The organism is Escherichia sp. XD33 (assembly GCF_019375075.1).
GTDB classification, from domain to species: Bacteria; Pseudomonadota; Gammaproteobacteria; order Enterobacterales; family Enterobacteriaceae; genus Enterobacter; species Enterobacter flexneri_A.
The window spans coordinates 1-56,972 of the sequence record NZ_JAENDM010000015.1 but is presented as its reverse complement, the minus strand read 5'-3'; the positions used below and the strand labels follow the sequence as shown (position 1 = coordinate 56,972).

Below are 56,972 nucleotides of genomic sequence, written 5' to 3'. Positions count from 1 at the left end.
GCGCTAACTGGAAGATTGATCAGGTGCGTGAGGCGCACAACGAGTTGCTCGACGCGATGATGCAGAGCTACCGTAATCTGATCCGCTTTGCGCGTCGCAATAACCTTAGCGTCTCCGCCAGTCCGCAGGATATCGGCGTGCTGACGCGTAAGCTGTATGCCGCGTTTGAAGCATTACCAGGTAAAGTGACGCTGGTAAACCCGCAGATTTCACCCGATCTCTCGGAACCGAATCTGACCTTTATTTATGTGCCGCCGGGCCGGGCTAACCGTTCAGGTTGGTATCTGTATAACCGCGCGCCAAATATTGAGTCGATCATCAGCCATCAGCCGCTGGAATATAATCGTTACCTGAATAAACTGGTGGCGTGGGCATGGTTTAACGGCCTGCTGACCTCGCGCACCCGTTTGTATATTAAAGGTAACGGCATTGTCGATTTGCCTAAGTTGCAGGAGATGGTCGCCGACGTGTCGCACCATTTCCCGCTGCGCTTACCTGCACCGACACCGAAGGCGCTCTACAGCCCGTGTGAGATCCGCCATCTGGCGATTATCGTTAACCTGGAATATGACCCGACAGCGGCGTTCCGCAATCAGGTGGTGCATTTCGATTTCCGTAAGCTGGATGTCTTCAGCTTTGGCGAGAATCAAAATTGCCTGGTAGGTAGCGTTGACCTGCTGTACCGCAACTCGTGGAACGAAGTGCGTACGCTGCACTTCAACGGCGAGCAATCGATGATCGAAGCCCTGAAAACTATTCTCGGCAAAATGCATCAGGACGCCGCACCGCCAGATAGCGTGGAAGTCTTCTGTTATAGCCAGCATCTGCGCGGCTTAATTCGTACTCGCGTGCAGCAACTGGTTTCTGAGTGTATTGAATTGCGTCTTTCCAGCACCCGCCAGGAAACCGGGCGTTTCAAGGCGCTGCGCGTTTCTGGTCAAACCTGGGGGTTGTTCTTCGAACGCCTGAATGTATCGGTACAGAAACTGGAAAACGCCATCGAGTTTTATGGCGCGATTTCGCATAACAAACTGCACGGCCTGTCAGTGCAGGTTGAAACCAATCACGTCAAATTACCGGCGGTGGTGGACGGCTTTGCCAGCGAAGGGATCATCCAGTTCTTTTTCGAAGAAACGCAAGACGAGAATGGCTTTAATATCTACATTCTCGACGAAAGCAACCGGGTTGAGGTATATCACCACTGCGAAGGCAGCAAAGAGGAGCTGGTACGTGACGTCAGTCGCTTCTACTCGTCATCGCATGACCGTTTTACCTACGGCTCAAGCTTCATCAACTTCAACCTGCCGCAGTTCTATCAGATTGTGAAGGTTGATGGTCGTGAACAGGTGATTCCGTTCCGCACAAAATCTATCGGTAACATGCCGCCTGCCAATCAGGATCACGATACGCCGCTATTACAGCAATATTTTTCGTGATGAACGTGCCGGAAAGCGAGGCTTATCCGGCATGCAATCTTAGCGGAAACTGACTGTTTCACCCGCCTGCTGCGTCGCCGCCTGTTCCAGCAAATCCCAGAAGGTTTCGCCGCTGCGATCACAAATCCACTCATCGCCTTTCAGGTCAAAATGGTAGCCGCCCTGTTTGGTTGCCAGCCATACCTGGTGCAGCGGCTCCTGGCGGTTGATAATGATTTTGCTGCCATTCTCAAAGGTAATGGTCAGTACGCCGCCGTTGATTTCGCAGTCGATATCGCTGTCGCCATCCCAGTCGTCCAGGCGTTCTTCAATGGTCAGCCAGAGTTGATCAGCCAGGCGATGAAATTCACTGTCGTTCATTGTTGTATCCTGTTTTTAAGTGATGGCGGCAGTATAGCGGCATGGGGTCAGGGCTTCAAAGTTTGCACCTCTGCGGCTGCGTTCCGGCACGATTCATCCGTCACCGGAATAATGATGTCTCTGTGTAGCGAAAGATTTGTCTCTTCATTAGGGCGCAGTTACACCACGTCTTTCCCTGTTTCTGGTAAACATTATGATCAGGTTTACCGAGCGAGCATCCTCACGCTGACGGAACTAAAAAAGACAACAAACAAACCACATTGCGATAGTGCATAAAGCCATCCTGGCGCGAGGTGCCGATCACGAAACTACCAGCAAAACATAAATCCCCACGAGTAAGCGTTATACTCGCAGCATTTCCTCACTTTTCAGACTTCATAAAGAGTCGCTAAACGCTTGCTTTTACGTCTTCTCCTGCGATGATAGAAAGCAGAAAGCGATGAACTTTACAGGCAATCCATAATGAAAAACGTGTTTAAGGCACTCACTGTATTACTTACTCTCTTCAGCCTGACGGGCTGCGGTCTGAAAGGTCCGCTCTATTTCCCGCCTGCAGATAAAAACGCACCGCCGCCGACCAAACCGGTAGAGACGCAAACGCAATCCACGGTGCCGGATAAAAACGATCGCGCCACTGGCGATGGTCCATCCCAGGTGAATTACTAAAAGTCAGTTTCTGTACCCGCGTGATTGGAGTAAATGATGCAGTTCTCGAAAATGCATGGCCTTGGCAACGATTTTATGGTCGTCGACGCGGTAACGCAGAATGTCTTTTTTTCACCGGAGCTGATTCGTCGCCTGGCTGATCGGCACCTGGGGGTAGGGTTTGACCAACTGCTGGTGGTTGAGCCGCCGTATGATCCTGAACTGGATTTTCACTATCGCATTTTCAATGCTGATGGCAGTGAAGTGGCGCAGTGCGGCAACGGTGCGCGCTGCTTTGCCCGTTTTGTGCGTCTGAAAGGACTGACCAATAAGCGTGATATCCGCGTCAGCACCGCCAACGGGCGGATGGTTCTGACCGTCACCGATGATGATCTGGTCCGCGTAAATATGGGCGAACCCAACTTCGAACCTTCCGCCGTGCCGTTTCGCGCTAACAAAGCGGAAAAGACCTATATTATGCGCGCCGCCGAGCAGACAATCTTATGCGGCGTGGTGTCGATGGGAAATCCGCATTGCGTGATTCAGGTCGATGATGTCGATACCGCGGCGGTAGAAACGCTTGGTCCTGTTCTGGAAAGCCACGAGCGTTTTCCGGAGCGCGCCAATATCGGTTTTATGCAAGTGGTTAAGCGCGAGCATATTCGTTTACGCGTTTATGAGCGTGGGGCAGGAGAAACCCAGGCCTGCGGCAGCGGCGCGTGTGCGGCGGTTGCAGTAGGGATTCAGCAAGGTTTGCTGGCCGAAGAAGTACGCGTGGAACTCCCCGGCGGTCGTCTTGATATCGCCTGGAAAGGTCCGGGTCACCCGTTATATATGACTGGCCCGGCGGTACATGTCTACGACGGATTTATTCATCTATGAAGCAACCAGGGGAAGAACTGCAGGAAACACTCACGGAGCTTGATGACCGGGCGGTTGTCGATTATCTGATTAAAAATCCTGAGTTTTTTATCCGTAATGCGCGCGCAGTAGAAGCGATACGTGTGCCGCATCCGGTACGCGGCACCGTTTCGTTGGTCGAGTGGCACATGGCCCGCGCACGTAATCATATTCATGTTCTGGAAGAGAACATGGCGCTGTTGATGGAACAGGCTATCGCCAACGAAGGCCTGTTTTATCGCCTACTCTACCTGCAGCGCAGTCTCACCGCCGCCAGCAGTCTCGACGATATGCTGATGCGCTTTCACCGCTGGGCGCGCGATCTCGGCCTGGCAGGTGCGAGTCTGCGCCTGTTTCCGGATCGCTGGCGCTTAGGTGCGCCGTCGAACCACACTCATCTGGCATTAAGCCGTCAGTCTTTCGAACCGCTGCGTATTCAGCGTTTGGGGCAGGAACAGCACTATCTTGGGCCGCTTAACGGACCAGAGCTGCTGGTGGTGCTACCGGAAGCGAAAGCGGTGGGATCGGTGGCGATGTCGATGCTGGGAAGCGATGCTGATTTGGGTGTCGTGCTGTTTACCAGTCGCGATGCCAGTCACTATCAACAAGGGCAAGGAACGCAGTTACTTCATGAAATTGCGCTGATGTTGCCGGAGCTTCTGGAGCGTTGGATTGAACGCGTATGACCGATTTACACACCGATGTAGAACGCTACCTACGTTATCTGAGCGTGGAGCGCCAGCTTAGCCCGATAACCCTGCTTAACTACCAGCGTCAGCTTGAGGCGATCATCAATTTTGCCAGCGAAAACGGCCTGCAAAGCTGGCAGCAATGTGATGTGACGATGGTGCGCAATTTTGCTGTACGCAGTCGCCGTAAAGGGCTGGGAGCAGCAAGTCTGGCGTTACGGCTTTCTGCGCTACGTAGCTTTTTTGACTGGCTGGTCAGCCAGAACGAACTCAAAGCTAACCCGGCGAAAGGTGTTTCGGCACCGAAAGCGCCGCGTCATCTGCCGAAAAACATCGACGTCGACGATATGAATCGGCTGCTGGATATTGATATCAATGATCCCCTCGCTGTACGCGACCGTGCAATGCTGGAAGTGATGTACGGCGCGGGTCTGCGTCTTTCTGAGCTGGTGGGGCTGGATATTAAACACCTCGACCTGGAGTCTGGTGAAGTGTGGGTTATGGGGAAAGGCAGCAAAGAGCGCCGCCTGCCGATTGGTCGCAACGCTGTGGCGTGGATTGAGCACTGGCTTGATTTGCGCGACCTGTTTGGTAGCGAAGACGACGCGCTTTTTCTGTCGAAACTGGGCAAGCGTATCTCCGCGCGTAATGTGCAGAAACGCTTTGCCGAATGGGGCATAAAACAAGGGCTGAATAATCACGTTCATCCGCATAAATTACGTCACTCGTTCGCCACGCATATGCTGGAGTCGAGCGGCGATCTTCGTGGTGTGCAGGAGCTGCTGGGTCATGCCAACCTCTCCACCACGCAAATCTATACTCATCTTGATTTTCAACACCTTGCCTCGGTGTACGATGCGGCGCATCCACGCGCCAAACGGGGGAAATAATGCGTTTTTACCGGCCTTTGGGGCGCATCTCGGCGCTCACCTTTGACCTGGATGATACCCTTTACGATAACCGTCCGGTGATTTTGCGCACCGAGCGAGAGGCGCTTACCTTTGTGCAAAATTATCATCCGGCGCTGCGCAGCTTCCAGAATGAAGATCTGCAACGCCTGCGCCAGGCGGTACGGGAAGCGGAACCCGAGATTTATCACGACGTGACGCGCTGGCGTTTTCGTTCGATTGAACAAGCGATGCTCGACGCCGGGCTGAGTGCCGAAGAAGCCAGTGCAGGCGCACACGCAGCAATGATCAACTTTGCCAAATGGCGCAGCCGAATCGACGTCCCGCAGCAAACTCACGACACCTTAAAACAGCTGGCGAAGAAATGGCCGCTGGTGGCGATCACCAACGGTAACGCCCAGCCGGAGCTGTTTGGTTTGGGGGATTATTTTGAGTTTGTGCTGCGCGCTGGCCCGCACGGGCGCTCAAAACCGTTCAGCGATATGTACTTTTTGGCTGCGGAAAAACTCAACGTGCCGATCGGCGAGATCTTACATGTTGGGGACGATCTCACCACTGACGTGGGTGGGGCAATTCGCAGCGGAATGCAGGCTTGTTGGATCAGACCGGAAAATGGCGATCTGATGCAAACCTGGGACAGCCGTTTACTGCCGCATCTGGAAATTTCCCGGTTGGCATCTCTGACCTCGCTGATATAATCAGCAAATCTGTATATATACCCAGCTTTTTGGCGGAGGGCGTTGCGCTTCTCCGCCCAACCTATTTTTACGCGGCGGTGCCAATGGACGTTTCTTACCTGCTCGACAGCCTTAATGACAAACAGCGCGAAGCGGTGGCCGCGCCACGCAGCAACCTTCTGGTGCTGGCGGGCGCGGGCAGTGGTAAGACGCGCGTACTGGTGCATCGTATCGCCTGGTTGATGAGCGTGGAAAACTGCTCGCCATACTCGATTATGGCGGTGACGTTTACCAACAAAGCGGCGGCGGAGATGCGTCATCGTATCGGGCAACTGATGGGCACGAGCCAGGGCGGTATGTGGGTCGGCACCTTCCACGGGCTGGCGCACCGTTTGCTGCGTGCGCACCATATGGACGCCAATCTGCCGCAGGATTTCCAGATCCTCGACAGTGAAGACCAGCTACGCCTGCTTAAGCGTCTGATCAAAGCCATGAACCTCGACGAGAAGCAGTGGCCGCCGCGGCAGGCAATGTGGTACATCAACAGCCAGAAAGATGAAGGCCTGCGTCCGCATCATATTCAAAGCTACGGTAATCCGGTGGAGCAGACCTGGCAGAAGGTGTATCAGGCGTATCAGGAAGCGTGTGACCGCGCGGGCCTGGTGGACTTCGCCGAGCTGCTGCTGCGCGCTCACGAGTTGTGGCTTAACAAGCCGCATATCCTGCAACACTACCGCGAACGTTTTACCAATATCCTGGTGGACGAATTCCAGGATACCAACAACATTCAGTACGCGTGGATCCGCCTGCTGGCGGGCGACACCGGCAAAGTGATGATCGTCGGTGATGACGACCAGTCAATCTACGGCTGGCGCGGGGCGCAGGTGGAGAATATTCAGCGTTTCCTTAATGATTTCCCCGGTGCCGAAACTATTCGTCTGGAGCAAAACTACCGCTCTACCAGCAATATTCTGAGCGCCGCTAACGCCCTGATTGAAAACAATAACGGGCGTCTGGGTAAAAAACTGTGGACCGATGGCGCGGACGGTGAGCCTATTTCCCTCTATTGCGCTTTTAACGAACTCGATGAAGCGCGTTTTGTGGTTAACCGCATCAAAACCTGGCAGGACAACGGCGGAGCGCTTGCCGAGTGCGCCATTCTCTACCGCAGCAACGCCCAGTCGCGGGTGCTCGAAGAGGCGTTATTGCAGGCCAGTATGCCGTACCGTATTTACGGCGGGATGCGCTTCTTCGAACGCCAGGAAATCAAAGATGCGCTCTCGTATCTGCGCCTGATTGCCAACCGCAACGACGACGCGGCCTTTGAGCGTGTGGTGAATACGCCAACGCGGGGTATTGGTGACCGGACGCTGGACGTGGTACGTCAGACATCGCGCGATCGCCAGTTAACACTCTGGCAGGCATGTCGTGAGCTGTTGCAGGAAAAAGCCCTTGCCGGGCGAGCTGCCAGCGCCTTGCAGCGATTTATGGAATTAATCGACGCCTTAGCGCAGGAAACTGCCGATATGCCGCTGCATGTACAGACTGACCGGGTAATTAAAGACTCCGGCCTGCGTACCATGTATGAGCAGGAGAAGGGCGAAAAAGGTCAGACGCGTATCGAAAACTTAGAGGAACTGGTGACGGCAACGCGCCAGTTCAGCTACAACGAAGAAGACGAAGATTTAATGCCGCTGCAGGCGTTCCTCTCCCATGCGGCACTGGAAGCAGGTGAAGGGCAGGCGGATACCTGGCAGGATGCGGTGCAGTTGATGACGCTACACTCGGCGAAAGGCCTGGAGTTCCCGCAGGTGTTTATCGTTGGTATGGAAGAGGGCATGTTCCCAAGCCAGATGTCGCTGGATGAAGGCGGGCGTCTGGAAGAAGAACGCCGTCTGGCCTACGTTGGCGTAACCCGCGCGATGCAGAAACTGACGCTGACCTACGCGGAAACCCGCCGTCTGTATGGTAAAGAGGTTTACCATCGCCCGTCGCGCTTTATCGGCGAGCTGCCGGAAGAGTGTGTGGAAGAGGTGCGCCTGCGCGCCACGGTAAGCCGCCCGGTCAGCCATCAGCGGATGGGTACGCCGATGGTCGAGAACGACAGCGGCTACAAGCTCGGCCAGCGCGTACGCCACGCTAAGTTTGGTGAAGGCACCATTGTCAATATGGAAGGCAGCGGTGAGCATAGCCGTTTGCAGGTGGCATTTCAGGGCCAGGGTATTAAATGGCTGGTGGCGGCATACGCCCGGCTGGAGTCGGTGTAACGTTGCCGGATGCGGTGCTGCGCACCTTATTTGGCCTAAAAAATCATTCAGATTCAATAAATTGCAACGTCATGTAGGCCGGATAGGGCGTTTACGCCGCATCCGGCATCTGCGCCATCTTCAGTATCTGACACAAAACTATCGTTTTAACCTTTCCGCTCGACGGAAATCATGGTGACAAAAGGATAGCGTTGCCACGGGATTGCCCCGCCTTTCATATACATATGTGAAATCGTGCCATCAAGATAAAGCAGCTGCTCAACGTTCAGTTTCGCTTTGGCATAACAGGCAAAATCATAAAAATTTGTTGCCTGCTGGCTCAACAAAAACACGGCGTTCCCATGTTTATTAATCCCAACACCGTTACGAATTTTGCTTGAGGCGACGTTGGGATGAATACGCGGATTAATTACACCGTTTTCCATCAACATTGGCCCTGACTGCACCGCAAACTGAATCTCTTTACTGGTTTTGAAGGCATCCAGACGAACGATGCCGACTTTATCTCCCGCGACATAAAACACGCCGCCAGGACGGATAAAGAAATTCCCTTCACCTGAAGCGAGATTTAACGCCACCTTCTGCTGACCGTTTTCGATGTACAAACCGAGCGGCGCATAGCTTTCATCATAGATGCCGCCGTTCATCGCCATCTGCACCTGACCCTGACTATTAATATCCGCCAGCAGAGCATGTAACGTTCCCCACGCTTCGCCATTGGCTTTTTGCCAGTACATTTTCACCCGCTCTGTTTGAGGATTAACGGTATACGCCTGTACGGTCAGCGTCGGATCTGAGAGTGCGCAATCATCAGCGGCAACAGCAAACAAGGGAAGTAAGGTGAGGGCGAGAAAAATCCGTTTGAGATTCAAGGTGATCATTCCTTTACCAATGAGTAGCTGATGCGCCATTATAGGTCCTGGATGTGGGATTTTTTTATCCTGTTAGCGACCTTGACGAGTACCAAAAAGCGCGAAGTTCAACTATTGTTCTGTGGTGTTCTGTTGCGTGTTGACGGCAAAATTTTGCTGGCGTAACATGCGCGCACGATCACTCTAAGAGGACATTCGCCTTGGACACACCCAGTAGATACTGGCTCACTATCCTGTCATCCAGGATCAACTCCTAAGGCTATCCCTTTTTGCTGATAGCCTTAGCGGTTGTCAGCGACCTCAATTTTTCCCGTCGCGCTGAGTCAGGCTGTTTAATGGTCTGAAACCCAATTTGTTTCTGTGTGCCCACCGAACTGTCCGATATTTTAAGCATTGGGAGTCCCGGTCATGCTGAGCGCATTTCAACTGGAAAATAACCGACTGACCCGGCTGGAAGTCGAAGAGTCACAACCCCTTGTAAATGCAGTATGGATTGATCTTGTCGAACCGGACGACGACGAGCGACTGCGCGTACAATCTGAACTTGGCCAGAGCCTGGCAACCCGCCCGGAACTGGAAGACATCGAAGCATCGGCACGTTTCTTTGAAGACGACGACGGCCTGCATATTCACTCCTTCTTCTTCTTTGAAGATGCGGAAGATCACGCCGGTAACTCCACTGTGGCATTTACCATCCGTGATGGTCGTCTGTTTACTCTGCGTGAGCGTGAACTGCCCGCTTTTCGTCTGTATCGTATGCGTGCCCGTAGCCAGTCGATGGTAGACGGTAACGCCTACGAGTTGCTGCTGGATCTGTTCGAAACCAAAATCGAACAGTTGGCAGATGAAATTGAAAATATCTATAGCGACCTGGAGCAGTTGAGCCGGGTGATTATGGAAGGGCATCAGGGCGATGAGTACGACGAGGCGCTCTCCACTCTGGCGGAACTGGAAGATATCGGCTGGAAAGTTCGCCTGTGTCTGATGGATACCCAGCGCGCGCTCAACTTCCTGGTGCGTAAAGCGCGTTTACCGGGTGGGCAACTGGAGCAGGCGCGTGAAATCCTGCGAGATATCGAATCCCTGCTGCCGCATAACGAATCCCTGTTCCAGAAGGTGAACTTCCTGATGCAGGCGGCAATGGGTTTTATCAACATCGAGCAGAACCGCATCATCAAAATCTTCTCGGTGGTATCCGTGGTATTCCTGCCGCCGACGCTCGTTGCTTCCAGCTATGGCATGAACTTTGAGTTTATGCCAGAACTGAAGTGGAGCTTCGGCTACCCTGGCGCGATTATCTTTATGATCCTCGCGGGCCTGGCACCGTATCTGTACTTTAAGCGGAAGAACTGGTTGTAAAAAACGAGAGCGGTGGCTTAGTCTGGCTAAGCCACCTGTTATTCAAAGGCTCCAGGTATTTAACCCTTTTACCTCTTTCTCATAGAACCATTTGTTCGTGTTAACAGCAACATAGGCTGCTACGGCAATTCCCAGAATGTTAACGCCAATTAGTGCACCAACAAATAGAGATAGAATACCAAGTAATAGAACTATAATTGCTTTTTTCCATAACCCCAGGACAAATAAATATATCCAGGAACAGAAGAAAGCAATGAAATTCATTTGAATAGTTAAGCGTTGTCTTACTTTTAATGCTTTAAATGCTGCTTTATATTCTGGTGTTGCCCCCCAGAATCCAGGAAAACCATGTTGATCATAAAAATTAAATCGGTATTTCCATTTTTCACTTAATGAACCATCGTTCATATATTCCTTACTCATAAATACTCCATAACTATTGTTTTGATGAATCAGTAGGTGCAAGCATTAGCATACTGAAAGTGGAAAAATAACAAATCAAAAAAATCATCGAACCATTGCCTGAACAGGCAAAATCTTCGGCTATCATTGTGATGATAGAGATGATATATACTGCTAATGTACCAAAAACATAAGTTTTTATATAGATGAAACCACTATCACGGAGTCGCTGGCAATTCATGTTGATGACGAGATAATGGAGTACGATGGTAGAGACTATAACAAGAAAGCCTGCTTCTCCATCGTTAAAAAAGATAATAAGAAAGGCAAAAATGAAATTTATTAAAATAAATGAAAATATATAACGACGTCTGGAAATCTTACCGTTAGATGTTGGGATAAATATACGTAACATAAATTTTACATCCTTGTATGAGTCTTCGGTCAGCATGGCAATATGCCCACTCTCATGCAAGAGTCGGCATATTTTTTCAGAATATATTTATTTTTTATTTGGACGTTCTACGCTGCGTATAAATCGCATCCATCACAAAAATTGCCAGCGCCACCCAAATAAAGGCGAAAGTCACCATCTTATCGGCACCCGGTTTTTCACCATAAAACGTCACAGCCAGCAGGAACATCAGCGTCGGGCCAATGTACTGGAAAAAGCCTAACGTTGAGAGACGCAAGCGCGTGGCAGCGGCGGTAAAACACAACAGCGGTACGGTAGTGACAATACCGGCGGCGATCAGCAGTAAATTCAGCGACATCGGGTTTTGCCCCATATGGCTGGTTGAGCTGTCGGCAATAGCAAACAGGTAAATTGCCGCCACGGGCAGCAGCCACATGGTTTCGATTAACATGCCGGTTTGCGCTTCAACGGCAATCTTCTTGCGTACCAGACCGTAGAAGGCAAAACTAAATGCCAGTCCCAGCGCGATAATAGGTAGCGAACCAAAAGTCCACAGCTGGACTAACACGCCACATATCGCCAGAATCACCGCCAGCCATTGCATCCGGCGGAATCGCTCGCCGAGGAAAATCATCCCCAGCACAATGTTCACCAGCGGGTTAATAAAGTAACCAAGGCTCGCTTCCAGCATATGGTGATTGTTCACCGCCCAGATAAACAGTAGCCAGTTGCCACCAATCAGCACGGCAGAGACTGCCAGCATAAAAATTTTCTGTGGCGTCTGAATCAGCGTTTTTAAATAGGACCACTGGCGGCAAATGCTCATCAGCACCACCATAAAGAAAAACGACCAGATCACGCGATGCGTCAGGATTTCATCGGCGGGCACGTAGTAAATCAACTTGAAGTACGCTGGCGCTATACCCCAAATAAAATAAGCGGCAAGAGCGAGTAATACGCCCTGCCGCGTTTGTTTTGCATCCATCGGGAATACTCATTTTTAATTGGTAACAACAGTTTACCTGCTTTTATGTCTTCAACCTACCATATAGGTGGCGGTGGCACTGGCAATATAAAGCTGTTCTTCATTGTGTAATTCAACGCGGGCGACGGCGACTTTATTGCCTGCACGCAACAGGCTACTAGTAGCAGTAAAACGCTCGCCCCTGCCTGGGCGCAGATAATCAACGCGAAGATCAATGGTCCCCATCCGCGATAGCCGCTGGCGTAGTTCATCTTCACTGATGGTTTCGTGGCGGGTTAAGGTACTTCCCACGCACACCAGACCGGCGGCGACATCCAGCGCCGACGCAATGACCCCGCCGTGCAAAATGCTTTGCGCCCAGTTGCCCACCATCATTGGCTGATTTTTAAAGGCCAGCTGTGCGAACTCTTTTTCGTAACGCTCCAGTTCCATCCCCAATGCGCGGTTAAATGGCATGTGATAAACAAACATCTCACCCACTAATTTCAGGGCTTGTTCAGCGGTCAGTACGGCAGACATATCATCCTTACACTTCATTGGTTAATGAAATGTTGATTTTATGCTTCTTTGTTGTTGGTTTCTACTTTAGGAAGGGATAACTAACGGCTATGGAGTTAAGTATGTAAAATAGCCCGCAGAAAAATATTCACCTTATCAATAATTCGTTACGGAGAACACGACCGATGCGGACTCTGCAGGGCTGGTTGTTGCCGGTGTTTATGTTGCCTATGGCAGTATATGCACAAGAGGCAACGGTGAAAGAGGTGCATGACGCGCCAGCGGTGCGTGGCAGTATTATCGCCAATATGCTGCAGGAGCATGACAATCCGTTCACGCTCTATCCTTATGACACCAACTACCTCATTTACACCCAAACCAGCGATCTGAATAAAGAAGCGATTGCCAGTTACGACTGGGCGGAAAATGCGCGTAAGGATGAAGTAAAGTTTCAGTTGAGCCTGGCATTTCCGCTGTGGCGTGGGATTTTAGGCCCGAACTCGGTGTTGGGTGCGTCTTATACGCAAAAATCCTGGTGGCAACTGTCCAATAGCGAAGAGTCTTCACCGTTTCGTGAAACCAACTACGAACCGCAATTGTTCCTCGGTTTTGCCACCGATTACCGTTTTGCAGGTTGGACGCTGCGCGATGTGGAGATGGGGTATAACCACGACTCTAACGGGCGTTCCGACCCGACCTCCCGCAGCTGGAACCGCCTTTATACTCGCCTGATGGCAGAAAACGGTAACTGGCTGGTAGAAGTGAAGCCGTGGTATGTGGTGGGTAATACTGACGATAACCCGGATATCACCAAATATATGGGTTACTACCAGCTTAAAATCGGCTATTACCTCGGTGATGCGGTGCTCAGTGCGAAAGGACAGTACAACTGGAACACCGGCTACGGCGGCGCGGAGTTAGGCTTAAGTTACCCGATCACCAAACATGTGCGCCTTTATACTCAGGTTTACAGCGGCTATGGCGAATCGCTCATCGACTATAACTTCAACCAGACCCGTGTCGGTGTGGGGGTTATGCTAAACGATTTGTTTTGATGAACGGTTGAGTGGTTGGCAAATCTGGAACCCAGCATCCAGGATTACCCTCTCAGAGACTAAAAGCATTGCAGTTTCTCGCGCAGGCGCTGAAAATAGCGCCTGTTTTTATTTCAGGCAATCGGGGTGAATGTGGCGCAGGCGGAAGTGTTGAATCTGGAGTCCGGAGCTAAACAGGTTTTACAAGAAACCTTTGGCTACCAACAGTTTCGCCCCGGCCAGGAAGAAATTATCGACACTGTGCTTTCCGGTCGCGATTGCCTGGTCGTCATGCCCACCGGTGGCGGAAAATCCCTTTGCTATCAAATTCCTGCCTTATTGCTAAACGGCCTTACCGTGGTTGTTTCACCGCTGATTTCGTTGATGAAAGATCAGGTGGATCAACTGCAAGCCAACGGCGTGGCGGCGGCGTGCCTTAACTCGACGCAAACCCGCGAACAGCAACTTGAAGTGATGACAGGCTGCCGCACCGGGCAAATTCGCTTACTGTATATCGCCCCGGAACGCCTGATGCTGGATAACTTTCTTGAGCATCTGGCGCACTGGAATCCGGTGTTATTAGCCGTCGATGAAGCGCACTGTATCTCCCAATGGGGCCACGATTTCCGCCCGGAATATGCCGCGCTCGGTCAGTTGCGCCAGCGGTTCCCGACGCTGCCGTTTATGGCGCTGACCGCCACAGCCGACGACACCACGCGCCAGGATATCGTGCGCCTGCTGGGGCTGAACGATCCGCTGATTCAAATCAGCAGTTTTGACCGTCCGAATATTCGCTACATGCTGATGGAGAAGTTCAAACCGCTCGATCAGTTGATGCGCTACGTGCAGGAACAGCGCGGTAAGTCAGGCATTATCTACTGCAACAGCCGCGCGAAAGTAGAAGACACCGCTGCGCGCCTGCAAAGCAAGGGAATTAGCGCGGCGGCCTATCATGCCGGGCTGGAAAATAATGTTCGCGCCGATGTGCAGGAAAAATTCCAGCGCGATGACCTGCAAATTGTGGTGGCGACGGTGGCGTTCGGCATGGGCATCAATAAACCAAACGTTCGCTTCGTGGTCCACTTTGATATTCCGCGCAATATCGAATCCTATTATCAGGAAACCGGACGCGCCGGGCGTGATGGCCTGCCCGCGGAAGCGATGCTGTTTTACGATCCGGCTGATATGGCGTGGCTGCGCCGTTGTCTGGAAGAGAAGCCGCAGGGGCAGTTGCAGGATATCGAGCGCCACAAACTCAATGCGATGGGCGCGTTTGCCGAAGCGCAAACTTGCCGTCGTCTGGTATTGCTGAACTATTTTGGCGAAGGGCGTCAGGAGCCGTGCGGGAACTGCGATATCTGCCTCGATCCGCCGAAACAGTACGACGGTTCAACCGATGCTCAGATTGCCCTTTCCACCATTGGTCGTGTGAATCAGCGGTTTGGGATGGGTTATGTGGTGGAAGTGATTCGTGGTGCTAATAACCAGCGTATCCGCGACTATGGTCATGACAAACTGAAAGTCTATGGCATGGGCCGTGATAAAAGCCATGAACATTGGGTGAGCGTGATCCGCCAGCTGATTCACCTCGGCCTGGTGACGCAAAATATTGCCCAGCATTCTGCCCTACAACTGACAGAGGCCGCGCGCCCGGTGCTGCGCGGCGAATCCTCTTTGCAACTTGCCGTGCCGCGTATCGTGGCGCTCAAACCGAAAGCGATGCAGAAATCGTTCGGCGGCAACTATGATCGCAAACTGTTCGCCAAATTACGCAAACTGCGTAAATCGATAGCCGATGAAAGTAATGTCCCGCCGTACGTGGTGTTTAACGACGCAACCTTGATTGAGATGGCTGAACAGATGCCGATCACCGCCAGCGAAATGCTCAGCGTTAACGGCGTTGGGATGCGCAAGCTGGAACGCTTTGGCAAACCGTTTATGGCGCTGATTCGTGCGCATGTTGATGGCGATGACGAAGAGTAGTCAGCAGCATAAAAAAGTGCCAGTATGAAGACTCCGTAAACGTTTCCCCCGCGAGTCAAATGTATGTTGATGTTATTTCTCACCGTCGCCATGGTGCACATTGTGGCGCTTATGAGCCCCGGTCCCGATTTCTTTTTTGTCTCTCAGACCGCTGTCAGTCGTTCCCGTAAAGAAGCGATGATGGGCGTGCTGGGCATTACCTGCGGCGTAATGGTTTGGGCTGGGATTGCGCTGCTTGGCCTGCATTTGATTATCGAAAAAATGGCCTGGCTGCATACGCTGATTATGGTGGGCGGTGGCCTGTATCTCTGCTGGATGGGTTACCAGATGCTACGCGGTGCACTGAAAAAAGAGGCGGTTTCTGCACCTGCGCCACAGGTCGAGCTGGCGAAAAGTGGGCGCAGTTTCCTGAAAGGTTTACTGACCAATCTCGCTAATCCGAAAGCGATTATCTACTTTGGCTCGGTGTTCTCATTGTTTGTCGGTGATAACGTTGGCACTACCGCGCGCTGGGGCATTTTTGCGCTGATCATTGTCGAAACGCTGGCGTGGTTTACCGTCGTTGCCAGCCTGTTTGCCCTGCCGCAAATGCGCCGTGGTTATCAACGTCTGGCGAAGTGGATTGATGGTTTTGCCGGGGCGTTATTTGCCGGATTTGGCATTCATTTGATTATTTCGCGGTGATGCCAGACGCGTCTTCAGAGTAAGTCGGATAAGGCGTTTACGCCGCATCCGACATTATTTTTCACGCATGCCTCGCCGATGCTAACAGCGCTCCCACCAGCATAAACAACGAGCCGAAAATCTTATTCAGCGCCTTCATCTGCTTTGGTCCTTTAATCCATAGAGCAATCCGTTGAGCAAGGGTGGCGTAACCGATCATCACAATAATATCGACCACAATAGTGGTGACGCCGAGCACGATATACTGCATCAGTTGCGGCTGTTGCGGCATGATGAATTGCGGAAATAGCGCCGCCAGAAACACAATACTTTTGGGATTGGTGAGATTCACAAAAACTGCGCGCTGGAACAAATGTCGACGCGATTGAGTAGAGGCCAGCGATTTAAGGTCAATTGCACCAGCGGCGCGCCACTGCTGGATTCCCAGCCAAATCAAGTAAGCCGCGCCTGCCCACTTCAACACTTCAAACGCAATCACTGAGCGGGAAAATAGCGTCCCCAACCCCACGCCAACCAGCACAATATGAATCGCCAGTCCGGTCTGAAGCCCAGCAATAGACGCCACCGCGCCGCGATAACCGTGGTTGAGCGAGGTGGTCATAGTGTTGATTGCACCAGAGCCTGGCGACAGGCTTAAAATGATCGATGTCAGCAGGTAGGCAAACCACCATTCTAAGGTCATGATGAACTCCCGGTGTGTCTATTTTTGTGCCACAATACGCTACTGTCGCAGCGTTGTGTCAGGCACGCTAAAAAAAACGATTTTACGTGGTTTAAGAGGCAGATTACCCGATGTTTCAGCAGCAAAAAGACTGGGAAACAAGAGAAAACGCGTTTGCTGCTTTTACCATGGGACCGCTGACTGATTTCTGGCGTCAGCGTGATGAAGCAGAGTTTACTGGTGTGGATGACATTCCGGTGCGCTTTGTCCGTTTTCGCGCACAGCACCATGACCGGGTGGTAGTCATCTGCCCGGGGCGTATTGAGAGCTACGTAAAATATGCGGAACTGGCCTATGACCTGTTCCATTTGGGGTTTGATGTCTTAATCATCGACCATCGCGGGCAGGGACGTTCCGGTCGCCTGTTAGCCGATCCGCATCTCGGGCATGTTAATCGCTTTAATGATTATGTTGATGATCTGGCGGCATTCTGGCAGCAGGAGGTTCAGCCCGGTCCGTGGCGTAAACGCTATATACTGGCACATTCGATGGGCGGTGCGATCTCCACATTATTTCTGCAACGCCATCCAGGTGTATGTGACGCCATTGCGCTAACTGCGCCAATGTTTGGGATCGTGATTCGTATGCCGTCATTTATGGCACGGCAGATCCTCAACTGGGCCGAAGCGCATCCACGTTTCCGTGATGGCTATGCAATAGGCACCGGGCGCTGGCGCGCGTTGCCGTTTGCTATCAACGTACTGACCCACAGCAGACAGCGATATCGACGTAACTTACGCTTCTATGCTGATGACCCAACGATTCGCGTCGGTGGGCCGACCTACCATTGGGTACGCGAAAGTATTCTGGCTGGCGAACAGGTGTTAGCCGGTGCGGGTGATGACGCCACGCCAACGCTTCTCTTGCAGGCTGAAGAGGAACGCGTGGTGGATAACCGCATGCATGACCGTTTTTGTGAACTCCGCACCGCCGCGGGCCATCCTGTCGAAGGAGGACGGCCGTTGGTAATTAAAGGTGCTTACCATGAGATCCTTTTTGAAAAGGACGCAATGCGCTCAGTCGCGCTCCACGCCATCGTTGATTTTTTCAACAGGCATAACTCACCCAGCGGAAACCGCTCTACAGAGGTTTAAATTTCTTATGTACCAGGTTGTTGCGTCTGATTTAGATGGCACGTTACTTTCTCCCGACCATACGTTATCCCCTTACGCCAAAGAAACTCTGAAGCTGCTCACCGCGCGCGGCATCAACTTTGTGTTTGCGACCGGTCGTCACCACGTTGATGTGGGGCAAATTCGCGATAATCTGGAGATTAAGTCTTACATGATTACCTCCAATGGCGCGCGCGTTCACGATCTGGATGGCAATCTGATTTTTGCTCATAACCTGGATCGCGACATTGCCAGCGATCTGTTTGGCGTAGTCAACGACAATCCGGACATCATTACTAACGTTTATCGCGACGACGAATGGTTTATGAATCGCCATCGCCCGGAAGAGATGCGCTTTTTTAAAGAAGCGGTGTTCAAATATGCGCTGTATGAGCCTGGATTACTGGAGCCGGAAGGCGTCAGCAAAGTGTTCTTCACCTGCGATTCCCATGAACAACTGCTGCCGCTGGAGCAGGCGATTAACGCTCGTTGGGGCGATCGCGTCAACGTCAGTTTCTCTACCTTAACCTGTCTGGAAGTGATGGCGGGCGGCGTTTCAAAAGGCCATGCGCTGGAAGCGGTGGCGAAGAAACTGGGCTACAGCCTGAAGGATTGTATTGCGTTTGGTGACGGGATGAACGATGCCGAAATGCTGTCGATGGCGGGGAAAGGCTGCATTATGGGCAGCGCGCATCAACGGCTGAAAGATCTGCATCCGGAGCTGGAAGTGATTGGTACTAACGCCGAAGACGCGGTGCCGCATTATCTGCGTAAACTCTATTTATCGTAATCGTTCTTTATTTGGTCAGTTGTCAACCAGATACTTCGCTACAATGGATCCTCGTTAATCAAAGAGTTTTCCATTGTGGCGCTACTTATCATCACCACGATTCTGTGGGCCTTCTCCTTTAGCTTTTATGGCGAGTACCTTGCGGGGCACGTCGATAGCTATTTTGCGGTGCTGGTGCGTGTTGGCCTGGCGGCACTCGTTTTTCTGCCGTTTCTGCGTACCCGTGGCAATAGCCTGAAAACGGTCGGCCTGTATATGCTGGTGGGCGCGATGCAGCTTGGCGTGATGTATATGCTGAGTTTCCGCGCTTATCTCTACCTGACGGTTTCCGAGCTGCTGCTGTTCACCGTGCTGACGCCGCTCTACATCACGCTGATTTATGACATCATGAGTAAGCGCCGTCTGCGCTGGGGCTATGCCTTTAGCGCCTTGCTGGCGGTGATTGGTGCCGGGATTATTCGCTATGATCAGGTCACCGACCATTTCTGGACTGGCTTGCTGCTGGTGCAACTCTCCAATATCACTTTTGCCATTGGCATGGTGGGTTACAAACGCCTGATGGAAACTCGCCCGATGCCACAGCATAACGCCTTTGCGTGGTTCTATCTTGGCGCGTTTCTGGTGGCAGTGATTGCATGGTTCTTGCTGGGAAATGCGCAGAAAATGCCGCAAACCACGCTGCAATGGGGCATTCTGGTGTTTCTTGGCGTGGTGGCTTCCGGGATTGGCTACTTTATGTGGAACTACGGCGCGACGCAGGTGGACGCCGGAACGCTGGGCATTATGAATAATATGCACGTTCCGGCAGGGCTGCTGGTAAACCTGGCTATCTGGCACCAACAGCCGCACTGGCCAACGTTTATTACAGGCGCGCTGGTGATCCTGGCCTCACTGTGGGTGCATCGTAAGTGGGTCGCTCCGCGCTCTTCACAAACGGCAGATGATCGCAGGCGTGATTGCGCGCTGAGCGAATAAACGCTTCCGTAACTGGCTGACGCTGCTCGCCATCGCGCACGGCGGCGTACAGTCGGCTCCACAAGCCTTCGCCCAGGGTTTTGGTCACCACCAGACCCTGGCGCTCAAAACTCTCTACTACCCAATGCGGTAGCGCGGCAATACCCATCCGCGCGGCAACCATCTGAATCAACAATAAGGTGTTATCGACGCTTTTCAGTGACGGGCTGACGCCTGCCGGCTGAAGAAAATGCCGCCAGACATCCAGTCGACTACGCTGCACCGGATAAATTAATAGCGTCTCGCTGGCGAGATCTTCCGGTGTAATTCGCGTTTTCGCCGCCAGTGGATGGTCAGGTGCTAACACCAGACGCACTTCATAGTCGAACATCGGCGAATAATGCAGGCCACTGCGCGGCAGAATATCGGACGTCATTACCAGATCCAGCTCTCCCTGTTGCAAGGCGGGCTGCGGGTCAAACGTCACGCCCGATTTAAAATCCATCTCTACCTGCGGCCAGTTCTTATGGAAATTTTCTAACGCGGGTGTCAGCCACTGAATACAGCTATGGCACTCAATGGCAATGCGCAGACGCGTCTGCTGCGGTTCATTGCAGGCTTGCAGGGCCTGGCTAATTTGCGGCAGTACCTGGTTTGCCAGTTGCAACAGGATTTCTCCCTGCGGTGTAAAGCGTAGCGGCTGGCTCTTACGCACAAATAGCCGGAAGCCAAGGCGTTGTTCCAGATCGCTAAACTGGTGAGACAGGGCGGATTGCGTCTGATGCAACGTCGCCGCAGCGGCTGCGAGCGAGCCGCAGTTCCGCAACGCTTGTAGCGTTTTCAGGTGTTTTACTTCGATCATGAAAGTCCTTCACTTCGGCATGAATAATTTGCGCTTGAGGAATATACAGTAACCGCCAATTATGGATGTGTAAACATCTGGACGGCTAAAATCCTTCGTCTTTTAAATTTATGGTGCGTTGGCTGCGTTTCTCCACCCCGGTCACTTACTTCAGTAAGCTCCCGGGGATGAATAAACTTGCCGCCTTCCCTAAATTCAAAATCCATAGGATTTACATATAATTAGAGGAAGAAAAAATGACAATATTGAATCACACCCTCGGTTTCCCTCGCGTTGGCCTGCGTCGCGAGCTGAAAAAAGCGCAAGAAAGTTATTGGGCGGGGAACTCCACGCGTGAAGAACTGCTGGCGGTAGGGCGTGAATTGCGTGCTCGTCACTGGGATCAACAAAAGCAAGCGGGTATCGACCTGCTGCCGGTGGGCGATTTTGCCTGGTACGATCATGTACTGACCACCAGTCTGCTGCTGGGTAACGTTCCGGCGCGTCATCAGAACAAAGATGGTTCGGTAGATATCGACACCCTGTTCCGTATTGGTCGTGGACGTGCGCCGACTGGCGAACCTGCGGCGGCAGCGGAAATGACCAAATGGTTTAACACCAACTATCACTACATGGTGCCGGAGTTCGTTAAAGGCCAACAGTTCAAACTGACCTGGACGCAGCTGCTGGACGAAGTGGACGAGGCGCTGGCGCTGGGCCACAAGGTGAAACCTGTGCTGCTGGGGCCGGTTACCTGGCTGTGGCTGGGGAAAGTGAAAGGTGAACAATTTGACCGCCTGAGCCTGCTGAACGACATTCTGCCGGTTTATCAGCAAGTGCTGGCAGAACTGGCGAAACGCGGCATCGAGTGGGTACAGATTGATGAACCCGCGCTGGTACTGGAACTGCCGCAGGCGTGGCTGGACGCATACAAACCCGCTTACGACGCGCTCCAGGGACAGGTGAAACTGCTGCTGACCACCTATTTTGAAGGCGTAACGCCAAACCTCGACACGATTACTGCGCTGCCTGTTCAGGGTCTGCATGTCGATCTCGTACATGGTAAAGATGACGTTGCTGAACTGCACAAGCGTCTGCCTTCTGACTGGCTGCTGTCTGTGGGTCTGATCAATGGTCGTAACGTCTGGCGCGCCGATCTTACCGAGAAATATGCGCAAATTAAGGACATTGTCGGCAAACGTGATTTGTGGGTGGCATCTTCCTGCTCACTGCTGCACAGCCCCATCGACCTGAGCGTGGAAACGCGTCTTGATGCAGAAGTGAAAAGCTGGTTTGCCTTCGCCCTGCAAAAATGTCATGAACTGGCATTGCTGCGCGATGCGTTGAACAGTGGTGATACGGCAGCTCTGGCAGAGTGGAGCGCTCCGATTCAGGCGCGTCGTCACTCTACTCGTGTACATAATCCGGCAGTAGAAAAGCGTCTGGCGGCGATCACCGCTCAGGACAGTCAGCGTGCGAATGTCTATGAAGTGCGTGCTGAAGCCCAGCGTGCGCGTTTTAAACTGCCCGCGTGGCCGACCACCACGATTGGTTCCTTCCCGCAAACCACGGAGATTCGTACCCTGCGTCTGGATTTCAAAAAGGGTAATCTCGACGCCAACAACTACCGCACAGGCATTGCGGAACATATCAAGCAGGCCATTGTTGAGCAGGAACGTTTGGGACTGGATGTGCTGGTACATGGCGAGGCCGAGCGTAATGACATGGTGGAATACTTTGGCGAGCATCTGGATGGCTTTGTCTTTACGCAAAACGGTTGGGTACAGAGCTACGGTTCCCGCTGCGTGAAGCCACCGATTGTTATTGGTGACGTTAGCCGCCCGGCACCGATTACCGTGGAGTGGGCAAAATATGCGCAATCCCTGACTGATAAACCGGTGAAAGGGATGTTGACCGGCCCGGTGACTATTCTCTGCTGGTCGTTCCCGCGTGAAGATGTCAGCCGTGAAACCATCGCCAAACAAATTGCGCTGGCGCTGCGTGATGAAGTCGCGGACCTGGAAGCCGCTGGAATTGGCATCATTCAGATTGACGAACCGGCATTGCGCGAAGGTTTACCACTGCGTCGCAGCGACTGGGATGCCTATCTCCAGTGGGGCGTGGAGGCTTTCCGTATCAACGCCGCTGTGGCGAAAGATGACACACAAATCCACACTCACATGTGTTACTGCGAGTTCAACGACATCATGGATTCGATTGCGGCGCTGGACGCAGACGTCATCACCATCGAAACCTCGCGTTCCGACATGGAGTTGCTGGAGTCGTTCGAAGAGTTTGATTATCCAAATGAAATCGGTCCTGGCGTCTATGACATTCACTCGCCAAACGTACCGAGCGTGGAATGGATTGAAGCCTTGCTGAAGAAAGCGGCAAAACGCATTCCGGCAGAGCGTCTGTGGGTCAACCCGGACTGTGGCCTGAAAACGCGCGGCTGGCCAGAAACCCGCGCGGCACTGGCGAACATGGTGCAGGCGGCGCAGAATTTGCGTCGGGGATGATGAGTATTAACGAGTCATTGTAAATTGCAGCACAATAATGGCTTCCAACACCGGAAGCCATTTTGCTATGTATGCCAGGTATGATGTGGATCTTCAGGAACAGAAAATTAATTGCGGATTTCTTAAATATTCTATGCACCACTGACAGGCTTTGCCCATACCATCGGAACGAGCGGCAAGAAATAACTTGGTGGCGTGTTTATGTTCGCGCATTGGCTTTTTAAGCAATTTACCGCTGTTCAATAACGGCAATGCCAGATGATGTGGAATATAACCAATACCGACGTTTTGTTCTATTAAGGCGATTGCCGTAGCGAAGTCAGGAACAAAAATGGGTTTTTGTCCTTCCAACAACCAGGCTTGCATCGGGGGGAAGTTAACGGAGGTATCGCGGATACAAACCGCTGGATAATGACGCAATTCACTGTTTTCTAATGGATGCCGCTTCGCTGCCAGTGGGTGGAGTGGGCTGACGACAAAATCCCATTCCATTTGTCCGACCGGTTCGCTAATGATGCCTTCACTGCTTGGCACTGCATGAGGAGCACCGTAGACCAGATCGGCACGCTTACTGTACAGTGCATCCCAGCAGCCGTTGTATACCTCAAGATCTACCGTCAGTGTTGTTGATGTGAATTGCCGTTCAAAATCTCGAATAAATGCCACCAGCAAATCACCAGGAATAATATTGTTTACCGCAATTGTCAGTTCACGCTCAATACCATCGTGAATCAGCACTGTGTTGCGCTTTAATGCTTCCAGGTCGCCAAGAATAGTTTTGCTATGTTCGATGAAGTAACTTCCCGCTGGCGATAATTCAATATAGCGTCCCTTACGAATGAACAGTTCAACGCCCAGGCTCTCTTCCGCTTTCTTGATGGTGTAACTGATGGCGGAAGGGACTTTATTTAACTGCTCGGCTGCGGTGGTAATGCTCTGGTGTCTGGCGACCAGATGAATAACACGAAGCGTTTCGTCTGAGATGAACATAAGGCTCCCTGGTCAGTGGTAAAGTGGCTGAATCTCTCCAGATTCAGCCGTAATCATTGCCTGAGTATACCCAGGAATTAGCGGTGTTGACTTGCCCGACTGAGAATCGCATACGCGATACATGCCACCAGAATCGAGTCTACCGAAGGGATCGTCGTCAGGGTGAATAAGCCTTTTACGGTCATAAAGCCAACCGCTGCGCCTATGATCCATGCTGCGAATGTCAGCACTTTAATCTGTGACTCCTGGGCTAACACTGACTCTTGATAGCCATTACGGCGATAAAGGAAAAAGTCAGCGATATAAATTCCGGCAACGGGTGGCGTGGCGATACCCAGGAACAGCAGAAACGGAATAAACCACGCCATAATATCCATACTGCCTACGATGGCGGAAAGGATACCCAGCGCCACGGTAATCTGCCATTTGGGAAAGCGGGTAAGCAGTGTGGAAACCACCAGCGTGCCCTGGAACATATTGCCCGCGTTACCGGTGACGCAGGCGAAAATCAACAACAGCGCCGCAGGCAGAACCGCACCGAATACCGCCATCGCACCCAGTAAAGATCCCTGACCACTAATGGCGCTCGGCGTTGCACCCGCCCAGTAGAGCAGAGGGTAGGCAACCAGAAACGTCACGCCTGCGGCAATCAGCGCATGTTTGCGGTTATGCACAAAACTACCGAAATCAGGCAGTGTGGCAACCAGCACAATAATGGTGCCAACAACGGTGGAAACGGCGACACCTGTATTCATCTCCACAATCGCCGCTGGTACTGCCACTTCGGTATGGGTTGCCACATAGAGGATGTAACACAGCACCAGCGCGATAACCGGCACGGCAACCTGGGCAATTTTTCCCAGAACGGTAAAGCCAAATGCCGTAGAGGCGACAAAAATGACACAGCCAGCCGCCACTAACAGTGCCAGTGGAACTTCCAGTCCATGTTGAGCCAGTAAGTCATGTACCGAATGACCAAACATATTGGCGGTAACGGCAATCCAGCCGAACAGACTTATCGCCATCAAAATGTTAATGGCGATGGCCCCTTTTTCGCCAAACGAATATTTCACAATGCCATACGTTGGCAGGCGGGCTTTTTCTCCCACGCTAATGGTGATGGCTGAAAGTAAGGTCAGAATGACGCCGCCTAACAATACGACGCTAATTAAACTGCTGCTGGAAAGTTGATTGCCGAGGCTTGAAGATGACAACAGCACAGGTGTGACGGCAATACCCAGCAAAATCATGGCAATACGCAATCCTGATGCCGTATTCAGATTCTCTTCTTTTTTACGCATAGTATGTTCCCTTTATAAATGCGCGTTACACAGTATGAAAATGCCCGGTGTATTTGCGCCAGCTACCCAGTTCTGTAATTTCCCGTTGGCCTTCGGTCAGCCAGTTTTCTGCCAGTACGCCCAGCACTTCGCTACCATCGGCAAGTTTGATTTTGCCAATTGCCAGCCCAGCGGGTTCGCTCATTAACAGAGCGGCAAAACTGGCCAGCGGTAATTGCCAAATTTCTACGTCGACGTGTGTTCCTCCTTCATTCACGCGAATCATTCCCGGATGGCGATCATTAATACTCCACAACCGGTAATGGGCGTCAGTTCGGTCTTCACGGACAAAAATACCGCCCGCTTTTTGCATATTTGGGTTGAGTTCCAGGCCGCGCATCAGCGTTCCGTTAACGGCTAAAAGCGTTGTAGTCATTGTGTTCTCCAGAGAATTAAAGGGTTATCCATGTACCGCTCTGATGCGCCAGGGCTGCTTTTATGGTTTGCGGTGAAGTAATCAGGCCGCTGGCCTGTTTGCCTTGTTGCTGGCTGGCATTGATGAAATCAACAATGGCTTCCACTTTGGGTTGCATACTGCCGACACCAAACTGACCTTCCCGCAACAGCGTTTGCGCTTCGGCAACGCTGATAGCGTCGAGCCACTGTTGTTGTGGTGTACCAAAGTTAATCGCTACTTTTTCTACACCGGTGGGGATCACCAGCAGATCTGCGCCTAACTGACTGGCGAGCAGCGCGGAGGCCAGATCTTTATCGATCACGGCTTCCACACCTTTCAGTTGTTGCCCGTCTCGCACCACCGGAATACCGCCGCCGCCGCAGGCAATAACCAGATATCCCTGGCGCACCAGGTGAGCGATGGTGTCGTGCTCAATAATTTCCAGTGGTGCAGGAGAGGGAACTGTACGCCGCCAACCACGCCCGGCGTCCTCCATCAGCGTCCAGCCGAGTTGTTGTTGGCGTTGTTGGGCTGTTGCTTCATCGAGAAACGCGCCAATTGGTTTACTGGGGCTGGCGAAAGCATCGTCATGTGGGCTGACTCGCGTTTGTGTCACCAGGGCAATTACCGGTTTGTTTATGCCACGGCGAGCCAATTCGTTATGCAGCGCTTTCTGGAACATGTAGCCAATTGCACCTTGTGTATCACCCACGGCGTAATCAAGTGGAACCGGAGAAACTTCGTTACTGGCGAGTTCAGAGCGGCGCAGAATAAAGCCCACCTGCGGGCCATTACCGTGGGTTAGTACCAGGTCCCATCCGGCTTCAACCATATCAACGATATGTTGCACGCTTTCCATCACTGCAACATATTGATCGGGAATACTATTGCGTTGCTCGTCCTGAATGAGCGCATTGCCGCCAACCGCGACGACAGCCAGTGGCTTAACCATGATGGTTCTCCTTTGCGACGATCTCCGCCAGTGCACGTACAGCGGCGACAAAACAGGCCATCGGCGCAGTGGTGATCCCGGCACCAATTTGCCCGACCCCCGCTTGTTTGTGGGCGATACCCGTATTGATGACCGGTAAAATGCCGCGATCGGTCACTTTACGCGCATCAATCCCTGCTGCGGTGGGGGCAAAATTGAGGGCAGGAAGTGTAAATGCGGGGTTACCACCGAGGGTGATTGCTTGCATCCTACGGCTGTTATTGGTGGCATCGGCAGGGGTGCCTCCCACAAATTTGACGATCGCTGGAGATGACGCCATCGCGAAGCCACCCACACCTGCGGTTTCAGTAATTGCGCTATCACCCAGGTCAGCAGCGGCATCGTCGACGCCAAATCCGGGGAAGAACAGACCTTCAACGGCATTGGCAGGAGCCTGGAACCAGCGATCGCCAGTACCGGAAAGCCGAATACCAAAATTCACCCCGTTACGCGCCATCACCGTAACCATTGAACTGAACGGTACATTGGCGGCGGCATCCATCATTGCTTTACAGGCGGCCATCGAAAGATTGAGGAAGAAGTGATCGTTACCGGTGATAAATGCCACGACGCGCTGGATATGTTCCTGTGGAAGAGAGCAGGCCAGCAATGCCGGGAGCAGGCGCTTAATCAGCAAACCGGTAGCGGCAGCATTGCGGTTATGAACTTCATCCCCCATATGCAGCGCCTGCGCCATTAATGGCTTGAGTTCCAGCTCGCCGTGTTGTGCGATTGCTGCTTTCATTGCCGGCGCCAGTTCATCGCGCATCCAGGCCAGACGATTGAGAACTTCATCGTTATTGGCGCCAAAACGGAGAACCTTACCCAGACCTTCATTGAAATTGCTAAAAGTACGATGGCCGTTGGTTTTGTTTTCTACCACCCATAACGGCATCGACGGGCTGATGATGCCTGCCATTGGGCCAACCGCGTGATAATGATGACAAGGGGCAAGGTCGATTTCGCCTGCGTTTATTTGGTTTTCAGCGTCTTGCTGGCTGGTGGCCCAACCTTCGTACAGCATGGCACCAATAATCGCCCCTTTTACCGGACCACACATCTCTTCCCAGGCAATCGGCGGGCCAGAGTGCAAAATACGTTTTTGTTCAGCCATTGCTGGAATGGCCTCTTTAGCGAGCATGACATCCATCAGCACGGGCTGTGCTTCGAGATAACGTGTCATGGCGATTTGGTTGGCATTTTCTACCAGGGGATGACGTAGCAACGATGCCAGATCCAATCCAGCGTCAATATCGCCTTGTGCTGGTGGCTGCCAATTGAGTGCAATTGCGCTTCCCCCGGCGTGTTGAATATTGTCAGCAAAACTGTGTAGTCCCGCGTTCACGACCTTCAAAGGCTGATTAAATAAGGTATTCATGCGTTTAGCCCCTTTTTCTGCAACTGAGTCTGCGCAACGGCGCTGGCCCATAGCGCCGCCTGTGCATTGCTGCTGGCAATGATGATGCCCGCATTTTGTAGTGCGCTTATCTGCTGACTGCGTATTTGCGGATCAGCTTCCGTTCCGCAAACGTGCGCAATCAGCAACGGTGCGTTATTCATGTCGATGTGTGAAAGTTGGTCCAGTAATTCGCTGGCAGGCGTAGTGGAAGCGCCATAACCAAGTACCAGGTCGAATAACACGACGGCAGTGTGTGAGTCGTTGAGTTCGTTGAGCAGACGTTGATTGCGCAGAGTCGGGTCGATCATTGGATGCGGTTTGCCACGGGTGAAATCATCGTCGCCCATATCGATCAACGTGTGATCTTCGCTTTGCCAGATATTTGCCAGAGCACGATTACCCGCAACTGGCGTATTGGAGGCTGCGCTGAATCCCTTTTGTTGGCAGATAAGTTGCGCTTCGTAGCAGAAGGTTCCTCCGGCGAAAACACCGCGTATCGCCTGGCGATGGGCTGGCAGGCGCTGGCAGGCGTTTTGTAACATTGTGAGATCGTCGCAGGAAATTTCGGTCTCGATAGTCGGAAGTGGTTGATCATTCAGTAACGCCACGGCGATATTTGCGGCGCTGGCAAGTGTGGTGGCCGCGGTGATATTGGGACGTGCCAGATCATGCGGATTCGCACCGAGGAAATTCACCACCACGGGTTTTCCACAAGCCTCGGCACGCTCCAGAATAGTCCGGGCAACGATCGGTGAAGGCGGTTTTGAAATCAGCACAATTACGCGAGTTTCATCGTCTTGCGCCAGCGCATCTAAAGCGAAGAGCATCGATATTCCACCAATCTCTTCACTGAGATCATGTCCGCCTGTTCCCAACGCCTGAGAAATACCCGCTCCGAGCTGGTCGATTCGGCAAGTCACTTCCTGTAGCCCGGTGCCTGACGCGCCAATAACACCAATTGCTCCGCGTTTCACCACATTAGCGAAGCCTAACGGAATGCCGTTAACAATGGCGGTTCCACAGTCAGGTCCCATTACGATGCGCTGACGTTCTCGGGCAAGCGTTTTGATGGATTTTTCCTGCACGATACTGACGTTATCGCTGAACATCATCACGTTCATTCCGAGGTTTAACGCTTTAATTGCTTCGGCGGCGGCGTAGTCTCCCGGTACAGAAATGAGTGCCAGGTTGGCTTCGGGTTCGGCTTCCAGTGCCATTTCCAGGCTGACCTTTTCCGGTGATTTAATGCCACTATCCGTTTCATCATCGGGTTTGCTGGTCAGACGTTGCTGGGCCAGTACCAGTGCTTCATTGCAAATATCTTCTTCACCCATGACTGCAATCACTAAATCATTGGGACTGGCGTTGATTTCGTTACCCAGACCCGCATCGCGCAATTGTTCGAGATTATTGGGCGTTCCCATGACGACCGAGGCCTGTTGAATACCGGGCAACTTGCTGATTTGCGCGGAAATCTGCATCAGAGAAACTGAGTCCTGATAAAGATTACTGAAAACTTTATATTTAACTTTCATGCTGTTACGCCTGTTTCATTCCGCCCGATAGCAAAATTCGGGCAAAGCATCCCCGTGTAGCCCCATAAACGGGCTACGGGAGAAAAGGTTGAAATCAATTCATGGTGTTCAGGGTTCGAAAGCCATGCAGCATTCCTGCAAGGCAATCTACTCCTGACGTTGCGCCAAATTGCATGACCTGTTCTGCACAGGATGCGATTGTCATTGCCGATGCGCTCCCAACCAGTTGTGCGAGTAACTGGCAAATCGGTTCTGAAAAATGTCCCTGAAGCGCACGCTCCAGATAATGACGACTGATATCCGTGGTGTTGTGCGCATGTTGATCAATTGCCTGCTGCAACCGGTATTGATGATCGGCAAGTGGTGCAGGGAGTTGCCATAACCAGAGCGCTGCCAGATAGCCCAACAAATAGTCATCTCCATCGGGCGTTAAGCCTTTACCAAAGCCGATCAGTTGTGGCACCTGGCGTTCCAGCGCATCTGGATGCTCCATAACCGCTAATCCCTGGTGCGTGAGACTATCCGGCAGGTGCAATGTGCTTTGAACGTTATGTTCCAGACAAAATAAAAGCCGTTGCGATGCCATCGTTGGGTAGTGCTGGAAAACCAAAGGGAATGCCTCAAGTGTCAGCATTCCCCCCACAAATGGCGACTGCCAGAGCGTTGCGTTATCGAGCGCCACACAAAATCGAGGTGTCCGCAGTAAGCCTGGGGTTAACTGAATGGGATCTGAATGGGCAATCTCTCTTCGCCAGTCCCAACATTCAGGTAGCCAGACTCTGGCAGCATCAGGGAGATTCAGATACGTTTGCGCACACAACAGAGTGATGAATGTTCCCGCGTCTGAATACAGATTTACCGCATGTTTAAAAGCGCTATGCAGACGTAAATCTTGCGTTTCATTCTGCGGGAAAAGATATCCCAACGACGATGCGCAAAGCGTAACCTGTACCATCGGCGTTAGCCTTCCAGACCTGCAATAATGGCTTTGGAATCAGTAACCCAACCGAAAATGGCACCTTGTGCTTTGATCATCTCGAGGGCGTATTTCTGGAATTCCGGGAAATAGGAGCCGACACAATCTTCCGGGATAATGCATTCATAGCCACGATCATTTGCTTCGCGCACGGTGGTGGTTACGCAAACTTCGGTTGTAACACCACAAACTATCAGCGTCTTGATACCGTGGTTTTGCAAAATCAGATGTAAGTCGGTTTGATAAAACGCGCCTTTGCCAGGCTTATCAATCACCGGTTCGCCTGCCACCGGGTACAGTTCAGGAATGATGTCATGACCTGCTTCACCTCTGACCAGAATGCGTCCCATCGGTCCTGGTTCACCAATAAAGGTTTTTCCGCCGCGCGTCAGTTTGGCTGGCGGGCAGTCGCTTAAGTCTGCACGATGGCCTTCACGAGTATGAATAACCATAATTCCTTTTTGACGTGCGGCTGCCAGCACCTCTGTACATGGTGCGATAGCCGTGCGTACCAGTGAAACATCATTGCCCAGTGCCTCACCGAAGCCCCCTGCTTCGACAAAGTCACGCTGCATGTCGATCATGACCAGTGCAGTTGTGCGCGGATCAAAAGGTAATTCAAAGGGTTGAGCCTGAAAAATGGATTGCGTCATGGTAAATCTCCTGTCTGATGTTTAAACGATCCAGTTGTTCTGAGAACGAGTATTCAGGAGAAAAGCGGCACAAAACAGGAAAAAAGTTTGCCGCACAGCAACGAAATTTTTGCATTCAGCAGGTGGTGTGATGACGAATGTGAAGGGAGTCAAAGAGTGGCATACAGCAACAAATTTTTTGATGCTGTATGGTTTTGAGATTAAAAAAATCGTTGAAATTGTGTGAGCTTAATCATCAGATTTAGCGACTATGGCGTTACTTTTTAACACCATACTGTGTAAACCATTCCAACATTCGCTGCCAGCCGTCTTTCGCAGACTCGGCATGATAGCTCGGGCGATAATCGGCGTTGAATGCATGCCCGGCATCCGGGTAGACGATAATCTCTGCTTTCGCGTTTGCTGCCCGCAGCGCCTGGCGCATCGTTTCCACGCTCTCTTGCGGAATGCTGTTATCCTGGCCGCCATATAAGCCGAGAACCGGCGCGTTAAGATCGGTTGCGATATCAACAGGTTGTTTCGGTGAATTCAGCGACTTATCGCCTGTCAGCTTGCCGTACCACGCCACTGCGGCTTTTAGCTGTGGATTATGCGCGGCATACAGCCAGGTGATACGTCCACCCCAGCAGAATCCGGTGATCATTAAACGATGAACATCGCCGCCGTTGCGTGACGCCCAACTGGCGACATGATCGAGATCGGCCAGCACCTGCGAGTCAGGCACTTTTGCTACCAGACCGCTAAGCAGCGTAGGGATATCGGCAAAATCATTCGGATCGCCTTCGCGGAAGTAAAGTTCAGGTGCGATAGCCAGATACCCCTCCAGCGCCAGACGGCGACAAATATCGCGGATATGTTCATGCACGCCAAAAATTTCCTGCACTACAATGACCACTGGCAGTGGGCCATCGCTTTGCTTTGGTCTGGCATGGTAAGCAGGCATGTTATCCCCTTGTGAAGGGATAGAGGTGAAGCCCGCCACAATCGCGTCGTCCGGAGTCTGAACGATGGTCGAAGCGAGAGGCGATGCAGCAGGTGCAAATCCAGATTGTTGTGTTGTTGCCATGGTATTCTCCGTACCCTTATAAAAATGTTGCGCAATGTTAACTATAGTCAGCATGCAACAAATCACATTGCCTGAATCGGCTCATCTTTTATGCAGTCCTGCAGAATGAAGAGTGATTTATGTGATTTGCATCACTTTTGGCGGGTAAATTTATGCAACGCATTTTCGTCATGGTGATGAGTATCACGAAAAAATGTTAAACCCTTCGGTAAAGTGTCTTTTTGCTTCTTCTGACTAAACCGATTCACAGAGGAGTTGTATATGTCCAAGTCTGATGTTTTTCATCTCGGCCTCACTAAAAACGATTTACAAGGGGCTACGCTTGCCATCGTCCCTGGCGACCCGGATCGTGTGGAAAAGATCGCCGCGCTGATGGATAAGCCGGTTAAGCTGGCATCTCACCGCGAATTCACCACCTGGCGTGCAGAGCTGGATGGTAAACCTGTTATCGTCTGCTCTACCGGTATCGGCGGCCCGTCTACCTCTATTGCTGTTGAAGAGCTGGCACAGCTGGGCATTCGCACCTTCCTGCGTATCGGCACAACGGGCGCTATTCAGCCGCATATTAATGTGGGTGATGTCCTGGTTACCACGGCGTCTGTTCGTCTGGATGGTGCGAGCCTGCACTTCGCACCGCTGGAATTCCCGGCTGTCGCTGATTTCGAATGTACGACTGCGCTGGTTGAAGCTGCGAAATCCATTGGCGCGACGACTCACGTTGGCGTGACAGCTTCTTCTGATACCTTCTACCCTGGTCAGGAACGTTACGATACTTACTCTGGTCGCGTAGTCCGTCACTTTAAAGGTTCTATGGAAGAGTGGCAGGCGATGGGCGTAATGAACTATGAAATGGAATCTGCAACCCTGCTGACCATGTGTGCAAGTCAGGGCCTGCGTGCCGGTATGGTAGCGGGGGTTATCGTTAACCGCACCCAGCAAGAGATCCCGAATGCTGAGACGATGAAACAAACCGAAAGCCATGCGGTGAAAATCGTGGTGGAAGCGGCGCGTCGTCTGCTGAAATAAAAAACGCTCCCCAACTTCGGGGAGCGATATCAGTTATTGACGCCGTAAACGCATTATTTTGCGGATTATTGGCGTCAGTAGCGTAAAGGCTGCCAGAGTCAGCAATGCCAGAGTGATCGGTCGGGTATACAGAAAGTCGAGTGACCCACCAGAAAGCGACAGCGCACGGCGAAAATTACTTTCCGCCATTGGCCCCATAATCAATGCCAGCACTACGGGTGATGCCGGATATCCTCCTTTCTGCATGAAATAGCCCACCACGCCTGCAATCAGCATAATGCCAACATCAAAAAGGCTATTGTTCAACGCATAAGTCCCGACCACACAAAGTGCGAGGATCATCGGTGTGAGAATATTGCCGGGAATTTTCACCACATTACCGATGACTTTCAAAGAGAGCAGTCCAAGAACTAGTAGCATGAAGTAACAGAAGATCATGCCGACAAACAGTGTATAAACCATATCGCCGTGGTCGGTAAACATCAGCGGGCCTGGTTGCATTCCCTGTAACGTTAACGCGCCCAGCATGATGGCGGTTACCGCATCGCCAGGGATCCCCAGCGTCAGCATAGGTAACAATGCGCCACCGGTGCAGCCATTCGCGCCTGCCTCACAGGAGGCCACAGCTTTAATTTCACCCTTACCAAAGTTTTCTGGTGTCTTACTGAAACGACGAGTTTCGTTATAGGCAACAAAAGCTGCAATATCCGCCCCCGCACCGGGGATCATGCCGATAAAAACCCCTAATCCTGATGAGCGCAAAATGGTTAATGCAATGCGGCGTAGTGTTTGCCAGGGCAGTAACAGACTGCCGATAGCCACCTTCGCCCCCTGACGAATTTGCTGGTTTTGCTCCATAGAGCGGAATGCTTCTGAAGCAGCAAATAAACCAATCATCACCGGGATAAATGGCACATTCATCAGCTCCACAAATCCACCTGTAAACCGTGGAAAACCGCCCATTGGATCAAGGCCTATCGTTGCGATCAGCAATCCGCCAACCCCGGCAATCAGCCCTTTAATCAGCGACTCACCGGAAATACTGGCAATAATGCTCAGTCCGAAGGTTGCCAGGGCGAAGGACTCCGAGGCACTAAATTTCAGCGCCCAACTGGCAAGTACCGGAGAGAGAAACATCAGCACGATAATGCTGAGCGTTCCGCCACTAAAGGAAGAGAACGTGGCGGCACTCAATGCCAGCCCTGCTTTTCCCTGTTTCGTCAGCTCATAACCATCAATAGCGGTGGCTGCGGCGGCAGGCGTTCCGGGAATTTTGAGCAAAATTGCGGTGATAGAACCACCGTAGACGCCACCAAAAAAGACGCCGCAAATCATCAACAAGCCAGAAACAGGCTCCATGCCGTAGGTGAAAGGCAGCAAAATCGCCACACCCATGGTCGCTGTCAGACCAGGCAAAGCGCCAATCACAATACCCAGCATCACCCCAAAAGTGGCAAACAGCAGCGCCTGAGGATTATTGAGTAATGTCGAAAAACCCTGAGTTAAAAGTTCACTTTCAAACATTGCTGGCCCCTGTTATTCGAAAAATGTGCCGACAGGCAATGGCACCTGTAACGCTTCGACAAACAGCAACCAGAGGATTGCCGTTAACAGCAGCGCAATACCCGGTGTGAGTACCCATCGCCTGTAGCCCATCAACGTCATAATGACGATGAGGAAAACAGGAGTAGTAATGAGATAACCGCAGTAGCTCATCGCCACAATATAAAATGCGGTTGCCGCAATTCCTGTTGCCGTTTTCCTGAATGCCGGTTTTTCCTGTGCGTTGGCGCAAGAGGCTGGTTTTGCCTGCAAAAGATCGCGTATCACCAGCAAGACAGCGAGCACAATCAGGGCACAGGCATAGAAGGTAGGGAAGGCACTTGCACCGGGATCCGTTTCAATGGCAGTTGCTGGAAAATCAGCGGCATTAATCATCACCGCGCCAGCAACCACACAAAGTAACAGCGCCACCACCATCGTTGATGAAAGGCGCTTGCGGTGCGGTACGGCGAGTTGAGCAACAGACTGTTTTGTGTTCATCAACCGTACCTCAGGTTTATTTTTTCAGGCCCAGGCGAGTCAGCAACTCGTCAAAGTACTTTTCCTGTTCGCTGATTTGGGTCTGGAAGCTGGCAGCGTCAAGCCATGCATAGTTGAGATTCAACTTTTGCAGTGCATCCTGGAATGCAGGCTCTTCAGCCGTCTCTTTTGCTGCCTTTGCCAGAACATCCACCACATCCTGCGGCGTTTTTTGCGACACAATCAGGCCGCGCCAGGTGCCGATGGAGAGATCAACGCCTTTCTCTTTTAACGTCGGGACGTCAGGCATGGTTTCCATTCGCTCATCCGCCATCACTACCAGTGTCTTCAGCTTGCCGCCTTTCACATGATTGATAACTTCACCTGGGCTTACGGAAACCGCTTCAATATGCCCGCCTAACAGGCCTGTAATGGCAGGGGCTGCGCCGTCATACGGGACATGAGAAAACTTCGCACCCGTTTTGTCTTCCAGTGCAGCTGCCGCCAGATGCCAGATAGCTCCGGTGCCTGAGTTACCAATGCGTACTTTTCCGGGATTCGCTTTGGCGTAAGTCATAAATTCTTCATAGCTATTCCACGGCGCATCAGAACGGACGGTGATAGCAGCCGGATCCGCGTTTAGACGGGCAATGGGTTTAAAATCGCTGGTTTTAAAACGCACCATTCCGAGGCTGGGAAGGGTGGTCAGTTCAACCGTGCCTAAACCAATTTTGTAACCGCCAGGGCGGGCAGCGGCGATTTCACTCAGGCCGATAGCACCGCCTCCGCCAGGTTTATTGATAACCCCGATGCTGACGGGTAAATGGTTTTTGGCGGCATCAGCAAAGGCACGGGCAACCAGATCCGTACCGCCTCCGGCAGCGTAGGGAACGACTAACTCGATCTGTTTGGTTGGGTAGGAGGCTGCCTGTACAGGCGCAATGCTGAGGGCAGCGCCTGCAAGAAGTACCATTGCAGCCATTTTTTTCGGTAAGGTAAGATGTTTTGTCATTGCTTTTATATCCTTATTTATCAGTTAGTTGCTATTTAAATTGTTCCATGCGTTCATAAACAGTACTGCATTTTCATAGACTTGCTCTGGCGTCATGCCGGGGTGATATAGCGCAGAACCGAGGCCAAAGCCGTTTGCGCCGTGGCTCAGATAACGCGCCATGGTTTCCGGTGTGATACCGCCAACCGGTAACATCGGAACGGATTGTGGAATAACCGCACACCAGGCTTTGGTAACTTCTGGCGTAATTTGTTCAGCCGGGAACAGCTTGATGGCATTAGCACCATGTTCAATGGCAGCAAAGGCTTCGGTGGGCGTGGCGACGCCAGGCGCACAATACATACCCAGCGCACGGGCGCGACGGATCACCGCAGTATCGCAATGCGGCATCACGATAATCTGGCCCCCAGCCTCTTTAACCGCAACCACCTGCTCTACCGAAAGCACAGTTCCGGCTCCGACCAGGCAGTCCTTAGGCAGGGCGTCGCGCAGTAAACTGATACTTTGCAACGCCTCCGGCGAGTTCATAGGAATCTCAATCAGGCGGAATCCGGCGGCGTACAGTTTTTCACCGATGGCGACAATCTCATCCGGTTTCACACCGCGTAAAATGGCGACTAAACCGGTTTTTTGCAAAAGCGTATTAAATGGCATGGGTACATTCCCTGGCGTTGGTGGACAGTAACCCGGCAGCGTGGGCGATTCGCCATAATCCCTGTTCAGTGGCATTGGGAATGGCGTGTATCTGTCTGTCGGGAAAAACGTGGTTGAATGCTTGTGAATAGCGGCTGTTCAGATTTGCGCTACCGATTAAGGCGATCGGTGTTGTGGCGGGTAAATCACGTAGCAAACTGGATGCCAGACCACATAATTCATGGCCTATCAGTAATCCGGAAAGGTAATCCCCCTGCGAGGACGACGTAAGATTACTGGTCAGCAGGCGCGAACGGGTCGAAAACAGCGTCGATAATAATCCGGTCTGATGATGCTCTTGTGCTGCTGTCAGCCCGTGGGTGAAGGCATCCCAGTGCGGTTCATCTCCAGGATGCATGGTGGCACCGAGAATCGAATGGCGGGATAAAACATCAAATAACTCGCCCGTCATAAAGGTTCGGAAATCGGTAATGGTGTTGTTTTCAACTACTGCCCATTTCGCATGTGTGCCGGGTAAGCCTATCAGCACTGGCATACCCTGATGGATCGCGTTTTGCAGGGCCGGTTCCATCGAGATAGCACCGAAGATTTGTGTCTCTTCGCCACGCATCACTTCGGGCATTTCACCTTCTTTAATCACGCCAGGAATGATGTGCAGCATTGTCTGCTGCTGGTGGATAACAGGCGTCAACTGCTTCGCCAGACCCTCGAGAGTGACCGGGCAAGGTAAATAAGCTGCTGGTTGCCACCCTTGCGCACTGCCGAGCATGCCGCAAGCCAGTACCGGGCATGGGGTTTGTGCCAGCCAGTCGCCGCAGACACGTAAAAACGTATCGTGGAAAGCGTCCTCACGTGTTGCTGCCTGGGAGGGTAATTTCATGATCCCCCAGGGGAATTCACGTTTTTCTTGTGGATTTGGTGATTCGCCAAAACGCCATGCCCGAAGCGATGACGTTCCCCAGTCCAGGGCAATAAATGAGGGTGCTCCCGGCATTAGTCGTTTCCTTTAATCATGGTTTATTTATCTTTGCGGACGTGCTTACCCCAGCCCAGTTCAGCGGATATCTCTTCTGCACAGGATTTGACGTAAGGTGCCAGTTCTTCCAGACGCGCCAGCGACATATACGTGGTGGTACTGGCGACAGAAATAGCCGCCACAATTTCATCCCGGGCGTTGTAAACCGGCGCTGCAACGCAACGGATAGTCGGCTCGTTCTCTTCCAGATCAAAAGCAAAACCACTGGCGGCATAACGACGCATGTTCTGAATAAATGCGCCCAGTTTTGTTTCATCACCACAGGTCTTAAACAGCGTGCGCCACTCTTCTTCTGTTCGGTTGAGGATCAATGCCTTGCCGATGCCGGTGATTGCCAGTGGCATGCGATGGCCTGGGCGTGAGCGCATTTCCAGCCCGCGCTGACTGTTGATCTTCTCCAGATACAGCACTTCGTCGCCTTCAACGATCCCCAGATGCACGGTGTCCAGGGTGTAACGGGCAAGGCGTTGCAAAACGGGCTGGGCAATTTCGTACAGCGAGGTGCTTTCCAGTGCTCTGGCACCGAATTCGATCAGTTTGGCACCCAGTTGGTAGCCCTGCGTTGGGACATGGCGCAGGTAGCGTTGTTCCACCAGAACGGTGACTAAACGATGGGTTGTGCTCCGGGTCGTGCCGGTGAACTCGCCGATACTTTTTAGGTCATGGCAGCCGTTATAAACAGCATTAAGAACCGCCAGTCCACGTAATAACGTTTGTGCGCCTGCGGTGGTTGAAGAGGTTTCTGCCATACGTTTCTCCTGATGATATTGCTGAAGTGTTCCACATAATGACGTGGGGAAAAGGTGATATATCCCACAATATAAACTCCATCTCATATTGTGGGATAAAATAATGAAAATTAACGATCGTTTTGCGTAGCGCCTCGCAGGAAACTTCTTTCAAACTGGACGTTTGTACAGCACAATTCTATTTTGTGCGGGTAAGTTGTTGCGTCAGGAGGCGTTGTGGATTTCTCAATCATGGTTTACGCAGTTATTGCATTGGTGGGTGTGGCAATTGGCTGGCTGTTTGCCAGTTATCAACATGCACAGCAAAAAGCCGAGCAATTCGCTGAACGTGAAGAGATGGTCGCGGAGTTAAGCGCGGCAAAACAACAAATTACCCAAAGCGAGCACTGGCGCGCTGAGTGCGAGTTACTCAATAACGAAGTGCGCAGCCTGCAAAGTATTAACACCTCGCTGGAGGCCGATCTGCGTGAAGTAACCACGCGGATGGAAGCCGCACAGCAACATGCTGACGATAAAGTTCGCCAGATGATTAACAGCGAGCAGCGCCTCAGTGAGCAGTTTGAAAACCTCGCCAACCGTATTTTTGAGCACAGCAATCGCCGGGTTGATGAGCAAAACCGTCAGAGTCTGAACAGCCTGTTGTCGCCGCTACGTGAACAACTGGACGGTTTCCGCCGTCAGGTTCAGGACAGCTTTGGTAAAGAAGCACAAGAACGCCATACCCTGACCCACGAAATTCGCAACCTCCAGCAGCTCAACGCGCAAATGGCCCAGGAAGCGATCAACCTGACGCGCGCGCTGAAAGGCGACAATAAAACCCAGGGCAACTGGGGCGAGGTAGTATTGACGCGGGTGCTGGAGGCTTCCGGTCTGCGTGAAGGGTATGAATATGAAACCCAGGTCAGCATCGAAAATGACGCCCGCTCGCGGATGCAGCCGGATGTCATCGTGCGGTTGCCGCAGGGAAAAGATGTGGTGATCGACGCCAAAATGACGCTGGTCGCCTATGAACGCTATTTCAACGCCGAAGATGACTACACCCGCGAAAGCGCGCTACAGGAACATATCGCGTCGGTGCGTAACCATATCCGTTTGCTGGGACGCAAAGATTATCAACAGCTGCCGGGGCTGCGAACCCTGGATTACGTGCTGATGTTTATTCCCGTTGAACCCGCTTTTTTACTGGCGCTTGACCGCCAGCCGGAGCTGATCACCGAAGCGTTGAAAAACAATATCATGCTGGTTAGCCCGACTACGCTGCTGGTGGCGTTGCGCACTATCGCCAACCTGTGGCGTTATGAGCATCAAAGCCGCAACGCCCAGCAAATCGCCGATCGTGCCAGCAAGCTGTACGACAAGATGCGTTTGTTCATCGATGACATGTCCGCGATTGGTCAAAGTCTCGACAAAGCGCAGGATAACTACCGCCAGGCAATGAAAAAACTCTCTTCAGGTCGCGGAAATGTGCTGGCGCAGGCAGAAGCGTTTCGCGGTTTAGGGGTAGAAATTAAACGCGAGATTAATCCGGATTTGGCTGAACAGGCGGTGAGCCAGGATGAAGAGTATCGACTGCGGTCGGTTCCGGAGCAGCCGAATGATGAAGCTTATCAACGCGATGATGAATATAATCAGCAGTCGCGCTAGCCCATTGGGGGTAGTTAAGCCGGGTAGAAATCTAGGGCATCGACGCCCAATCTGTTACACTTCTGGAACAATTTTTTGATGAGCAGGCATTGAGATGGTGGATAAGTCACAAGAAACGACGCACTTTGGTTTTCAGACCGTCGCGAAGGAACAAAAAGCGGATATGGTCGCCCACGTTTTCCATTCCGTGGCATCAAAATACGATGTCATGAATGATTTGATGTCATTCGGTATTCATCGTTTGTGGAAGCGATTCACGATTGATTGCAGCGGCGTACGCCGTGGGCAGACCGTGCTGGATCTGGCTGGTGGCACCGGCGACCTGACAGCGAAATTCTCCCGCCTGGTCGGAGAAACTGGCAAAGTGGTCCTTGCTGATATCAATGAATCCATGCTCAAAATGGGCCGCGAGAAGCTGCGTAATATCGGTGTGATTGGCAACGTTGAGTATGTTCAGGCGAACGCTGAGGCGCTGCCGTTCCCGGATAACACCTTTGATTGCATCACCATTTCGTTTGGTCTGCGTAACGTCACCGACAAAGATAAAGCACTGCGTTCAATGTATCGCGTGCTGAAACCCGGCGGCCGCCTGCTGGTGCTTGAGTTCTCGAAGCCAATTATCGAGCCGCTGAGCAAAGCCTATGATGCATACTCCTTCCATGTGCTGCCGCGTATTGGCTCACTGGTCGCGAACGACGCCGACAGCTACCGTTATCTGGCAGAATCCATCCGTATGCATCCCGATCAGGATACCCTGAAAGCCATGATGCAGGATGCCGGATTCGAAAGTGTCGACTACTACAATCTGACGGCAGGGGTTGTGGCGCTGCATCGTGGTTATAAGTTCTGACAGGAGACCGGAAATGCCTTTTAAACCTTTAGTGACGGCAGGAATTGAAAGTCTGCTCAACACCTTCCTGTATCGCTCACCCGCGCTGAAAACGGCCCGCTCGCGTCTGCTGGGTAAAGTATTGCGCGTGGAGGTAAAAGGCTTTTCGACGTCATTGATTCTGGTGTTCAGCGAACGCCAGGTTGATGTACTGGGCGAATGGGCAGGCGATGCTGACTGCACCGTTATCGCCTACGCCAGTGTGTTGCCGAAACTTCGCGATCGCCAGCAGCTTACCGCACTGATTCGCAGTGGTGAGCTGGAAGTGCAGGGCGATATTCAGGTGGTGCAAAACTTCGTTGCGCTGGCAGATCTGGCAGAGTTCGACCCTGCGGAACTGCTGGCCCCTTATACCGGTGATATCGCCGCTGAAGGAATCAGCAAAGCCATGCGCGGAGGCGCAAAGTTCCTGCATCACGGCATTAAGCGCCAGCAACGTTATGTGGCGGAAGCCATTACTGAAGAGTGGCGTATGGCACCCGGTCCGCTTGAAGTGGCCTGGTTTGCGGAAGAGACGGCTGCCGTCGAGCGTGCTGTTGATGCCCTGACCAAACGGCTGGAAAAACTGGAGGCTAAATGACGCCAGGTGAAGTACGGCGCCTATATTTCATCATTCGCACTTTTTTAAGCTACGGACTTGATGAACTGATCCCCAAAATGCGTATCACCCTGCCGCTACGGCTATGGCGATACTCATTATTCTGGATGCCAAATCGGCATAAAGACAAACTTTTAGGTGAGCGACTACGACTGGCCCTGCAAGAACTGGGGCCGGTTTGGATCAAGTTCGGGCAAATGTTATCAACCCGCCGCGATCTTTTTCCACCGCATATTGCCGATCAGCTGGCGTTATTGCAGGACAAAGTTGCTCCGTTTGATGGCAAGCTGGCGAAGCAGCAGATTGAAGCTGCAATGGGCGGCTTGCCGGTAGAAGCGTGGTTTGACGATTTTGAAATCAAGCCGCTGGCTTCTGCTTCTATCGCCCAGGTTCATACCGCGCGATTGAAATCGAATGGTAAAGAGGTGGTGATTAAAGTCATCCGCCCGGATATTTTGCCGGTCATTAAAGCGGATCTGAAACTTATCTACCGTCTGGCTCGCTGGGTGCCGCGTTTGCTGCCGGATGGTCGCCGTCTGCGCCCAACCGAAGTGGTGCGCGAGTACGAAAAGACCTTGATTGATGAACTGAATTTGCTGCGGGAATCTGCCAATGCCATTCAGCTTCGGCGCAATTTTGAAGACAGCCCGATGCTCTACATCCCGGAAGTTTACCCTGACTATTGTAGTGAAGGGATGATGGTGATGGAGCGCATTTACGGCATTCCGGTGTCTGATGTTGCGGCGCTGGAGAAAAACGGCACTAACATGAAATTGCTGGCGGAACGCGGCGTGCAGGTGTTCTTCACTCAGGTTTTCCGTGACAGCTTTTTCCATGCCGATATGCACCCTGGCAACATCTTCGTAAGCTATGAACACCCGGAAAACCCGAAATATATCGGCATTGATTGCGGGATTGTTGGCTCGCTAAACAAAGAAGATAAACGCTATCTGGCAGAAAACTTTATCGCCTTCTTTAATCGCGACTATCGCAAAGTGGCAGAGCTACACGTCGATTCAGGCTGGGTGCCACCAGATACCAACGTTGAAGAGTTCGAATTTGCCATTCGTACGGTCTGTGAACCTATCTTTGAGAAACCGCTGGCCGAAATTTCGTTTGGACATGTACTGTTAAATCTGTTTAATACGGCGCGTCGCTTCAATATGGAAGTGCAGCCGCAACTGGTGTTACTCCAGAAAACCCTGCTCTATGTCGAAGGGGTAGGACGCCAGCTTTATCCGCAGCTCGATTTATGGAAAACAGCGAAGCCTTTCCTGGAGTCGTGGATTAAAGATCAGGTCGGTATTCCTGCGCTGGTGAGAGCATTTAAAGAAAAAGCGCCGTTCTGGGTCGAAAAAATGCCAGAACTGCCTGAATTGGTTTACGACAGTTTGCGCCAGGGCAAGTATTTACAGCACAGTGTTGATAAGATTGCCCGCGAGCTTCAGTCAAATCATGTACGTCAGGGACAATCGCGTTATTTTCTCGGAATTGGCGCTACGTTAGTATTAAGTGGCACATTCTTGTTGGTCAGCCGACCTGAATGGGGGCTGATGCCCGGCTGGTTAATGGCAGGTGGTCTGATCGCCTGGTTTGTCGGTTGGCGCAAAACACGCTGATTTTTTCATCGCTCAAGGCGGGCCGTGTAACGTATAATGCGGCTTTGTTTAATCATCATCTACCACAGAGGAACATGTATGGGTGGTATCAGTATTTGGCAGTTATTGATTATTGCCGTCATCGTTGTACTGCTTTTTGGCACCAAAAAGCTCGGCTCCATCGGTTCCGATCTTGGTGCGTCGATCAAAGGTTTTAAAAAAGCAATGAGCGATGATGAACCAAAGCAGGATAAAACCAGTCAGGATGCTGATTTTACTGCGAAAACTATCGCCGATAAGCAGGCGGATACGAATCAGGAACAGGCTAAAACAGAAGACGCGAAGCGCCACGATAAAGAGCAGGTGTAATCCGTGTTTGATATCGGTTTTAGCGAACTGCTATTGGTGTTCATCATCGGCCTCGTCGTTCTGGGGCCGCAACGACTGCCTGTGGCGGTAAAAACGGTAGCGGGCTGGATTCGCGCGTTGCGTTCACTGGCGACAACGGTGCAGAACGAACTGACCCAGGAGTTAAAACTCCAGGAGTTTCAGGACAGTCTGAAAAAGGTTGAAAAGGCGAGCCTCACTAACCTGACACCCGAACTGAAAGCGTCGATGGATGAACTACGCCAGGCCGCGGAGTCGATGAAGCGTTCCTACGTTGCAAACGATCCTGAAAAGGCGAGCGATGAAGCGCACACCATCCATAACCCGGTGGTGAAAGATAATGAAGCTGCGCATGAGGGCGTAACGCCTGCCGCTGCACAAACGCAGGCCAGTTCGCCGGAACAGAAGCCAGAAACCACGCCAGAGCCGGTGGTAAAACCTGCTGCGGACGCTGAACCGAAAACCGCTGCACCTTCCCCTTCGTCGAGTGATAAACCGTAAACATGTCTGTAGAAGATACTCAACCGCTTATCACGCATCTGATTGAGCTGCGTAAGCGTCTGCTGAACTGCATTATCGCGGTGATCGTGATATTCCTGTGTCTGGTCTATTTCGCCAATGACATCTATCACCTGGTATCCGCGCCATTGATCAAGCAGTTGCCGCAAGGTTCAACGATGATCGCCACCGACGTGGCCTCGCCGTTCTTTACGCCGATCAAGCTGACCTTTATGGTGTCGCTGATTCTGTCAGCGCCGGTGATTCTCTATCAGGTGTGGGCATTTATCGCCCCAGCGCTGTATAAGCATGAACGTCGCCTGGTGGTGCCGCTGCTGGTTTCCAGCTCTCTGCTGTTTTATATCGGCATGGCGTTCGCCTACTTTGTGGTCTTTCCGCTGGCATTTGGCTTCCTTGCCAATACCGCGCCGGAAGGGGTGCAGGTATCCACCGACATCGCCAGCTATTTAAGCTTCGTTATGGCGCTGTTTATGGCGTTTGGTGTCTCCTTTGAAGTGCCGGTGGCAATTGTGCTGCTGTGCTGGATGGGGATTACCTCGCCAGAAGACTTACGCAAAAAACGCCCGTATGTGCTGGTTGGTGCATTCGTTGTCGGGATGTTGCTGACGCCGCCGGATGTCTTCTCGCAAACGCTGTTGGCGATCCCGATGTACTGTCTGTTTGAAATCGGTGTCTTCTTCTCACGCTTTTACGTTGGTAAAGGGCGAAATCGGGAAGAGGAAAACGACGCTGAAGCAGAAAGCGAAAAAACTGAAGAATAAATTCAACCGCCCGTCAGGGCGGTTGTCATATGGAGTACAGGATGTTTGATATCGGCGTTAATTTGACCAGTTCGCAATTTGCGAAAGACCGTGATGATGTTGTAGCGCGCGCTTTTGACGCGGGAGTTAATGGGCTACTCATCACCGGCACTAACCTGCGTGAAAGCCAGCAGGCGCAAAAGCTGGCGCGTCAGTATTCGTCCTGTTGGTCAACGGCGGGCGTACATCCTCACGACAGCAGCCAGTGGCAAGCTGCGACTGAAGAAGCGATTATTGAGCTGGCCGCGCAGCCAGAAGTGGTGGCGATTGGTGAATGTGGTCTCGACTTTAACCGCAACTTTTCGACGCCGGAAGAGCAGGAACGCGCTTTTGTTGCCCAGCTACGCATTGCCGCAGATTTAAACATGCCGGTATTTATGCACTGTCGCGATGCCCACGAGCGGTTTATGACATTGCTGGAGCCGTGGCTGGATAAACTGCCTGGTGCGGTTCTTCATTGCTTTACCGGCACACGCGAAGAGATGCAGGCGTGCGTGGCGCATGGAATTTATATCGGCATTACCGGTTGGGTTTGCGATGAACGACGCGGACTGGAGCTGCGGGAACTTTTGCCGTTGATTCCGGCGGAAAAATTACTGATCGAAACTGATGCGCCGTATCTGCTCCCTCGCGATCTCACGCCAAAGCCATCATCCCGGCGCAACGAGCCAGCCCATCTGCCCCATATTTTGCAACGTATTGCGCACTGGCGTGGAGAAGATGCCGCATGGCTGGCTGCCACCACGGATGCTAATGTCAAAACACTGTTTGGGATTGCGTTTTAGAGTTTGCGGAACTCGGTGTTCTTCACACTGTGCTTAATCTCTTTATTAATAAGATTAAGCAATAGCATGGAGCGAGCCTCACCATCGGGTTCGGTGAAAATGGCCTGAAAGCCTTCGAACGCGCCTTCGGTAATAATCACCTTATCTCCCGGATAAGGGGTTGCCGGATCGACAATGTCTTTCGGTTTATATACCGATAGCTGATGAATCACCGCCGATGGGACTATCGCTGGCGACGCGCCAAAGCGCACGAAGTGACTGACACCGCGGGTCGCGTTGATAGTCGTGGTATGAATCACTTCTGGATCAAATTCGACAAACAGGTAGTTGGGAAACAATGGCTCACTGACTGCAGTACGTTTTCCACGCACGATTTTTTCCAGGGTGATCATCGGTGCCAGGCAATTCACAGCCTGTCTTTCGAGGTGTTCCTGGGCACGTTGAAGTTGCCCGCGCTTGCAGTACAGTAAATACCAGGATTGCATAATGACTCTTATCCGTTTAATCGGGGCGCAAGGATAGCAAAAGCTTTACGCTAAGTTAATTATATTCCCCGGTTTGCGTTATACCGTCAGAGTTCACGCTAATTTAACAAATTTACAGCATCGCAAAGATGAACGCCGTATAATGGGCGCAGATTAAGAGGCTACAATGGACGCCATGAAATATAACGATTTACGCGACTTCTTGACGCTGCTTGAACAGCAGGGTGAGCTAAAACGTATCACGCTCCCGGTGGATCCGCATCTGGAAATCACTGAAATTGCTGACCGCACTTTGCGTGCCGGTGGGCCTGCGCTGTTGTTCGAAAACCCTAAAGGCTACTCAATGCCGGTGCTGTGCAACCTGTTCGGTACGCCAAAGCGCGTGGCGATGGGCATGGGGCAGGAAGATGTTTCGGCGCTGCGTGAAGTTGGTAAATTATTGGCGTTTCTGAAAGAGCCGGAGCCGCCAAAAGGTTTCCGCGACCTGTTTGATAAACTGCCGCAGTTTAAGCAAGTATTGAACATGCCGACAAAGCGGCTGCGTGGTGCGCCCTGCCAACAAAAAATCGTCTCTGGCGATGACGTCGATCTCAATCGCATTCCCATTATGACCTGCTGGCCGGAAGATGCCGCGCCGCTGATTACCTGGGGGCTGACAGTGACGCGCGGCCCACATAAAGAGCGGCAGAATCTGGGCATTTATCGCCAGCAGCTGATTGGTAAAAACAAACTGATTATGCGCTGGCTGTCGCATCGCGGCGGCGCGCTGGATTATCAGGAGTGGTGTGCGGCGCATCCGGGCGAACGTTTCCCGGTTTCTGTGGCGCTGGGTGCCGATCCTGCCACGATTCTCGGTGCAGTCACCCCCGTTCCGGATACGCTTTCAGAGTATGCGTTTGCCGGATTGCTACGCGGCACCAAAACCGAAGTAGTAAAGTGTATTTCCAATGACCTCGAAGTGCCAGCCAGTGCCGAAATCGTCCTGGAAGGGTATATCGATCCTGGTGAGATGGCGCCGGAAGGGCCGTATGGTGACCACACAGGTTACTATAATGAAGTCGATAGTTTCCCGGTGTTTACCGTGACGCATATTACCCAGCGTGAAGATGCGATTTACCATTCCACCTATACCGGGCGTCCGCCAGATGAGCCCGCGGTACTGGGCGTGGCGTTGAACGAAGTGTTTGTACCGATTCTGCAAAAACAGTTCCCGGAAATTGTCGATTTTTACCTGCCGCCGGAAGGCTGTTCTTATCGTCTGGCGGTAGTGACGATCAAAAAACAGTACGCCGGACACGCGAAGCGCGTCATGATGGGCGTCTGGTCGTTCTTACGCCAGTTTATGTACACTAAATTTGTGATCGTTTGCGATGATGACGTCAACGCACGCGACTGGAACGATGTGATTTGGGCGATTACCACCCGTATGGACCCGGCGCGGGATACTGTTCTGGTAGAAAATACGCCTATTGATTATCTGGATTTTGCCTCGCCTGTCTCCGGGCTGGGTTCAAAAATGGGGCTGGATGCCACGAATAAATGGCCGGGGGAAACCCAGCGTGAATGGGGACGTCCCATCAAAAAAGATCCAGATGTTGTCGCGCATATTGACGCCATCTGGGATGAACTGGCTATTTTTAACAACGGTAAAAGCGCCTGATGCGCGTTTGTTTTGCCCTATTTATCGATCCGACAGAGAAAGCGCATGACAACCTTAAGCTGTAAAGTGACCTCGGTAGAAGCTATCACGGATACCGTATATCGTGTCCGCATCGTGCCAGACGCGGCCTTTTCTTTTCGTGCTGGTCAGTATTTGATGGTAGTGATGGATGAGCGCGACAAACGTCCGTTCTCAATGGCCTCGACGCCGGATGAAAAAGGGTTTATCGAGCTGCATATTGGCGCTTCTGAAATCAACCTTTACGCGAAAGCAGTCATGGACCGCATCCTCAAAGATCATCAAATCGTGGTCGATATTCCCCACGGAGAAGCGTGGCTGCGCGATGATGAAGAGCGTCCGATGATTTTGATTGCGGGCGGCACCGGGTTCTCTTATGCCCGCTCGATTTTGCTGACAGCGTTGGCGCGTAACCCAAACCGTGATATCACCATTTACTGGGGCGGGCGTGAAGAGCAGCATCTGTATGATCTCTGCGAGCTTGAGGCGCTTTCGTTAAAGCACCCTGGTCTGCAAGTGGTGCCGGTGGTTGAACAACCGGAAGCAGGCTGGCGTGGGCGTACTGGTACCGTGTTAACGGCGGTATTGCAGGATCATGGTACGCTGGCAGAGCATGATATCTATATTGCCGGACGTTTTGAGATGGCGAAAATTGCCCGTGACCTGTTTTGCAGTGAGCGTAATGCGCGGGAAGATCGCCTGTTTGGCGATGCGTTTGCATTTATCTGAGATATAAAAAAACCCGCCCCTGACAGGCGGGAAGAACGGCAACTAAAACTTTATTCAGTGGCATTTAGATCTATGACGTATCTGGCAAACCATGCCCGATGCGACGCTGTCGCGTCTTATCGTGCCTACAAATAGTCCGAACCGTAGGCCGGATAAGGCGTTTACGCCGCATCCGGCAATTGGTGCATGATGCCTGATGCGACGCTGGCGCGTCTTATCAGGCCTACATTGGTGCCGGATCGGTAGACCGGATAAGGCGTTCACGCCGCATCCGGCAAGTGGTTAAACCCGCTCAAACACCGTCGCAATACCCTGACCCAGACCGATACACATCGTCGCCAGACCAAACTGAACGTCTTTGCGTTCCATCAGATTCAGCAGCGTGGTGCTGATACGCGCACCGGAACAACCCAGCGGATGACCCAGCGCGATCGCGCCACCGTTGAGGTTGATCTTCTCGTCAATCTGCTCAATTAGTCCCAGATCTTTAATACATGGCAGGATCTGCGCGGCAAAGGCTTCGTTCATTTCAAACACGCCGATATCGCTGGCAGAAAGCCCCGCTTTTTTCAGCGCCAGTTTCGAGGCCGGAACCGGGCCGTAACCCATAATCGATGGGTCACAACCAACGACCGCCATCGAACGCACACGAGCGCGCGGCTTAAGACCTAATTCATGGGCGCGGCTTTCACTCATCACCAGCATGGCAGCTGCGCCATCGGAAAGTGCAGAAGATGTGCCCGCCGTTACCATACCGTTTACTGGATCAAACGCCGGGCGCAGCGTGGCGAGGGCTTCCACGGTGGTTTCCGGGCGAATCACTTCGTCGTAATTAAACTGCTTCAGGACGCCGTCGGCATCGTGACCACCGGTCGGGATAATTTCATTTTTAAATGCACCCGACTGCGTGGCGGCCCAGGCGCGGGCGTGTGACCGCGCGGCAAAGGCATCCTGCATTTCACGGGTGATACCGTGCATACGCGCCAGCATTTCTGCCGTTAAGCCCATCATGCCCGCCGCTTTGGCGACATTGCGGCTCAGGCCGGGGTGAAAATCGACGCCGTGACTCATCGGCACATGGCCCATATGCTCCACGCCGCCAACCAGACATGCCTGCGCATCGCCGGTCATGATCATTCGCGCTGCGTCATGTAATGCTTGCATGGATGAACCACACAGGCGATTGACGGTCACCGCCGGGACAGAGTGTGGTACTTCTGCCAACAGCGCCGCGTTACGGGCGATATTAAAACCTTGCTCCAGCGTCTGCTGTACACAGCCCCAGTAAATATCGTCGAGGGCAGCCGCTTCCAGCGCCGGGTTACGCGCCAGCAGGCTACGCATTAAATGAGCGGAGAGATCTTCTGCACGCACGTGACGAAAAGCACCGCCCTTCGAACGGCCCATCGGGGTGCGAATTGCATCGACAATGACAACCTGTTCCATTGTGACTCCTTAAGCCGTTTTCAGGTCGCCAACCGGACGGGCTGGCTCAACCGGGGGATAGTACGGTTCGTTATGACGCGCTTTATTACGCAGACCTTCCGGCACTTCATACATCGGGCCGAGGTGCTGATATTGTTGTGCCATATCGAGGTATTTTGCGCTACCGAGGGTGTCCAGCCAGCGGAACGCGCCGCCGTGGAACGGAGGGAACCCCAGTCCGTAGACCAGCGCCATATCCGCTTCTGCTGGAGTGGCGATAATGCCTTCTTCCAGACAGCGCACCACTTCGTTGACCATCGGGATCATCATGCGGGCGATAATCTCTTCTTCGCTGAAATCGCGCTTCGCGTGGCTGACCTCTGCCAGCAGGTCGTCAACGACGGCGTCTTCTTCTTTCTTCGGCTTGCCTTTACTGTCTTCTTTATAACGCCAGAAACCGAGGCCGTTCTTCTGACCAAAACGGTTGGCATCAAACAGCGCATCGATGGCATCGCGGTAATCTTTCTGCATCCGCTGCGGGAAGCCTGCTGCCATCACCGCCTGAGCGTGATGCGCGGTATCAATCCCCACAACGTCCAGCAGATATGCCGGCCCCATCGGCCAGCCAAACTGTTTTTCCATCACTTTGTCGATCTTGCGGAAATCCGCGCCGTCGCGCAGCAGCTGGCTGAAACCGGCGAAATACGGGAACAGCACGCGGTTAACAAAGAAGCCGGGGCAGTCGTTAACCACAATCGGCGTCTTGCCCATCTTGCTCGCCCAGGCGACAACTTTCGCGATGGTTTCGTCGGAGCTTTTCTCGCCGCGAATAATTTCTACCAACGGCATTCGGTGGACCGGGTTAAAGAAGTGCATCCCGCAGAAGTTTTCCGGGCGTTCCAGCGCGTTGGCCAGTTCGCTGATAGGAATGGTTGAAGTGTTAGACGCCAGCACGGTATCCTGGCGTACTTTTTGTTCGGTTTCTGCCAGTACGGCTTTTTTCACTTTCGGGTTTTCAACAACCGCTTCTACCACAACATCCACGCGGTCAAACCCGGCGTAGTCGAGCGTTGGGTGGATTGTGGAGATCACGCCAGCCAGTTTCAGACCATCGATCTTGCCGCGCTCAAGCTGCTTGTTCAGCAGTTTCGCGGCTTCGGTCATGCCGAGGGTTAACGACTTGTCGTTGATATCTTTCATGACAACCGGCACGCCTTTCCACGCAGACTGGTAAGCGATGCCGCCGCCCATAATGCCTGCACCCAGCACCGCGGCCTGTTTCGGGGTTTCAACGTCTTTGGTGAGTTTCTTCGCTTTGCCTTTTACATATTGATCGTTAAGGAAAATGCCGACCAGTGCGCGGGCTTCGTTGGTATGCGCCAGCGGGACAAAACTTTTGTTTTCCAGGTTTAAGGCTTCTTCACGACCAAAACGGGCCGCAGCTTCAATGGTTTTTACTGCGGTGATGGGGGCCGGATAATGTTTCCCCGCTGTTTGTGCGACCATCCCTTTAGCGATGGTGAAGCTCATGGTGGCTTCAATCTTGCTCAGTTTTAGTGGTTCCAGCTTCGGCTGACGTTTTGCTTTCCAGTCGAGGTCGCCGTTAATGGCCTGGCGTAAAACCGCCTTTGCGCCTTCAACCAGTTTTTCTGCTTTGACTACGCCATCCACCAGACCGATTTTCAGCGCCTGATCCGCGCCGACATCTTTACCGGCGGCAATGATTTCCAGCGCACTGTCAGCGCCCAGCATACGTGGCATACGTACAGAACCGCCAAAGCCAGGCATGATGCCCAGTTTGGTTTCCGGCAGACCGATGCGCAGATCCGGCGTCGCCAGACGATAATCGGTCGCCAGCACGCATTCGCAGCCACCGCCCAGCGCATAGCCATTGACGGCAGCAATGGTCGGCACCGGCAGATCTTCCAGGCGATTAAACACGCTATTGGCAAAGTGCAGCCACTGACTTAACTGTTCTTCAGGAACGAGGAACAGGGACAAAAATTCGGTGATATCAGCACCGACGATAAAGGCTGCTTTGTTCGAACGCAGCAGCAGCCCTTTTAGATCTGATTGCTGTTCCAGCACGCCGATGGCCTCGCCGAGGCTGGCGACGGTCGCAGTGTCGAGTTTATTAACTGAACCTGGGGCATCAAATACCAGTTCGGCAATGCCATCTTCCAGCCAGTCAAGGTACAGGGTGTCGCCTTTGTAAAGCATGTCAGTCTCCTGAATCCGCAAGGTGATCTGGTCGTACCAGATGAGTCGAAGTGTGTATTTTGTGTTAAAAATATGCAAACAAAAGATTAAAGAAATGCCGATCTGATCACGCTCGGCAGAAATCACGCTCTGGATGAACGATGTGCTAAGATGCGGAGACTTAAGGTCAAAAAAACAGAAGGGTAAAAAATGGAATCACTGGCCTCGCTCTATAAAAATCATATAGCTACCTTACAAGAACGGACTCGCGATGCGCTGGCGCGCTTCAAGCTGGATGCGTTACTTATTCACTCCGGCGAGCTGTTCAATGTTTTTCTCGACGATCATCCCTATCCGTTTAAAGTGAACCCGCAATTCAAAGCGTGGGTGCCGGTAACTCAGGTGCCAAACTGCTGGTTGCTGGTGGATGGCGTGAACAAGCCGAAACTGTGGTTCTATCTGCCGGTTGATTACTGGCACAACGTCGAACCGCTGCCGACCTCTTTCTGGACTGAAGATGTGGAAGTGATCGCGCTGCCGAAAGCCGATGGCATTGGTAGCCTGCTGCCTGCTGCGCGCGGCAATATCGGTTATATCGGTCCGGTGCCGGAACGTGCGCTGCAACTGGGTATTGAGGTCAGCAACATCAACCCGAAAGGGGTTATCGACTACCTGCATTACTATCGCTCCTTCAAAACTGAGTACGAACTGGCCTGTATGCGTGAAGCGCAGAAAATGGCGGTCAACGGTCACCGCGCGGCAGAAGAAGCGTTCCGTTCTGGCATGAGCGAGTTCGATATCAACATTGCCTATCTGACCGCGACCGGTCATCGTGATACCGACGTACCTTACAGCAACATTGTGGCGCTTAACGAACACGCTGCGGTACTGCATTACACCAAACTGGACCATCAGGCACCGGAAGAGATGCGCAGCTTCCTGCTGGATGCCGGGGCAGAATATAACGGCTATGCGGCTGACCTGACCCGTACCTGGTCGGCAAAAAGTGACAACGACTACGCGCAGCTGGTGAAGGACGTTAATGATGAACAACTGGCGCTGATCGCCACCATGAAAGCAGGCGTCAGCTATGTGGATTACCACATCCAGTTCCATCAGCGCATCGCCAAACTGCTGCGTAAACATCAAATCATCACCGATATGAGTGAAGAAGCGATGGTCGAAAACGATCTTACCGGGCCGTTTATGCCGCATGGTATCGGCCATCCGCTGGGCCTGCAGGTGCATGACGTCGCTGGTTTTATGCAGGATGATAGCGGTACGCACCTCGCGGCACCGGCAAAATATCCGTACCTGCGCTGCACCCGTATTCTCCAGCCGGGCATGGTGTTAACCATCGAACCGGGTATCTACTTCATCGAATCGCTACTGGCACCGTGGCGTGAAGGGCAGTTCAGCAAGCACTTCAACTGGCAGAAAATTGAAGCACTGAAACCGTTCGGCGGCATTCGTATCGAAGACAACGTGGTGATCCACGAAAACAACGTGGAAAACATGACCCGGGATCTGAAACTGGCGTGATGGAAAGCTGGTTAATTCCTGCGGCACCGGTCACGGTCGTTGAAGAGATCAAAAAGAGCCACTTCATAACGATGTTGGCGCATACCGATGGCGTTGAGGCGGCGAAAGCGTTTGTTGAATCGGTGCGGGCAGAACACCCCGATGCCCGGCACCATTGCGTGGCGTGGGTCGCGGGTGCGCCGGATGATTCTCAACAGCTGGGTTTCTCTGACGACGGGGAGCCGGCGGGAACGGCAGGTAAACCGATGCTCGCCCAGCTAATGGGCAGCGGCGTCGGGGAAATTACCGCTGTGGTAGTGCGCTACTACGGCGGCATATTGCTTGGCACCGGTGGGTTAGTGAAAGCGTATGGCGGCGGCGTGAATCAGGCGCTGCGCCAGCTAACGACCCAACGCAAGACGCCATTAACCGAATATACTTTGCAATGTGAATATCATCAGTTAACCGGCATTGAAGCGTTGCTGGGGCAGTGTGACGGCAAAATTATCAACAGTGATTATCAGGCATTCGTTCTGCTGCGGGTGGCGCTTCCGGCGGCGAAAGTGGCTGAATTTTCCGCAAAGCTGGCGGATTTTAGCCGTGGTTCATTGCAATTGTTAGCGATTGAAGAATAATCCCCACTTCGTTTTGCAGAACTAAGGAAGCGGCAGAGATGCATTTTCGCGCCATTACCCGAATCGTTGGACTACTGGTCATCTTATTTTCAGGGACCATGATTATCCCTGGGCTGGTAGCACTCATCTACCGGGATGGAGCGGGCCGCGCTTTTACCCAGACCTTTTTTGTCGCCCTCGCCATTGGCTCTATGCTGTGGTGGCCGAACCGCAAAGAGAAAGGCGAACTTAAATCCCGTGAGGGGTTTCTGATAGTGGTGCTGTTCTGGACCGTGCTGGGTAGCGTCGGTGCGCTCCCTTTTATCTTCTCGGAAAGCCCGAACCTCACGATTACCGATGCGTTTTTTGAATCTTTCTCTGGCCTGACCACTACGGGAGCCACTACGCTGGTGGGGCTGGATTCGCTCCCTCACGCCATCCTCTTTTATCGCCAGATGCTGCAATGGTTTGGCGGGATGGGGATCATCGTGTTGGCGGTTGCGATACTGCCTATCCTCGGCGTGGGTGGGATGCAGCTCTATCGCGCAGAAATGCCCGGCCCGCTGAAAGATAACAAAATGCGCCCGCGAATTGCGGAAACGGCGAAAACCCTGTGGTTGATTTATGTCTTGCTGACCGTCGCCTGTGCGCTGGCGTTGTGGTTTGCCGGAATGGATGCCTTTGATGCCATCGGCCATAGCTTTGCGACTATCGCTATTGGCGGCTTCTCGACACATGATGCCAGTATCGGTTATTTCGATAGCCCGACTATTAACACTATCATTGCTATCTTCCTGCTGATCTCCGGCTGTAACTACGGTCTGCACTTTTCACTGTTAAGTGGGCGTAGTCTGAAGGTTTATTGGCGCGATCCGGAATTTCGCATGTTTATCGGCGTACAGTTTACGCTGGTGGTTATTTGTACCCTCGTACTGTGGTTTCATAATGTCTACAGTTCGGCGCTGATGACAATTAACCAGGCGTTTTTCCAGGTGGTGTCGATGGCGACAACCGCCGGGTTTACAACTGACAGCATTGCCCGCTGGCCGCTCTTTTTGCCGGTACTGCTTTTATGTTCAGCCTTTATCGGCGGTTGCGCCGGGTCAACGGGCGGTGGCCTGAAGGTGATCCGCATCCTGCTGCTGTTTAAGCAGGGGAACCGTGAGCTGAAACGACTGGTGCATCCGAACGCCGTCTATAGCATTAAGCTGGGGAATCGCGCACTGCCGGAACGTATCCTCGAAGCCGTTTGGGGATTTTTCTCCGCCTATGCATTGGTGTTTATTGTCAGTATGCTGGCGATTATCGCCACGGGCGTGGATGACTTTTCTGCCTTTGCGTCGGTTGTTGCGACATTGAATAACCTGGGGCCAGGGCTTGGCGTGGTTGCTGATAACTTTACCAGTATGAACCCGGTGGCTAAATGGATCCTGATTGCCAACATGCTGTTTGGTCGTCTCGAGGTCTTTACATTGCTGGTGCTCTTTACCCCGACTTTCTGGCGTGAATGATGGAGTAATACGTGAAAACATTAATTCTTTTCTCAACAAGGGACGGACAAACGCGCGAGATTGCCTCCTACCTGGCTTCGGAACTGAAAGAACTGGGGATCCAGGCGGATGTCGCCAATGTGCACCGCATTGAAGAACCACAGTGGGAAAACTATGACCGTGTGGTCATTGGTGCTTCTATTCGCTATGGTCACTACCATTCAGCGTTCCAGGAATTTGTCAAAAAACATGCGACGCGGCTGAATTCGATGCCGAGCGCCTTTTACTCCGTGAATCTGGTGGCGCGCAAACCGGAGAAGCGTACTCCACAGACCAACAGCTACGCGCGCAAGTTTCTGATGAACTCGCAATGGCGTCCCGATCGCTGCGCGGTCATTGCCGGGGCGCTGCGTTACCCACGTTATCGCTGGTACGACCGTTTTATGATCAAGCTGATTATGAAGATGTCAGGCGGTGAAACGGATACGCGCAAAGAAGTTGTCTATACCGATTGGGAGCAGGTGGCGAATTTCGCCCGAGAAATCGCCCATTTAACCGACAAACCGACGCTGAAATAAGCATAAAGAATAAAAAATGCGCGGTCAGAAAATTATTTTAAATTTCCTCTTGTCAGGCCGGAATAACTCCCTATAATGCGCCACCACTGACACGGAACAACGGCAAACACGCCGCCGGGTCAGCGGGGTTCTCCTG

57 protein-coding genes and 1 pseudogene (1 of these 58 running past the window's edge) are annotated in these 56,972 nt (G+C 52.4%); 31 read left to right on the top strand and 27 right to left on the bottom strand.

The features are described 5' to 3' along the window. A protein-coding gene (cyaA, locus tag K0778_RS11235; protein ID WP_000281668.1) for a class I adenylate cyclase crosses the window boundary here: on the top strand, positions 1-1,436 show its 3' portion. Its footprint begins 1,111 nt before the window's first position; only the last 1,436 of its 2,547 coding nucleotides appear in the window; its start codon lies off the left edge, out of view; the stop codon is at positions 1,434-1,436. 39 nt (positions 1,437-1,475) lie between these two features. On the opposite strand, the gene cyaY is transcribed toward cyaA, so the two are convergent. After that, the gene (gene cyaY, locus K0778_RS11230; RefSeq protein WP_000999947.1) at positions 1,476-1,796 is read right to left on the bottom strand and encodes an iron donor protein CyaY; all 321 of its coding nucleotides are present in this window, start codon (positions 1,794-1,796) and stop codon (positions 1,476-1,478) included. A gap of 125 nt (positions 1,797-1,921) precedes the next feature. Then, a pseudogene (locus K0778_RS28505) lies at positions 1,922-2,100 on the bottom strand (DKNYY family protein); the annotation flags it as partial. 158 nt (positions 2,101-2,258) lie between these two features. Here K0778_RS28505 and K0778_RS11225 point away from each other — a divergent pair. The 6 genes from K0778_RS11225 to uvrD all read left to right on the top strand — a co-directional run bounded on the left by K0778_RS11225 (position 2,259) and on the right by uvrD (position 7,882). Beyond that, on the top strand, positions 2,259-2,462 hold the full coding sequence (locus K0778_RS11225; protein ID WP_000799889.1) for a lipoprotein: 204 nt from the start codon (positions 2,259-2,261) through the stop codon (positions 2,460-2,462). Positions 2,463-2,498: 36 nt separating this feature from the next. Further along, complete coding sequence (dapF, locus tag K0778_RS11220; protein ID WP_001160654.1) at positions 2,499-3,323, top strand: diaminopimelate epimerase; 825 nt, start codon at positions 2,499-2,501, stop codon at positions 3,321-3,323. Next, positions 3,320-4,027, top strand: coding sequence for a DUF484 domain-containing protein (locus K0778_RS11215; protein ID WP_000812796.1), 708 nt, complete (start codon positions 3,320-3,322; stop codon positions 4,025-4,027). The genes dapF and K0778_RS11215 overlap by 4 nt, the downstream gene beginning before the upstream one ends. After that, positions 4,024-4,920 carry a tyrosine recombinase XerC gene (gene xerC / locus K0778_RS11210; protein WP_000130691.1) on the top strand — a complete coding sequence of 299 codons (897 nt, stop codon included), beginning with the start codon at positions 4,024-4,026 and terminating at the stop codon, positions 4,918-4,920. Before K0778_RS11215 ends, xerC begins: the two co-directional genes overlap by 4 nt. Next, a complete protein-coding gene (gene yigB / locus K0778_RS11205) occupies positions 4,920-5,636 on the top strand; it encodes a 5-amino-6-(5-phospho-D-ribitylamino)uracil phosphatase YigB (protein WP_001213584.1) in 717 nt (238 codons plus the stop codon). Before xerC ends, yigB begins: the two co-directional genes overlap by 1 nt. Before the next feature lie 83 nt (positions 5,637-5,719). After that, complete coding sequence (uvrD, locus tag K0778_RS11200; protein WP_000383406.1) at positions 5,720-7,882, top strand: DNA helicase II; 2,163 nt, start codon at positions 5,720-5,722, stop codon at positions 7,880-7,882. A gap of 146 nt (positions 7,883-8,028) precedes the next feature. On the opposite strand, the gene K0778_RS11195 is transcribed toward uvrD, so the two are convergent. Beyond that, complete coding sequence (locus tag K0778_RS11195) at positions 8,029-8,793, bottom strand: phosphodiester glycosidase family protein (protein ID WP_000951133.1); 765 nt, start codon at positions 8,791-8,793, stop codon at positions 8,029-8,031. Between the two features lie 161 nt (positions 8,794-8,954). Here K0778_RS11195 and ysgD point away from each other — a divergent pair, with 161 nt between their 5' ends. Together ysgD and corA are read left to right on the top strand one after the other, a co-directional pair. Beyond that, on the top strand, positions 8,955-9,011 hold the full coding sequence (gene ysgD / locus K0778_RS11190) for a protein YsgD (RefSeq protein ID WP_211180520.1): 57 nt from the start codon (positions 8,955-8,957) through the stop codon (positions 9,009-9,011). A gap of 151 nt (positions 9,012-9,162) precedes the next feature. Continuing rightward, the gene (corA, locus tag K0778_RS11185; protein ID WP_000947159.1) at positions 9,163-10,113 is read left to right on the top strand and encodes a magnesium/cobalt transporter CorA; all 951 of its coding nucleotides are present in this window, start codon (positions 9,163-9,165) and stop codon (positions 10,111-10,113) included. 42 nt (positions 10,114-10,155) lie between these two features. On the opposite strand, the gene K0778_RS11180 is transcribed toward corA, so the two are convergent. From K0778_RS11180 to yigI, 4 genes are all read right to left on the bottom strand, one after another. Next, positions 10,156-10,536 (bottom strand): DUF2628 domain-containing protein, encoded by a 381-nt coding sequence (locus K0778_RS11180; protein ID WP_000032581.1) that lies wholly within the window; start codon positions 10,534-10,536, stop codon positions 10,156-10,158. Positions 10,537-10,549: 13 nt separating this feature from the next. Further along, complete coding sequence (gene yigG / locus K0778_RS11175) at positions 10,550-10,930, bottom strand: protein YigG (protein ID WP_000944218.1); 381 nt, start codon at positions 10,928-10,930, stop codon at positions 10,550-10,552. A 94-nt stretch (positions 10,931-11,024) separates the two neighbouring features. Continuing rightward, on the bottom strand, positions 11,025-11,915 hold the full coding sequence (rarD, locus tag K0778_RS11170) for an EamA family transporter RarD (RefSeq protein ID WP_000339104.1): 891 nt from the start codon (positions 11,913-11,915) through the stop codon (positions 11,025-11,027). Between the two features lie 51 nt (positions 11,916-11,966). Beyond that, positions 11,967-12,434, bottom strand: coding sequence for an acyl-CoA thioesterase YigI (gene yigI / locus K0778_RS11165; RefSeq protein ID WP_001277142.1), 468 nt, complete (start codon positions 12,432-12,434; stop codon positions 11,967-11,969). Positions 12,435-12,598: 164 nt separating this feature from the next. Here yigI and pldA point away from each other — a divergent pair, with 164 nt between their 5' ends. From pldA to rhtC, 3 genes are all read left to right on the top strand, one after another. Further along, positions 12,599-13,468: a phospholipase A gene (gene pldA, locus K0778_RS11160; protein ID WP_063084685.1), complete on the top strand. Its 870-nt coding sequence runs from the start codon at positions 12,599-12,601 to the stop codon at positions 13,466-13,468. Positions 13,469-13,600: 132 nt separating this feature from the next. Beyond that, on the top strand, positions 13,601-15,430 hold the full coding sequence (gene recQ / locus K0778_RS11155) for an ATP-dependent DNA helicase RecQ (protein WP_000035581.1): 1,830 nt from the start codon (positions 13,601-13,603) through the stop codon (positions 15,428-15,430). 63 nt (positions 15,431-15,493) lie between these two features. Continuing rightward, positions 15,494-16,114 carry a threonine export protein RhtC gene (gene rhtC / locus K0778_RS11150; RefSeq protein ID WP_000928824.1) on the top strand — a complete coding sequence of 207 codons (621 nt, stop codon included), beginning with the start codon at positions 15,494-15,496 and terminating at the stop codon, positions 16,112-16,114. Between the two features lie 61 nt (positions 16,115-16,175). Here rhtC and rhtB read toward each other — a convergent pair whose 3' ends face one another. Then, positions 16,176-16,796, bottom strand: a complete 621-nt coding sequence (gene rhtB / locus K0778_RS11145; RefSeq protein WP_000171710.1) for a homoserine/homoserine lactone efflux protein — start codon at positions 16,794-16,796, stop codon at positions 16,176-16,178. 110 nt (positions 16,797-16,906) lie between these two features. Between rhtB and pldB the strand changes: the two genes are divergently transcribed. From pldB to bioP, 3 genes are all read left to right on the top strand, one after another. Further along, positions 16,907-17,929 (top strand): lysophospholipase L2, encoded by a 1,023-nt coding sequence (pldB, locus tag K0778_RS11140; RefSeq protein WP_000487654.1) that lies wholly within the window; start codon positions 16,907-16,909, stop codon positions 17,927-17,929. A 7-nt stretch (positions 17,930-17,936) separates the two neighbouring features. Further along, complete coding sequence (gene yigL / locus K0778_RS11135; RefSeq protein WP_000285353.1) at positions 17,937-18,737, top strand: sugar/pyridoxal phosphate phosphatase YigL; 801 nt, start codon at positions 17,937-17,939, stop codon at positions 18,735-18,737. A gap of 75 nt (positions 18,738-18,812) precedes the next feature. Next, positions 18,813-19,712: a biotin transporter gene (gene bioP / locus K0778_RS11130; protein ID WP_001196238.1), complete on the top strand. Its 900-nt coding sequence runs from the start codon at positions 18,813-18,815 to the stop codon at positions 19,710-19,712. On the opposite strand, the gene metR is transcribed toward bioP, so the two are convergent. Further along, entirely contained in the window at positions 19,600-20,553 is a 954-nt protein-coding gene (gene metR, locus K0778_RS11125) for an HTH-type transcriptional regulator MetR (protein ID WP_000573621.1), read from the bottom strand. The genes bioP and metR overlap by 113 nt on opposite strands. A 236-nt stretch (positions 20,554-20,789) precedes the next feature. Between metR and metE the strand changes: the two genes are divergently transcribed. Beyond that, complete coding sequence (gene metE, locus K0778_RS11120; RefSeq protein WP_063084687.1) at positions 20,790-23,051, top strand: 5-methyltetrahydropteroyltriglutamate--homocysteine S-methyltransferase; 2,262 nt, start codon at positions 20,790-20,792, stop codon at positions 23,049-23,051. Positions 23,052-23,144: 93 nt separating this feature from the next. On the opposite strand, the gene K0778_RS11115 is transcribed toward metE, so the two are convergent. The 9 genes from K0778_RS11115 to K0778_RS11075 all read right to left on the bottom strand — a co-directional run bounded on the left by K0778_RS11115 (position 23,145) and on the right by K0778_RS11075 (position 32,398). Further along, complete coding sequence (locus K0778_RS11115) at positions 23,145-24,041, bottom strand: LysR substrate-binding domain-containing protein (RefSeq protein WP_000470717.1); 897 nt, start codon at positions 24,039-24,041, stop codon at positions 23,145-23,147. A 77-nt stretch (positions 24,042-24,118) separates the two neighbouring features. Then, the gene (locus K0778_RS11110) at positions 24,119-25,342 is read right to left on the bottom strand and encodes a cytosine permease (RefSeq protein WP_001227362.1); all 1,224 of its coding nucleotides are present in this window, start codon (positions 25,340-25,342) and stop codon (positions 24,119-24,121) included. A gap of 25 nt (positions 25,343-25,367) precedes the next feature. Beyond that, a complete protein-coding gene (locus tag K0778_RS11105; protein WP_000214035.1) occupies positions 25,368-25,757 on the bottom strand; it encodes a glutamyl-tRNA amidotransferase in 390 nt (129 codons plus the stop codon). A 16-nt stretch (positions 25,758-25,773) separates the two neighbouring features. Beyond that, the gene (gene arcC / locus K0778_RS11100) at positions 25,774-26,730 is read right to left on the bottom strand and encodes a carbamate kinase (RefSeq protein WP_000240546.1); all 957 of its coding nucleotides are present in this window, start codon (positions 26,728-26,730) and stop codon (positions 25,774-25,776) included. Beyond that, a complete protein-coding gene (locus K0778_RS11095; RefSeq protein WP_001093942.1) occupies positions 26,723-28,147 on the bottom strand; it encodes a DUF1116 domain-containing protein in 1,425 nt (474 codons plus the stop codon). Before K0778_RS11095 ends, arcC begins: the two co-directional genes overlap by 8 nt. Then, entirely contained in the window at positions 28,144-29,703 is a 1,560-nt protein-coding gene (fdrA, locus tag K0778_RS11090) for an acyl-CoA synthetase FdrA (protein WP_000865639.1), read from the bottom strand. Before fdrA ends, K0778_RS11095 begins: the two co-directional genes overlap by 4 nt. A gap of 94 nt (positions 29,704-29,797) precedes the next feature. After that, entirely contained in the window at positions 29,798-30,658 is an 861-nt protein-coding gene (locus tag K0778_RS11085; protein ID WP_001301301.1) for a DUF2877 domain-containing protein, read from the bottom strand. A gap of 5 nt (positions 30,659-30,663) precedes the next feature. Then, positions 30,664-31,332 carry a cysteine hydrolase family protein gene (locus K0778_RS11080; protein ID WP_000194414.1) on the bottom strand — a complete coding sequence of 223 codons (669 nt, stop codon included), beginning with the start codon at positions 31,330-31,332 and terminating at the stop codon, positions 30,664-30,666. Between the two features lie 256 nt (positions 31,333-31,588). After that, positions 31,589-32,398 carry a dienelactone hydrolase family protein gene (locus K0778_RS11075; protein ID WP_001298606.1) on the bottom strand — a complete coding sequence of 270 codons (810 nt, stop codon included), beginning with the start codon at positions 32,396-32,398 and terminating at the stop codon, positions 31,589-31,591. A gap of 261 nt (positions 32,399-32,659) precedes the next feature. Between K0778_RS11075 and udp the strand changes: the two genes are divergently transcribed. After that, entirely contained in the window at positions 32,660-33,424 is a 765-nt protein-coding gene (gene udp / locus K0778_RS11070; protein WP_000045178.1) for a uridine phosphorylase, read from the top strand. Positions 33,425-33,457: 33 nt separating this feature from the next. On the opposite strand, the gene K0778_RS11065 is transcribed toward udp, so the two are convergent. From K0778_RS11065 to K0778_RS11040, 6 genes are read right to left on the bottom strand one after another with little or no spacing between them, the layout of a single operon-like run. Next, complete coding sequence (locus tag K0778_RS11065; RefSeq protein ID WP_000463026.1) at positions 33,458-34,948, bottom strand: tripartite tricarboxylate transporter permease; 1,491 nt, start codon at positions 34,946-34,948, stop codon at positions 33,458-33,460. Positions 34,949-34,960: 12 nt separating this feature from the next. Beyond that, a complete protein-coding gene (locus tag K0778_RS11060) occupies positions 34,961-35,467 on the bottom strand; it encodes a tripartite tricarboxylate transporter TctB family protein (RefSeq protein ID WP_001093393.1) in 507 nt (168 codons plus the stop codon). A gap of 16 nt (positions 35,468-35,483) precedes the next feature. Continuing rightward, positions 35,484-36,458 (bottom strand): tripartite tricarboxylate transporter substrate binding protein, encoded by a 975-nt coding sequence (locus tag K0778_RS11055; RefSeq protein ID WP_063084688.1) that lies wholly within the window; start codon positions 36,456-36,458, stop codon positions 35,484-35,486. Positions 36,459-36,482: 24 nt separating this feature from the next. Then, entirely contained in the window at positions 36,483-37,112 is a 630-nt protein-coding gene (locus K0778_RS11050; protein ID WP_001116469.1) for a 2-dehydro-3-deoxy-6-phosphogalactonate aldolase, read from the bottom strand. Next, a complete protein-coding gene (locus tag K0778_RS11045) occupies positions 37,102-38,106 on the bottom strand; it encodes a 2-dehydro-3-deoxygalactonokinase (RefSeq protein ID WP_001117528.1) in 1,005 nt (334 codons plus the stop codon). The genes K0778_RS11050 and K0778_RS11045 overlap by 11 nt, the downstream gene beginning before the upstream one ends. Before the next feature lie 23 nt (positions 38,107-38,129). Continuing rightward, entirely contained in the window at positions 38,130-38,897 is a 768-nt protein-coding gene (locus K0778_RS11040; protein ID WP_000852398.1) for an IclR family transcriptional regulator, read from the bottom strand. A 216-nt stretch (positions 38,898-39,113) separates the two neighbouring features. Here K0778_RS11040 and rmuC point away from each other — a divergent pair, with 216 nt between their 5' ends. From rmuC to tatD, 8 genes are all read left to right on the top strand, one after another. Continuing rightward, on the top strand, positions 39,114-40,541 hold the full coding sequence (rmuC, locus tag K0778_RS11035; protein ID WP_063084689.1) for a DNA recombination protein RmuC: 1,428 nt from the start codon (positions 39,114-39,116) through the stop codon (positions 40,539-40,541). Positions 40,542-40,635: 94 nt separating this feature from the next. After that, on the top strand, positions 40,636-41,391 hold the full coding sequence (gene ubiE / locus K0778_RS11030; protein WP_000227958.1) for a bifunctional demethylmenaquinone methyltransferase/2-methoxy-6-polyprenyl-1,4-benzoquinol methylase UbiE: 756 nt from the start codon (positions 40,636-40,638) through the stop codon (positions 41,389-41,391). Between the two features lie 13 nt (positions 41,392-41,404). Continuing rightward, positions 41,405-42,010: a ubiquinone biosynthesis protein UbiJ gene (gene ubiJ, locus K0778_RS11025; RefSeq protein WP_001295259.1), complete on the top strand. Its 606-nt coding sequence runs from the start codon at positions 41,405-41,407 to the stop codon at positions 42,008-42,010. Continuing rightward, positions 42,007-43,647, top strand: a complete 1,641-nt coding sequence (gene ubiB, locus K0778_RS11020) for a ubiquinone biosynthesis regulatory protein kinase UbiB (RefSeq protein WP_000187530.1) — start codon at positions 42,007-42,009, stop codon at positions 43,645-43,647. Before ubiJ ends, ubiB begins: the two co-directional genes overlap by 4 nt. Positions 43,648-43,725: 78 nt before the next feature. After that, positions 43,726-43,995: a Sec-independent protein translocase subunit TatA gene (gene tatA, locus K0778_RS11015; RefSeq protein ID WP_001295260.1), complete on the top strand. Its 270-nt coding sequence runs from the start codon at positions 43,726-43,728 to the stop codon at positions 43,993-43,995. 3 nt (positions 43,996-43,998) lie between these two features. Then, positions 43,999-44,514 (top strand): Sec-independent protein translocase protein TatB, encoded by a 516-nt coding sequence (gene tatB, locus K0778_RS11010; protein ID WP_000459594.1) that lies wholly within the window; start codon positions 43,999-44,001, stop codon positions 44,512-44,514. A 2-nt stretch (positions 44,515-44,516) separates the two neighbouring features. Beyond that, positions 44,517-45,293 (top strand): Sec-independent protein translocase subunit TatC, encoded by a 777-nt coding sequence (gene tatC, locus K0778_RS11005; RefSeq protein WP_000109943.1) that lies wholly within the window; start codon positions 44,517-44,519, stop codon positions 45,291-45,293. Positions 45,294-45,334: 41 nt separating this feature from the next. Then, positions 45,335-46,117, top strand: coding sequence for a 3'-5' ssDNA/RNA exonuclease TatD (tatD, locus tag K0778_RS11000; RefSeq protein WP_001301305.1), 783 nt, complete (start codon positions 45,335-45,337; stop codon positions 46,115-46,117). On the opposite strand, the gene rfaH is transcribed toward tatD, so the two are convergent. After that, on the bottom strand, positions 46,114-46,602 hold the full coding sequence (gene rfaH, locus K0778_RS10995) for a transcription/translation regulatory transformer protein RfaH (protein WP_001192396.1): 489 nt from the start codon (positions 46,600-46,602) through the stop codon (positions 46,114-46,116). The genes tatD and rfaH overlap by 4 nt on opposite strands. Positions 46,603-46,768: 166 nt before the next feature. On the opposite strand from rfaH, the gene ubiD reads away from it, so the two are divergent. Beyond that, positions 46,769-48,262 (top strand): 4-hydroxy-3-polyprenylbenzoate decarboxylase, encoded by a 1,494-nt coding sequence (gene ubiD, locus K0778_RS10990; RefSeq protein WP_000339796.1) that lies wholly within the window; start codon positions 46,769-46,771, stop codon positions 48,260-48,262. Between the two features lie 45 nt (positions 48,263-48,307). Further along, positions 48,308-49,009 carry an NAD(P)H-flavin reductase gene (gene fre / locus K0778_RS10985; protein ID WP_000209826.1) on the top strand — a complete coding sequence of 234 codons (702 nt, stop codon included), beginning with the start codon at positions 48,308-48,310 and terminating at the stop codon, positions 49,007-49,009. A gap of 282 nt (positions 49,010-49,291) precedes the next feature. Here fre and fadA read toward each other — a convergent pair whose 3' ends face one another. Both fadA and fadB read right to left on the bottom strand, forming a co-directional pair. Further along, positions 49,292-50,455 carry an acetyl-CoA C-acyltransferase FadA gene (gene fadA / locus K0778_RS10980; protein ID WP_063084690.1) on the bottom strand — a complete coding sequence of 388 codons (1,164 nt, stop codon included), beginning with the start codon at positions 50,453-50,455 and terminating at the stop codon, positions 49,292-49,294. A gap of 9 nt (positions 50,456-50,464) precedes the next feature. Beyond that, a complete protein-coding gene (fadB, locus tag K0778_RS10975; protein WP_000965952.1) occupies positions 50,465-52,654 on the bottom strand; it encodes a fatty acid oxidation complex subunit alpha FadB in 2,190 nt (729 codons plus the stop codon). 189 nt (positions 52,655-52,843) lie between these two features. Here fadB and pepQ point away from each other — a divergent pair, with 189 nt between their 5' ends. The 4 genes from pepQ to hemG are packed head-to-tail and all read left to right on the top strand — an operon-like array spanning position 52,844 to position 56,836. Beyond that, on the top strand, positions 52,844-54,175 hold the full coding sequence (pepQ, locus tag K0778_RS10970; RefSeq protein WP_001618978.1) for a Xaa-Pro dipeptidase: 1,332 nt from the start codon (positions 52,844-52,846) through the stop codon (positions 54,173-54,175). Further along, positions 54,175-54,789, top strand: a complete 615-nt coding sequence (locus K0778_RS10965) for an IMPACT family protein (RefSeq protein WP_001618979.1) — start codon at positions 54,175-54,177, stop codon at positions 54,787-54,789. The genes pepQ and K0778_RS10965 overlap by 1 nt, the downstream gene beginning before the upstream one ends. A gap of 38 nt (positions 54,790-54,827) precedes the next feature. After that, the gene (trkH, locus tag K0778_RS10960) at positions 54,828-56,279 is read left to right on the top strand and encodes a Trk system potassium transporter TrkH (RefSeq protein WP_000545677.1); all 1,452 of its coding nucleotides are present in this window, start codon (positions 54,828-54,830) and stop codon (positions 56,277-56,279) included. 11 nt (positions 56,280-56,290) lie between these two features. Continuing rightward, positions 56,291-56,836: a menaquinone-dependent protoporphyrinogen IX dehydrogenase gene (gene hemG / locus K0778_RS10955; RefSeq protein WP_000853959.1), complete on the top strand. Its 546-nt coding sequence runs from the start codon at positions 56,291-56,293 to the stop codon at positions 56,834-56,836. Positions 56,837-56,972 lie beyond the last annotated feature (136 nt).

Bases quoted from the DNA above. Each gene is read 5' to 3' on its own strand.
- rarD (WP_000339104.1), bottom strand. From the start codon at position 11,915: ATGGATGCAAAACAAACGCGGCAGGGCGTATTACTCGCTCTTGCCGCT.
- fre (WP_000209826.1), top strand. From the start codon at position 48,308: ATGACAACCTTAAGCTGTAAAGTGACCTCGGTAGAAGCTATCACGGAT.
- K0778_RS11050 (WP_001116469.1), bottom strand. From the start codon at position 37,112: ATGCCATTTAATACGCTTTTGCAAAAAACCGGTTTAGTCGCCATTTTA.
- K0778_RS11065 (WP_000463026.1), bottom strand. From the start codon at position 34,948: ATGTTTGAAAGTGAACTTTTAACTCAGGGTTTTTCGACATTACTCAAT.
- K0778_RS11110 (WP_001227362.1), bottom strand. From the start codon at position 25,342: ATGCGTAAAAAAGAAGAGAATCTGAATACGGCATCAGGATTGCGTATT.
- pldB (WP_000487654.1), top strand. From the start codon at position 16,907: ATGTTTCAGCAGCAAAAAGACTGGGAAACAAGAGAAAACGCGTTTGCT.
- K0778_RS11060 (WP_001093393.1), bottom strand. From the start codon at position 35,467: ATGAACACAAAACAGTCTGTTGCTCAACTCGCCGTACCGCACCGCAAG.
- K0778_RS11080 (WP_000194414.1), bottom strand. From the start codon at position 31,332: ATGACGCAATCCATTTTTCAGGCTCAACCCTTTGAATTACCTTTTGAT.
- metR (WP_000573621.1), bottom strand. From the start codon at position 20,553: ATGATCGAAGTAAAACACCTGAAAACGCTACAAGCGTTGCGGAACTGC.
- tatC (WP_000109943.1), top strand. From the start codon at position 44,517: ATGTCTGTAGAAGATACTCAACCGCTTATCACGCATCTGATTGAGCTG.
- trkH (WP_000545677.1), top strand. From the start codon at position 54,828: ATGCATTTTCGCGCCATTACCCGAATCGTTGGACTACTGGTCATCTTA.
- K0778_RS11040 (WP_000852398.1), bottom strand. From the start codon at position 38,897: ATGGCAGAAACCTCTTCAACCACCGCAGGCGCACAAACGTTATTACGT.
- fdrA (WP_000865639.1), bottom strand. From the start codon at position 29,703: ATGAAAGTTAAATATAAAGTTTTCAGTAATCTTTATCAGGACTCAGTT.
- pldA (WP_063084685.1), top strand. From the start codon at position 12,599: ATGCGGACTCTGCAGGGCTGGTTGTTGCCGGTGTTTATGTTGCCTATG.
- K0778_RS11095 (WP_001093942.1), bottom strand. From the start codon at position 28,147: ATGAATACCTTATTTAATCAGCCTTTGAAGGTCGTGAACGCGGGACTA.
- tatA (WP_001295260.1), top strand. From the start codon at position 43,726: ATGGGTGGTATCAGTATTTGGCAGTTATTGATTATTGCCGTCATCGTT.
- K0778_RS11045 (WP_001117528.1), bottom strand. From the start codon at position 38,106: ATGCCGGGAGCACCCTCATTTATTGCCCTGGACTGGGGAACGTCATCG.
- rhtC (WP_000928824.1), top strand. From the start codon at position 15,494: ATGTTGATGTTATTTCTCACCGTCGCCATGGTGCACATTGTGGCGCTT.
- yigL (WP_000285353.1), top strand. From the start codon at position 17,937: ATGTACCAGGTTGTTGCGTCTGATTTAGATGGCACGTTACTTTCTCCC.
- K0778_RS11055 (WP_063084688.1), bottom strand. From the start codon at position 36,458: ATGACAAAACATCTTACCTTACCGAAAAAAATGGCTGCAATGGTACTT.
- rfaH (WP_001192396.1), bottom strand. From the start codon at position 46,602: ATGCAATCCTGGTATTTACTGTACTGCAAGCGCGGGCAACTTCAACGT.
- rhtB (WP_000171710.1), bottom strand. From the start codon at position 16,796: ATGACCTTAGAATGGTGGTTTGCCTACCTGCTGACATCGATCATTTTA.
- fadA (WP_063084690.1), bottom strand. From the start codon at position 50,455: ATGGAACAGGTTGTCATTGTCGATGCAATTCGCACCCCGATGGGCCGT.
- xerC (WP_000130691.1), top strand. From the start codon at position 4,024: ATGACCGATTTACACACCGATGTAGAACGCTACCTACGTTATCTGAGC.
- ubiD (WP_000339796.1), top strand. From the start codon at position 46,769: ATGGACGCCATGAAATATAACGATTTACGCGACTTCTTGACGCTGCTT.
- K0778_RS11195 (WP_000951133.1), bottom strand. From the start codon at position 8,793: ATGGCGCATCAGCTACTCATTGGTAAAGGAATGATCACCTTGAATCTC.
- fadB (WP_000965952.1), bottom strand. From the start codon at position 52,654: ATGCTTTACAAAGGCGACACCCTGTACCTTGACTGGCTGGAAGATGGC.
- ubiJ (WP_001295259.1), top strand. From the start codon at position 41,405: ATGCCTTTTAAACCTTTAGTGACGGCAGGAATTGAAAGTCTGCTCAAC.
- cyaY (WP_000999947.1), bottom strand. From the start codon at position 1,796: ATGAACGACAGTGAATTTCATCGCCTGGCTGATCAACTCTGGCTGACC.
- K0778_RS11180 (WP_000032581.1), bottom strand. From the start codon at position 10,536: ATGAGTAAGGAATATATGAACGATGGTTCATTAAGTGAAAAATGGAAA.
- yigI (WP_001277142.1), bottom strand. From the start codon at position 12,434: ATGTCTGCCGTACTGACCGCTGAACAAGCCCTGAAATTAGTGGGTGAG.
- dapF (WP_001160654.1), top strand. From the start codon at position 2,499: ATGCAGTTCTCGAAAATGCATGGCCTTGGCAACGATTTTATGGTCGTC.
- K0778_RS11075 (WP_001298606.1), bottom strand. From the start codon at position 32,398: ATGGCAACAACACAACAATCTGGATTTGCACCTGCTGCATCGCCTCTC.
- K0778_RS11215 (WP_000812796.1), top strand. From the start codon at position 3,320: ATGAAGCAACCAGGGGAAGAACTGCAGGAAACACTCACGGAGCTTGAT.
- pepQ (WP_001618978.1), top strand. From the start codon at position 52,844: ATGGAATCACTGGCCTCGCTCTATAAAAATCATATAGCTACCTTACAA.
- uvrD (WP_000383406.1), top strand. From the start codon at position 5,720: ATGGACGTTTCTTACCTGCTCGACAGCCTTAATGACAAACAGCGCGAA.
- arcC (WP_000240546.1), bottom strand. From the start codon at position 26,730: ATGGTTAAGCCACTGGCTGTCGTCGCGGTTGGCGGCAATGCGCTCATT.
- K0778_RS11115 (WP_000470717.1), bottom strand. From the start codon at position 24,041: ATGTTCATCTCAGACGAAACGCTTCGTGTTATTCATCTGGTCGCCAGA.
- K0778_RS10965 (WP_001618979.1), top strand. From the start codon at position 54,175: ATGGAAAGCTGGTTAATTCCTGCGGCACCGGTCACGGTCGTTGAAGAG.
- tatD (WP_001301305.1), top strand. From the start codon at position 45,335: ATGTTTGATATCGGCGTTAATTTGACCAGTTCGCAATTTGCGAAAGAC.
- K0778_RS11085 (WP_001301301.1), bottom strand. From the start codon at position 30,658: ATGGTACAGGTTACGCTTTGCGCATCGTCGTTGGGATATCTTTTCCCG.
- ubiE (WP_000227958.1), top strand. From the start codon at position 40,636: ATGGTGGATAAGTCACAAGAAACGACGCACTTTGGTTTTCAGACCGTC.
- yigG (WP_000944218.1), bottom strand. From the start codon at position 10,930: ATGTTACGTATATTTATCCCAACATCTAACGGTAAGATTTCCAGACGT.
- ubiB (WP_000187530.1), top strand. From the start codon at position 42,007: ATGACGCCAGGTGAAGTACGGCGCCTATATTTCATCATTCGCACTTTT.
- K0778_RS11225 (WP_000799889.1), top strand. From the start codon at position 2,259: ATGAAAAACGTGTTTAAGGCACTCACTGTATTACTTACTCTCTTCAGC.
- corA (WP_000947159.1), top strand. From the start codon at position 9,163: ATGCTGAGCGCATTTCAACTGGAAAATAACCGACTGACCCGGCTGGAA.
- metE (WP_063084687.1), top strand. From the start codon at position 20,790: ATGACAATATTGAATCACACCCTCGGTTTCCCTCGCGTTGGCCTGCGT.
- udp (WP_000045178.1), top strand. From the start codon at position 32,660: ATGTCCAAGTCTGATGTTTTTCATCTCGGCCTCACTAAAAACGATTTA.
- yigB (WP_001213584.1), top strand. From the start codon at position 4,920: ATGCGTTTTTACCGGCCTTTGGGGCGCATCTCGGCGCTCACCTTTGAC.
- K0778_RS11105 (WP_000214035.1), bottom strand. From the start codon at position 25,757: ATGACTACAACGCTTTTAGCCGTTAACGGAACGCTGATGCGCGGCCTG.